This is a genomic window from Streptomyces sp. NPDC104581 (assembly GCF_055583685.1).
This window is the reverse complement of record NZ_JBVJNN010000023.1, coordinates 44616-100533: the sequence shown is the minus strand read 5'-3', so window position 1 is coordinate 100533 and position 55918 is coordinate 44616. Positions and strand designations below refer to the sequence as shown.

At 70.4% G+C, this 55918-nt stretch carries 58 protein-coding genes (1 of these 58 running past the window's edge); 22 read left to right on the top strand and 36 right to left on the bottom strand.

The features are described 5' to 3' along the window. The 8 genes from ACZ61E_RS20295 to ACZ61E_RS20260 all read right to left on the bottom strand — a co-directional run. On the bottom strand, positions 1-139 hold the 5' portion of the coding sequence (locus ACZ61E_RS20295; protein WP_469701194.1) for a DUF6197 family protein. Its footprint begins 428 nt before the window's first position; only the first 139 of its 567 coding nucleotides appear in the window; its start codon is at positions 137-139; its stop codon lies beyond the left edge, outside the window. A 118-nt stretch (positions 140-257) separates the two neighbouring features. After that, positions 258-458, bottom strand: a complete 201-nt coding sequence (locus tag ACZ61E_RS20290; RefSeq protein WP_469701260.1) for a DUF5999 family protein — start codon at positions 456-458, stop codon at positions 258-260. Between the two features lie 282 nt (positions 459-740). After that, positions 741-1049 (bottom strand): WhiB family transcriptional regulator, encoded by a 309-nt coding sequence (locus tag ACZ61E_RS20285; RefSeq protein ID WP_469701192.1) that lies wholly within the window; start codon positions 1047-1049, stop codon positions 741-743. A 179-nt stretch (positions 1050-1228) separates the two neighbouring features. Continuing rightward, entirely contained in the window at positions 1229-1474 is a 246-nt protein-coding gene (locus tag ACZ61E_RS20280) for a hypothetical protein (RefSeq protein ID WP_469701190.1), read from the bottom strand. A 27-nt stretch (positions 1475-1501) separates the two neighbouring features. Continuing rightward, entirely contained in the window at positions 1502-1687 is a 186-nt protein-coding gene (locus ACZ61E_RS20275) for a hypothetical protein (protein ID WP_469701188.1), read from the bottom strand. A 409-nt stretch (positions 1688-2096) separates the two neighbouring features. After that, the gene (locus tag ACZ61E_RS20270; RefSeq protein ID WP_469701186.1) at positions 2097-2435 is read right to left on the bottom strand and encodes a hypothetical protein; all 339 of its coding nucleotides are present in this window, start codon (positions 2433-2435) and stop codon (positions 2097-2099) included. 151 nt (positions 2436-2586) lie between these two features. After that, a complete protein-coding gene (locus ACZ61E_RS20265; protein ID WP_469701184.1) occupies positions 2587-2943 on the bottom strand; it encodes a hypothetical protein in 357 nt (118 codons plus the stop codon). Positions 2944-3057: 114 nt separating this feature from the next. Then, positions 3058-3870: a hypothetical protein gene (locus tag ACZ61E_RS20260; RefSeq protein ID WP_469701182.1), complete on the bottom strand. Its 813-nt coding sequence runs from the start codon at positions 3868-3870 to the stop codon at positions 3058-3060. Positions 3871-4350: 480 nt separating this feature from the next. Between ACZ61E_RS20260 and ACZ61E_RS20255 the strand changes: the two genes are divergently transcribed. The 6 genes from ACZ61E_RS20255 to ACZ61E_RS20230 all read left to right on the top strand — a co-directional run bounded on the left by ACZ61E_RS20255 (position 4351) and on the right by ACZ61E_RS20230 (position 10339). Beyond that, on the top strand, positions 4351-5163 hold the full coding sequence (locus ACZ61E_RS20255; RefSeq protein WP_469701181.1) for a GntR family transcriptional regulator: 813 nt from the start codon (positions 4351-4353) through the stop codon (positions 5161-5163). Positions 5164-5230: 67 nt separating this feature from the next. Next, the gene (locus ACZ61E_RS20250) at positions 5231-5791 is read left to right on the top strand and encodes a UTRA domain-containing protein (protein WP_469701179.1); all 561 of its coding nucleotides are present in this window, start codon (positions 5231-5233) and stop codon (positions 5789-5791) included. A gap of 85 nt (positions 5792-5876) precedes the next feature. Next, a complete protein-coding gene (locus ACZ61E_RS20245; protein WP_469701178.1) occupies positions 5877-6212 on the top strand; it encodes a hypothetical protein in 336 nt (111 codons plus the stop codon). Between the two features lie 913 nt (positions 6213-7125). Further along, complete coding sequence (locus ACZ61E_RS20240) at positions 7126-8418, top strand: helix-turn-helix domain-containing protein (protein WP_469701176.1); 1293 nt, start codon at positions 7126-7128, stop codon at positions 8416-8418. Next, entirely contained in the window at positions 8418-9302 is an 885-nt protein-coding gene (locus tag ACZ61E_RS20235) for a DciA family protein (protein WP_469701174.1), read from the top strand. The genes ACZ61E_RS20240 and ACZ61E_RS20235 overlap by 1 nt, the downstream gene beginning before the upstream one ends. Positions 9303-9514: 212 nt before the next feature. Then, the gene (locus tag ACZ61E_RS20230) at positions 9515-10339 is read left to right on the top strand and encodes a hypothetical protein (protein ID WP_469701173.1); all 825 of its coding nucleotides are present in this window, start codon (positions 9515-9517) and stop codon (positions 10337-10339) included. A 347-nt stretch (positions 10340-10686) separates the two neighbouring features. On the opposite strand, the gene ACZ61E_RS20225 is transcribed toward ACZ61E_RS20230, so the two are convergent. Beyond that, positions 10687-11181 carry a hypothetical protein gene (locus tag ACZ61E_RS20225; protein WP_469701171.1) on the bottom strand — a complete coding sequence of 165 codons (495 nt, stop codon included), beginning with the start codon at positions 11179-11181 and terminating at the stop codon, positions 10687-10689. 98 nt (positions 11182-11279) lie between these two features. Here ACZ61E_RS20225 and ACZ61E_RS20220 point away from each other — a divergent pair, with 98 nt between their 5' ends. From ACZ61E_RS20220 to ACZ61E_RS20200, 5 genes are all read left to right on the top strand, one after another. Continuing rightward, positions 11280-11786 (top strand): helix-turn-helix domain-containing protein, encoded by a 507-nt coding sequence (locus ACZ61E_RS20220; protein WP_469701169.1) that lies wholly within the window; start codon positions 11280-11282, stop codon positions 11784-11786. Positions 11787-12076: 290 nt separating this feature from the next. Beyond that, complete coding sequence (locus tag ACZ61E_RS20215) at positions 12077-12223, top strand: hypothetical protein (protein ID WP_469701168.1); 147 nt, start codon at positions 12077-12079, stop codon at positions 12221-12223. 62 nt (positions 12224-12285) lie between these two features. Further along, a complete protein-coding gene (locus tag ACZ61E_RS20210) occupies positions 12286-12828 on the top strand; it encodes a hypothetical protein (protein WP_469701166.1) in 543 nt (180 codons plus the stop codon). An 89-nt stretch (positions 12829-12917) separates the two neighbouring features. Then, complete coding sequence (locus tag ACZ61E_RS20205; RefSeq protein ID WP_469701164.1) at positions 12918-15503, top strand: helicase associated domain-containing protein; 2586 nt, start codon at positions 12918-12920, stop codon at positions 15501-15503. 74 nt (positions 15504-15577) lie between these two features. Further along, entirely contained in the window at positions 15578-15880 is a 303-nt protein-coding gene (locus ACZ61E_RS20200) for a DUF6221 family protein (protein ID WP_469701162.1), read from the top strand. Positions 15881-16807: 927 nt separating this feature from the next. Here ACZ61E_RS20200 and ACZ61E_RS20195 read toward each other — a convergent pair. Beyond that, positions 16808-17101: a hypothetical protein gene (locus ACZ61E_RS20195; protein WP_469701161.1), complete on the bottom strand. Its 294-nt coding sequence runs from the start codon at positions 17099-17101 to the stop codon at positions 16808-16810. A 146-nt stretch (positions 17102-17247) separates the two neighbouring features. Between ACZ61E_RS20195 and ACZ61E_RS20190 the strand changes: the two genes are divergently transcribed. From ACZ61E_RS20190 to ACZ61E_RS20150, 9 genes are all read left to right on the top strand, one after another. Further along, a complete protein-coding gene (locus tag ACZ61E_RS20190; RefSeq protein ID WP_469701159.1) occupies positions 17248-17874 on the top strand; it encodes a hypothetical protein in 627 nt (208 codons plus the stop codon). A gap of 336 nt (positions 17875-18210) precedes the next feature. Continuing rightward, on the top strand, positions 18211-18474 hold the full coding sequence (locus ACZ61E_RS20185; RefSeq protein ID WP_469701158.1) for a hypothetical protein: 264 nt from the start codon (positions 18211-18213) through the stop codon (positions 18472-18474). A 695-nt stretch (positions 18475-19169) separates the two neighbouring features. Beyond that, entirely contained in the window at positions 19170-20396 is a 1227-nt protein-coding gene (locus ACZ61E_RS20180) for a hypothetical protein (RefSeq protein WP_469701156.1), read from the top strand. 396 nt (positions 20397-20792) lie between these two features. Beyond that, positions 20793-20978: a hypothetical protein gene (locus ACZ61E_RS20175; RefSeq protein ID WP_469701154.1), complete on the top strand. Its 186-nt coding sequence runs from the start codon at positions 20793-20795 to the stop codon at positions 20976-20978. Between the two features lie 231 nt (positions 20979-21209). Continuing rightward, positions 21210-22226: an ATP-dependent DNA ligase gene (locus tag ACZ61E_RS20170; protein ID WP_469701153.1), complete on the top strand. Its 1017-nt coding sequence runs from the start codon at positions 21210-21212 to the stop codon at positions 22224-22226. Positions 22227-22454: 228 nt separating this feature from the next. Further along, positions 22455-23246 (top strand): hypothetical protein, encoded by a 792-nt coding sequence (locus ACZ61E_RS20165; protein WP_469701151.1) that lies wholly within the window; start codon positions 22455-22457, stop codon positions 23244-23246. 254 nt (positions 23247-23500) lie between these two features. Next, entirely contained in the window at positions 23501-24166 is a 666-nt protein-coding gene (locus tag ACZ61E_RS20160; protein ID WP_469701149.1) for a P-loop NTPase family protein, read from the top strand. Continuing rightward, positions 24163-25281, top strand: coding sequence for a hypothetical protein (locus ACZ61E_RS20155; protein ID WP_469701147.1), 1119 nt, complete (start codon positions 24163-24165; stop codon positions 25279-25281). Before ACZ61E_RS20160 ends, ACZ61E_RS20155 begins: the two co-directional genes overlap by 4 nt. Positions 25282-25471: 190 nt before the next feature. Then, positions 25472-27067, top strand: coding sequence for a DUF2637 domain-containing protein (locus ACZ61E_RS20150; RefSeq protein ID WP_469701146.1), 1596 nt, complete (start codon positions 25472-25474; stop codon positions 27065-27067). A gap of 286 nt (positions 27068-27353) precedes the next feature. On the opposite strand, the gene ACZ61E_RS20145 is transcribed toward ACZ61E_RS20150, so the two are convergent. The 13 genes from ACZ61E_RS20145 to ACZ61E_RS20085 form a co-directional block, all read right to left on the bottom strand. Next, a complete protein-coding gene (locus tag ACZ61E_RS20145) occupies positions 27354-30785 on the bottom strand; it encodes a LysM peptidoglycan-binding domain-containing protein (RefSeq protein ID WP_469701144.1) in 3432 nt (1143 codons plus the stop codon). A 3-nt stretch (positions 30786-30788) separates the two neighbouring features. Beyond that, complete coding sequence (locus ACZ61E_RS20140; protein WP_469701143.1) at positions 30789-31250, bottom strand: pilus assembly protein TadG-related protein; 462 nt, start codon at positions 31248-31250, stop codon at positions 30789-30791. Positions 31251-31255: 5 nt separating this feature from the next. Further along, complete coding sequence (locus tag ACZ61E_RS20135) at positions 31256-31711, bottom strand: TadE/TadG family type IV pilus assembly protein (RefSeq protein ID WP_469701141.1); 456 nt, start codon at positions 31709-31711, stop codon at positions 31256-31258. After that, the gene (locus ACZ61E_RS20130) at positions 31708-32064 is read right to left on the bottom strand and encodes a TadE/TadG family type IV pilus assembly protein (protein WP_469701140.1); all 357 of its coding nucleotides are present in this window, start codon (positions 32062-32064) and stop codon (positions 31708-31710) included. Before ACZ61E_RS20130 ends, ACZ61E_RS20135 begins: the two co-directional genes overlap by 4 nt. A 53-nt stretch (positions 32065-32117) precedes the next feature. Beyond that, the gene (locus tag ACZ61E_RS20125) at positions 32118-32324 is read right to left on the bottom strand and encodes a hypothetical protein (protein ID WP_469701138.1); all 207 of its coding nucleotides are present in this window, start codon (positions 32322-32324) and stop codon (positions 32118-32120) included. Positions 32325-32409: 85 nt separating this feature from the next. Further along, on the bottom strand, positions 32410-33318 hold the full coding sequence (locus ACZ61E_RS20120) for a type II secretion system F family protein (RefSeq protein WP_469701137.1): 909 nt from the start codon (positions 33316-33318) through the stop codon (positions 32410-32412). Next, positions 33315-34229 (bottom strand): type II secretion system F family protein, encoded by a 915-nt coding sequence (locus tag ACZ61E_RS20115; RefSeq protein ID WP_469701135.1) that lies wholly within the window; start codon positions 34227-34229, stop codon positions 33315-33317. The genes ACZ61E_RS20120 and ACZ61E_RS20115 overlap by 4 nt, the downstream gene beginning before the upstream one ends. Next, positions 34229-35788, bottom strand: coding sequence for a CpaF family protein (locus ACZ61E_RS20110; protein WP_469701133.1), 1560 nt, complete (start codon positions 35786-35788; stop codon positions 34229-34231). The genes ACZ61E_RS20115 and ACZ61E_RS20110 overlap by 1 nt, the downstream gene beginning before the upstream one ends. Then, positions 35781-36677, bottom strand: a complete 897-nt coding sequence (locus ACZ61E_RS20105; protein WP_469701132.1) for a hypothetical protein — start codon at positions 36675-36677, stop codon at positions 35781-35783. The genes ACZ61E_RS20110 and ACZ61E_RS20105 overlap by 8 nt, the downstream gene beginning before the upstream one ends. 3 nt (positions 36678-36680) lie before the next feature. After that, complete coding sequence (locus ACZ61E_RS20100; RefSeq protein ID WP_469701130.1) at positions 36681-37364, bottom strand: SAF domain-containing protein; 684 nt, start codon at positions 37362-37364, stop codon at positions 36681-36683. Between the two features lie 62 nt (positions 37365-37426). Next, the gene (locus tag ACZ61E_RS20095) at positions 37427-38317 is read right to left on the bottom strand and encodes an ATP/GTP-binding protein (RefSeq protein WP_469701129.1); all 891 of its coding nucleotides are present in this window, start codon (positions 38315-38317) and stop codon (positions 37427-37429) included. Continuing rightward, on the bottom strand, positions 38272-38889 hold the full coding sequence (locus ACZ61E_RS20090) for a hypothetical protein (protein WP_469701128.1): 618 nt from the start codon (positions 38887-38889) through the stop codon (positions 38272-38274). The genes ACZ61E_RS20095 and ACZ61E_RS20090 overlap by 46 nt, the downstream gene beginning before the upstream one ends. 147 nt (positions 38890-39036) lie before the next feature. Further along, entirely contained in the window at positions 39037-39450 is a 414-nt protein-coding gene (locus ACZ61E_RS20085) for a hypothetical protein (RefSeq protein WP_469701127.1), read from the bottom strand. Between the two features lie 629 nt (positions 39451-40079). Here ACZ61E_RS20085 and ACZ61E_RS20080 point away from each other — a divergent pair. After that, positions 40080-40691 carry a hypothetical protein gene (locus ACZ61E_RS20080; RefSeq protein ID WP_469701125.1) on the top strand — a complete coding sequence of 204 codons (612 nt, stop codon included), beginning with the start codon at positions 40080-40082 and terminating at the stop codon, positions 40689-40691. 169 nt (positions 40692-40860) lie between these two features. On the opposite strand, the gene ACZ61E_RS20075 is transcribed toward ACZ61E_RS20080, so the two are convergent. The 6 genes from ACZ61E_RS20075 to ACZ61E_RS20050 are packed head-to-tail and all read right to left on the bottom strand — an operon-like array spanning position 40861 to position 46273. Beyond that, on the bottom strand, positions 40861-41232 hold the full coding sequence (locus ACZ61E_RS20075) for a hypothetical protein (RefSeq protein WP_469701123.1): 372 nt from the start codon (positions 41230-41232) through the stop codon (positions 40861-40863). A gap of 29 nt (positions 41233-41261) precedes the next feature. After that, positions 41262-41480: a hypothetical protein gene (locus ACZ61E_RS20070; RefSeq protein ID WP_469701121.1), complete on the bottom strand. Its 219-nt coding sequence runs from the start codon at positions 41478-41480 to the stop codon at positions 41262-41264. 50 nt (positions 41481-41530) lie between these two features. Then, complete coding sequence (locus ACZ61E_RS20065; RefSeq protein ID WP_469701119.1) at positions 41531-42112, bottom strand: XF1762 family protein; 582 nt, start codon at positions 42110-42112, stop codon at positions 41531-41533. Continuing rightward, a complete protein-coding gene (locus ACZ61E_RS20060) occupies positions 42109-43032 on the bottom strand; it encodes a replication-relaxation family protein (protein ID WP_469701118.1) in 924 nt (307 codons plus the stop codon). The genes ACZ61E_RS20065 and ACZ61E_RS20060 overlap by 4 nt, the downstream gene beginning before the upstream one ends. Further along, positions 43029-45602, bottom strand: coding sequence for an ATP/GTP-binding protein (locus tag ACZ61E_RS20055; RefSeq protein ID WP_469701116.1), 2574 nt, complete (start codon positions 45600-45602; stop codon positions 43029-43031). The genes ACZ61E_RS20060 and ACZ61E_RS20055 overlap by 4 nt, the downstream gene beginning before the upstream one ends. 8 nt (positions 45603-45610) lie before the next feature. Continuing rightward, positions 45611-46273, bottom strand: a complete 663-nt coding sequence (locus tag ACZ61E_RS20050) for a hypothetical protein (RefSeq protein ID WP_469701115.1) — start codon at positions 46271-46273, stop codon at positions 45611-45613. 113 nt (positions 46274-46386) lie between these two features. Between ACZ61E_RS20050 and ACZ61E_RS20045 the strand changes: the two genes are divergently transcribed. Continuing rightward, positions 46387-47037 (top strand): hypothetical protein, encoded by a 651-nt coding sequence (locus ACZ61E_RS20045; protein WP_469701113.1) that lies wholly within the window; start codon positions 46387-46389, stop codon positions 47035-47037. A gap of 47 nt (positions 47038-47084) precedes the next feature. Here ACZ61E_RS20045 and ACZ61E_RS20040 read toward each other — a convergent pair whose 3' ends face one another. From ACZ61E_RS20040 to ACZ61E_RS20010, 7 genes are read right to left on the bottom strand one after another with little or no spacing between them, the layout of a single operon-like run. After that, positions 47085-48230 carry a C40 family peptidase gene (locus ACZ61E_RS20040; protein ID WP_469701112.1) on the bottom strand — a complete coding sequence of 382 codons (1146 nt, stop codon included), beginning with the start codon at positions 48228-48230 and terminating at the stop codon, positions 47085-47087. Next, positions 48227-50896 carry a hypothetical protein gene (locus ACZ61E_RS20035; RefSeq protein WP_469701110.1) on the bottom strand — a complete coding sequence of 890 codons (2670 nt, stop codon included), beginning with the start codon at positions 50894-50896 and terminating at the stop codon, positions 48227-48229. Before ACZ61E_RS20035 ends, ACZ61E_RS20040 begins: the two co-directional genes overlap by 4 nt. Next, entirely contained in the window at positions 50893-51231 is a 339-nt protein-coding gene (locus ACZ61E_RS20030; RefSeq protein ID WP_469701108.1) for a hypothetical protein, read from the bottom strand. Before ACZ61E_RS20030 ends, ACZ61E_RS20035 begins: the two co-directional genes overlap by 4 nt. Further along, the gene (locus ACZ61E_RS20025; RefSeq protein ID WP_469701107.1) at positions 51228-53924 is read right to left on the bottom strand and encodes an ATP-binding protein; all 2697 of its coding nucleotides are present in this window, start codon (positions 53922-53924) and stop codon (positions 51228-51230) included. Before ACZ61E_RS20025 ends, ACZ61E_RS20030 begins: the two co-directional genes overlap by 4 nt. Continuing rightward, a complete protein-coding gene (locus ACZ61E_RS20020; protein ID WP_469701105.1) occupies positions 53921-54469 on the bottom strand; it encodes a hypothetical protein in 549 nt (182 codons plus the stop codon). The genes ACZ61E_RS20025 and ACZ61E_RS20020 overlap by 4 nt, the downstream gene beginning before the upstream one ends. Next, positions 54466-54786, bottom strand: coding sequence for a hypothetical protein (locus ACZ61E_RS20015; protein WP_383835994.1), 321 nt, complete (start codon positions 54784-54786; stop codon positions 54466-54468). Before ACZ61E_RS20015 ends, ACZ61E_RS20020 begins: the two co-directional genes overlap by 4 nt. Further along, on the bottom strand, positions 54783-55694 hold the full coding sequence (locus tag ACZ61E_RS20010; RefSeq protein WP_469701104.1) for a conjugal transfer protein: 912 nt from the start codon (positions 55692-55694) through the stop codon (positions 54783-54785). The genes ACZ61E_RS20015 and ACZ61E_RS20010 overlap by 4 nt, the downstream gene beginning before the upstream one ends. Between the last annotated feature and the right edge of the window lie 224 nt (positions 55695-55918).

The window sequence follows — 55918 nt, the reverse complement described above, 5'->3', positions numbered from 1 at the left end:
CCAGGTGGCGGGCCACGGCCTCACCGGTGGACTCCTCGCCGGACGGCCCGGTCCACACCGGCCTGTAGGACCGGACGGCGAGGTCGGCCGCCCTGCTCAGCGTGGCGTCGCTGAACTCGGGGGCGGGGGTCTCGGTCATGCGGGCCTCGTCTCTGTAGGTGTTCGGATCCGGGCTGTCCGGCTCCCCTCGACCCCGCCCGGACGACGCGCAGTCAGTCCGGGCGGGGAAGGCAACTGGCAGACCGTGTACCGCCGGTTCAGGTAGTCACCAGGACGGTGACCGGCGGCCGGTGCGGGGCGATGACCTGCCCGTCGGGGAGCAGCTCACCGGTGTCTTCGAAGACCAGGACCGCGTTGCAGAGCAGGCTCCAGCCCTGCCCCGGGTAGGCGACCACGACGCGTGCGGCTTCCCGGTCCGGGCTGTCGGCCGTCGGGCATGCAGGTGAGTGGGAGCACAGCGACTTCGGTAGTCGCTGGGCCCCGCTGGGGGTGACCGTCACGGTGTCGAGCTGGGGGATGTGAGCCATGAGCTCTCCAGGGGGTGCGAGCAGTCCCGGGCCTTCCGGGGCCGGTGTCTGAGAAAGGACGGCGACCCGTGTGCGGGTCGGAAAGCGCGCGGGACGGGTGCAGAAGTTGAGTCGGCTCCCGCGAGGCGGAAACAGCGCACTGGCCGGCTCCCCTCGGCCCCGCCCGGACAACGCGTGGTCGGTCCGGGCGGGGGAGGCAACTGGCAGTACGGGTCAGGCCGCTGTGCGTGCGCGTCGGCGGTCGGCGCGGCGCTTGATCGAGAGCCGCTCGGTCTCGTCGGTGCCGCCCCACACGCCGTACTTCTCGCGGCGTTCGAGGGCGCCCTGGAGGCAGGACTCCATGAGCGGACAGACACGGCAGACAGCCTTGGCCTCTTCCGCCTGGAGCAGAGCCGGGCCGCTGTCGCCGATCGGGAAGAACAGCTCCGGGTCCTCGTTCGTGCAGGCGGCAAGGGGACGCTCGGGCTCGGCGGCGGTGGAGACGGGCCCGTAGCCGGACGTGCGTACGATGGTGCGGTTCATCAGGGCCTCCCAGAAGGTCCAGCAGAGGAAACAGCCCCAGGGGTGCGATCCCTGGGGCTGTTCGCGTGTCGGCGGCCGTAGGTACGGCCGGAGCAGTGGGTGAGCTCCCGGCGCTCTCCGCCGACCCCGCCCAGGTCAGGGGGCGGGGCCGACGCACAATGCCGGAGGTCGGATCGAGGTCAGGAGAGGTCAACGCCGTCGGGGATCTCCCCGGCGCGCAGCGTCGCCGCGAAGGACCGGAAGTCCGACGCGTTCCCGCGGGCGATCTGCGCCGCTCGGGCCGCGCAGGCCCGCGTGTGCTTGCTCCTGGCGGGGTCGGCGGCGACGCGTTCACCGTCCTCCGCCGCGGCGTCGGAGCGCGGCGCGGCGACGTTCGCGAAGTAGTCCGCCTCCTGTCGCATCCGGGCGAGCGTGATCCGGGCCATGCGGCGCTCCTTTTCTAGTAGTTGGGGTCAGCTCTCCTGGTGGCGCTGACGGTTGAGGTAGGCGTCCTGTAGCCGGGTGAACGTGTCGAACAGGCCCCGCCCTGTGGAGCAGCGCTCGGTGTCCGTGCACGTGGTGCAGGATCCCTGGTGGCCCCGGTGAGCGGTGGTCGCGTTCTGGTACCGGACGTACAGGTCGTCCTTCCGTGCGCTCACCGGCGGTTGAACCGGTCGAGAATCACGCGGACGTCGCGGCGCCGTACCGGCGTCGGTGTCGGGCTGGGCTGGGGAGCGGGCTTCGGCTCACTCATCGGAGAACCTCCGGGGCGGAGCGGGGTGGTGGACGTCGCGGACGTGGTGCCCGGCCCGGTACGCCATGGCGGCCGCCGCAGCGGCGGCCGCCAGGAGTACGCGGGTTGCGGGATGGTGCAGTCCGCAAGCGAGGGCCGCCCGCGCCGCGCGGTTCTGCGCGGTGCGGGCGGCCTGTATGAGATGAGGAATCAGGACACCTACCGGGGCCGGTTCTCGCTGCGCCGGTTGGTTTCCTTGACCTTCTCGCTGATCTTCTTCTTCTCTTCGTCGTCCACCGGGCCGTGCCCGGCGGCGACCAACAGGTAGACGCGCATCAGGCGGTCCCCCTTCCGTTGCACGTCCCGCAGCTCTTCCAGGACGAGCGGATCACGCCGCCGGACGTGGTGGTCGTCGTGGTGCCGCCATTGCCGTTGCAGGAGCTGCAAGCCGTCATGGCGGGGGCGAGGCGGTCCTCCATCTCGCTGAGGAGACGGGGAGCGCGGCGGCCGGCCCGCGCGGCACGCTCGTCGCCGTCGGCGACCAGGTAACGCACCAGCTCGTGGAAACTGTCGGTCTCGTCCCGCTCGAAGCCGCGCTGGTTGTCGCGCTCTTCCTCGTCTTCGATCCATCCGGCCTTCGGCTGTGCGGCAGGCCGTGAAAGAGTGGTGATCACAGGACCTCCTTGGGGTGCCTGTATCGCGCCGTCCGGGTGGTCAAGACCCGGGCGGCGCACCTGTGTTGGTGGTGCAGGGCTTCCTGTCAGCCCTCCGCCACCGCCGGACCCAGGGGCCGGCGACGACGGAGTACGCAGGAAGAGCGGCTGTTCAGGCCGCGACGGCCATCGGCTCGACATCGAAGACGACGGTGACGTTGTGGGGCATCGCGGCCGGTTGTATGACCTGTCCGGCGGGCAGGCCCATGCCGGACGGGACCTCACGGCGGTGATGCTCCACCTGCTCGCGCTGCTGGACCGCCTGGTCGGCGAGTTCCCGGAGCATGGCCCATGCCTGGTCCGGCGCGGGAAGAACGTCCAACCCGGCTGCGGCGAGCCAGACTTCCTGGGTGACGTCGTCGGTCTCGGCGATCGGATCACCGGCCCCGGTGGCGTCCAGGCGTGCCGTGACGCGAGCGGCGAGACGCGCGGAGTGGCGGGTGTAGAGGTCGGCCAGCGTGCTGCGCATGCGGTGGTCCTTCCAAGAGGGCGGCGATTGGGAGAGTGGACTGCGCGTACGAGCAGCCACGGCCGCCGCCCCGGTATCGGGGCGGCGGCCGTGGTCGTTCGTCTCGGGTGCGGGTCAGACAGTTGATGTGGCCGGGCTCTTCCGGGCGTACTGCTTGCCCAGTTCGGCCTGACGCCGGTCGTGCGCTTCCACGTTCTGCGGCATCAGCGGGAGGCCGGGGCCGCGAAACTCGGAGAGTGAACCCGAAGTCCGCGTGGTGCAGAGGTTGTTAGCCTTCGCGACCGCCTCGCCGCCGTACATGGCCCACTGCGCGCTTCGAACCGCGGGCCACCGTGCAGCCTGCTTTCGCGCGGCACGCCGCTCGTGACGCATCACCTCCTCGCGGGCCTCTCGGCGGTCGGGCTCTTCATGAAGTGCGAGAACGTACCGGCGCGCCAGGACGCCGCCGTCCGTACAGTGGCGGCCGCCAACGCACCGCGTGCAGCCCTTGCGGTGAGCGAGGTAGGACTGGCGCGTCGACTCCAGCGTGACCTCCGCCTCCATCCGGGATACGGGGACGGCGGGAGCAGGGATCGGCTTGTAGAACTGCTGAGCCGCGCGCCGGTTTTCCTGCGGCATCGCGTCCCTCAGCAGCCGGTTCTGCCGCGCCTGCCAGCGCCGCACATCAATGTCGATGACGACGGCCTGGAGACTGCCGGGGCAGTCGTACTTCTCGCCCCTCATGACCTCGTGGGAGACCCAGTGCTCGCGGATCTTGAGGTCCGTCTCGCCGGTGATCCGGCGCCAGGCACGGCAGTACGGGCAGACGATCGACTTCACTTCGTCCGGACGAACGTTGAAGTCTTCTGGCGCCATGCTGCTGAGCAGTAACGGCGCACGGCGGTTGGTGTTCTTGGTCCGGACACGGCCGGGACGGATACGGGGCATCTGGGCCTCCTGACGTGGGGGCGGGGGCGAGGCTGCCTTCTCTGCCGCGCCAGGCCGGCCTTTCGGCTGGTGGTCCTGGCGGACAGACAGCGCAGCAGCGCTATCGGGGTGGATCTGTGGTGCTCGATATGAGGTACAGGTAGGCCGGGGGAGCTCGGCTCACCCCACTGCCATCCGCTCCGAAGAGCAGTGACCCCTGCTGTTTTGCCGTGGTGCGAGTGATCACTCCCTGCGCTCGGCTACTCGCCCTGCGCTGGGAACACCCTGATTAGAGCCTTCCTTTCGGGGGAGTGTCAACCTGTCTAGCTAAGTAACTCATCTTCAAGGCTCTGACCTGCTAATTTCTGTTCATCTATAAATGGCGTGTCGCGCCCGGAGAACGACGCGGCGCGCCCGGCTGTTGAGAAACAACTAGACATGCAATGCTTGTGCGCCACGGCAGCGAGAGCCGCTTGCCGGGCGACGGCTGAAGGGCAGGGGATGGTGACCAAGAGAGAGCCCGGGAAAGTTGAGCGGATCGCCGCCGACATCCGGGACAAGATCGAACGGCGCGTGCTCGTGCCGGGGTCCCGCCTGCCTGGTGTTCCACAGCTCCAGAAGGAGCACGGCATCGCCTACCAGACAGCCCGAGAGGTCTACGGGCTTCTGGAAGACGAAGGGCTCGTGTTCTCGCGACGCGGCAAGGGCACCTTCGTGTCCCTGGTCATCGGCAAGATCGTGTCCGATCGCACCAGCAGGTACCTCCCGGCTGTTCGTGAAGCCGGCGGAGCTGTAGGTGCGTTCGAAGCGGAGATGAAGGCCATGGGGTTCGAGTACAAGACCCCGCTCGTCGACATCGGACGGGACGTACCACCGAAGAAGGTCGCCCAAGTCTTCGAGATGCACCACCGAGCGAAGACCTTGAGGCGGCAGCGCATCATGCCGGTTGGCCTGCCGGACAACGAAGATGCCCTCGAAATCATCCAGGTCGCCACCAGTTGGTTCCCGCCGGACGTCGTAGACGCCTGTCCCGCGCTGGCGGAAGGCAACACGGGCAAGGGCGGCAGTAAGTCGCGGATGGCTGAGGCCGGATTCAAGCAGGTGCGACTACGTGAGGAGATCGAGGTCCGATCGCCCACCCCTGAAGAAGCCGAAGCCCTCGGCATCCCGACTGAACAGGCCGTTCTGGAGATCACCCACAAAGGGCTCACGGTCGACAGACGTGTGGTGGAGATCTGTCTTCACGTCCTGCCCCGGGCCAAGTGGCGGCTCGCCTACGAGTGGGTCATCGATACACCGAGCACCAGTAACTAGCACTCATGCTGACGTCATGAACGTCGGTGCAGCACCTATAACCCCATCAGCGAGGAGCATTCAGTACATGGCCAGCAACCGAATCGACGACACCGGTGTGATCCTGCGCGACGCGCGGACCCGGTACACCACCGACCAGCGCGAAGAGAACGACGCCCGCGGCGCCTTCGACGCTGAGCTGCGCCGGTCTGGCCGCAGCCCCCGTACCGAGGTGGTCGTCAGCCGCGCCGCAGCGCCGGCGGATGTCGCGGAGCTCCTGGGTGTCGACGGCGACGTCGTCGTCAGGGCTCGGGAGATGTTCGACGGTGACCGTGTCATCCAGCTCGTCACCACGTACATCCCGACGGACGTCGCGGAGGCAGCAGGCGTCGAACAAGCAGACACCGGCGTCGGCGGCATCATCAGCCGCATGAAGGAAGCCGGGTACGACCAGGGCGACACCGCCACCGAGGACATCGAGCTCCGAGCGGCGACATCCGAGGAGTCCAGCCGTCTCGGTCTGCCCGAAGGTTCGGAGGTCCTGACCATCACCCACATCGGTGCGACCGCTGACGGCCGCGTTGTCGAGGTTACCCAGCACGTACTGGGCAAGGGCTGGAAGCTCCGCTACGCCGCTCCACTCGCCTGACACGCTCCCGCGAGCGGGGCCCCGGCTTCGCTGGGGCGCCGCTGCAGCCGACTCTCATGAACTCCCCTGGAAACGGATCCTTGAATTGAGTACCGAGCGCCTCACCGCCGCCGAGCTGGTGGAAGAACTCCGCAGCTCTCTGGACGCGGCCAACGGGTGGATTCCTGCGCTCTCAGGCGCCAAGGGACCGGCCGGCCTGGCCAAGAATGCCGGGCTCGCTGAAGTGGTGAGCGCGCTGCGGAAGTTCGCCAATGTAGCCGTCCCATCCCCCCTCGCACGCCAGTTGGAACGTGCCGCCGAATCGGCAGAATCAGCCCTCATCGCAGATGACAGCGCGTACGGGCACCTCGGGATGGCATACGCGTACATGGTCCAGGCCCAACGCATCGCCGAAGAGGCCGGGGTGACGACACGTGAGTAGCAAGGCCACAGAGTGTCGCCGGAGCGGTACAGTGGCCCGCGACGTTGATCAAAAAGAAGAGTGGCCCCGTCGATCGACCTTGAGCAAGTCGAGAGGGGCCACGTGGCCGAGGGACCTTGTGATGGGGGTCCGGTCGGCCTGCCGCACACCTTTTAACCTGAAGGAAGGTGCCGACGTGATCAGGGTACCCGTACCCAGCGCTCGACACACCGCACCCCGCCGTGGGGTCAGCAGCCGCGTGTTCGGTTGCTGGTCCTTCGACGGGGCGTTCGTGCTGTCCACGCGCATCCCGGTCCGCCTCTCTGTCGAGAGGGGCGGGATGACGTAAGCCTTCGGGGGCGGCGCCCGTTCGGGTCTTCATGCCGCCCCGGGACGCTCTGCCACAAGGTGTTTCCAGCACCTCGGCCACAGCGTCCCCTCGAATCTCCGGTCAGCCTGCCAGGGCCCCGGAGGGGTTGTTCGCCCCGATGCCAGTCGGCTGCGAACGGTCTATCTGTTGGTTCTCCCCAGAACCAAAGCCCGATGAGGGGCTTTGTTGTGTCAAGCGGCGTGGCCCCTGACGAGAGGCCATCTTGCCGTACCTGCTTGCCATTTTCCAGCCCACTCCCGGCCGTTTTCACCCTATTCGCGGCCTAAAAGTCTGCCGTTCGAGAAGAATTTCGGGCCTGAAAAGGTCGCCTTGGTGTCGTTCGCCGGGATCGCCCGTGGCACCCGATGCCGCGCCGGCCCTGGCCGTCAGCACCGCCCATAGCGCGCCCTCCGGCGCTGCTCGTACGGGGCGGGTCTCTCTATTCACAGGCCAGCGATCGCAGCGTCGGTGGATCGCCGATCGCTCCCGCTGGGCCCTGCTGGTTGCCCCGCCTGTCACGACGGCGGGCCGGTGAGGGCCGCGGCGGCGCCGGCCGCCGCGAGGATGCCTGGTCCGCGCTCGTCGGTCGACGGCCCGGTTGATGTGCTGCCGGAGTTGTTCGTCCCCGAGGCATGCCAGTGGCTGTCCACCACGGCGGGCCGCGTGGCGACGGACGGCTACTCCTGGATGCAGGCGGTCCACTGGGTCGCCGGATCGGGGTTGTACGAGCCGCGGGCGCACAAGTCGCACGGGCCACGAAGCTTCGGGCCGACGACGGTACTCGTCGCGCAGCTGCTCGCCGAGCTGTCGCCGTGCCGTCCAGGGGTCAAGTACCTGATGGCCCGGACCGGCTTGACCAAGCGCGCCGTGGAGTACCACCTGGGGATGCTGCGGGAGGCCGGGCTGCTCGCGTACGTCGTGCGCGGGACCCGGGTGCGCGGGCAGTCCGCGATGGCGTCGGAGTTCGCCCGGATCATCCCGGCGGAGTTCGACGCCGCGCTCGGGATCCGGACGAAGCAGCGTGACCCGGGCGCGCCTGCGTACACGCGGGTGATGACGGGGATCGCGGCCACGGGCCGGGAGTTGATGGCGCGCCTGGCGAAGAAGGCGGCGAGGAAGGTCCGCAAACCGCGGTCGAAGCCGAGGACCTCGAAGGCCCCAACCGGGGCGTCCCGGACAGGTGCTGACGGGGCGTCTGTGACGGCTGTTTCCGGAGGGTCGCGTTGCACCCCAATGCAGGGTGGTTCCCGCAGTTGCTCAACTACCGGTACTCCCACTCCTCCCTCTGAGAGCAAGCTCGCAAGCGGGAAGCACTCCCCCACCCCCAAGGAGCGGAAACCGAAGGCCCTCCGGAAGCTCAACCGGGTCGGCCGCCGCTACCAGCTGGCCCGCGAGCTCATCACCCTCGTGCCGTGGATGAGCCGCGCCTCCGTCCGGCGTATCGCCTGGGTAATCCGCCATGTCGCCGATGCCGGATGGTCGGCCGACGAAGTGCGGGCGGTCATCGACCAGATCTCCGTCTCCGACACCGTTCACCGGCCCTCCGGCTACCTCGCCCGCCGCCTCACCGGCGCTCACGAGCTGTGGAACACCCCCGCCCGCCGCCGCCAGCTCGTCGAGGACTGGCGCGACACCACCGCACGGCACACCGAGTGGGCCGGTGAACCCGAGCCCGCGACCAGCCCCCGCCTGGTCGCGCAGTTCATGGCCGGACTCGACCAGGGCAAGGCCGCCTACGCGACCCGCCAGGCCGCACTCGGACTCGACAACCTCAACACCCCCCAGGCCGGCGCCGCCGACGCCGAAGCGGACTTCGCCGCGTTCTTCGCCTCCGCAGACCCGACAGGAGCGTTCTGATGACCATCCCCGCCCAGCCCGGCTCCACCACCGCTGCGGAGACATCGGGGGTCGACCTCGCCCGCGCCGCTCTCCGCTCGGCGATGCAGGCCGCGAAGACCCGGCCTCCCGAGCGCAAGGCCCGGCGTATCAACACCAAGCGGGCAGACCGTACCGGGGGCCGTGACCCGCTCACCCTCGCCGGCGCCATCGAGCGAATGGTCACCGAACGCGGCTGGAAAACCCCCGTCGCCGGCGGCAATGTCCTCGGCCAGTGGGCGGACATCGCCCCCCAACTTGCCGGGAAGGTCTCCGCCGAACGGTTCGACGACGACACCGGCACCCTCCACCTGCGCCCCGCGTCCGACGCGTACGGCACCCAACTCCGCCTCCACCAGGCCCGCATCATCAGCACCATCAACCAGCACCTCCGCGAGAACCTCGGCGAGGACCCGGGCGAGGATCTGGTGCGGACCATCCGAGTCCTCCGGGTCGGAGCCCCCGCCCGCCCGGCACCCGAACCGGCCGCCGACCCCACCCCGGCACCCCTCTCGCACACGGCCGCACAACCGGTCGCCAACGCCGAGCCCCGCCCACGGAACCCCGCCTACCTCGCCACCCTCGCCCTAGCCCGCGAGCACAAGCCCCACCCCATCGTGCACCCCGACCTCACCCACATCGTCAACGCGCAAACACAAGCCCTGCTCTGCAACCGCGAGCCTGAAACGGCATTCTCCGAGGCCGTGTACCAGCAGGAACAAGCCGACGCCCGCCGCGCCCTGGAGGCCACTCAGCGACGCACCAGCCTCGAAGCCAGCCTGGCCGCCGCGCGCCGCCGCAAGCGTGCCGAGGAAGCCGGTGCGACGACAGCGCAACAGACACCGCCGCTGCGGAACACGGCGTGAACAGGCCCGAGGAGAAGGACGAAGTCCCCCGGCAACACCACGAGACCGCGTCGACGCCGCAGCCCCGCGACGAGCCCGGGCCGAACGCGTCCGGCAGACAGACAGACATACGTGGGCGCAGTGGCCCCGCGGACCGAAACGCGGGTGCCTGCCCTGTTACGCGACCCGAAGCGGGTCCCCAACCGGACCCAGGAAGACAACAAAGGAGCAGCATGCGCAGCGAGCGGCACGACGCAGACGCGTACGGGAAGGAGCTGGCCGCCATCAGCCGACACCAGAGCGAGGCAACGAGCGCGCGGTTCACGGTTTTCCAGGCCCTGGCCGCCGCCGGGATCGGACACGAACAGGCCGACGACATCGTGGCGAAACTGGAGGCCGGGGCTGTGGCCGGCGCCCACACCTGGATCTCCGAGAGCAGCCCCCCGCACAAGTCCGAGCCGCACTTCGAGGACGGCTGGTTCGCCGGCGTCCGCGACGTCGCCAGCTACCTGCTGCGCATCGCCGACACCACCGCCCACGCGGGGCGCGGGCGTGCCGCCTCCAGCGCCATGTTGCTCACCCACCTCCAGCAGCCGGCCTACCCCACCCCGGAGGCGACGACGACGGACGAACCCGCCCCGGCCCCGGCCTCGGTGCCGTCGCTGGAGGCGAAGGACGTCCTGGCGACGGCGGAACGCTTCCCGTGGGCCGTGGCCGCCCCGGGCACACGCCACTGGCCGGACGGGTCGGACTTCCTGGACGTCGCGCTGGGCGCGGTGGCCAACGAGGAACGCGCGGGGTACATCGAGCGCCTGGAGGCGTTCGTGGAGGAGCACCGCGACCGCCTGGAGAAGATGCTGCGCGCGTACGGGCCGGGCAGCAGGCCCGCCTCGCACGGCCGGTACGCGCTGGTCGGACAGCCCGAGACCCTGGTCATCCTGGAGCGGATGGAGACCGCGCCGTTCCTCCTGCGCAGCCGGTGGGAGGAAGAGCTGGAGACAGTCCTCCTGGACGACCTCGAGTTCGCGTGGGGGCCGCGCACCCGCCTCAGCCGGTGAACACCCGGGAACAGCCAGCGGGGCCGGGCAGGGTGATCCCGTCCGGCCCCGCTGTCGTCGGGTCAGCCGAAGTCGAGCGTGTCCTGGGCGAAGTCGGCCGGGGCCGGGTGGGCGGGGGCGCCGACGGTCCGTCCGGGCGGGCGGCCTGCCAGCGTTCGGCCACCGGGCCGTCGAGGCTCTCCAGTGGATCTGAGCCCGACCGAACGGTGCCCCGGCTGAGGAAAGCAGCCGGGGCACCGCCTGTACCGTGCCGAACGGCCGCGGTGCGGTCGAGGACACCCTCAGCCTCCGCGGCGGCCGTGAGGGTGGCGCCAGCTCCACCCCTGCCGGTGGGGATGGAGCCGTGTTCAGGATCGGATGCTTCTTTCCGATCCTGGAATCAGTCCCATGTCTTTCACTCTCCTTTGCAGCGTGGACGTGCTGATGCCGAGTCGTTGTGCGATGGCGGATTGGGGGAGGGCGGTGTCGCACCAGAGGCGGGTCAGGAGGTCGGTGTCTAAGGGGACGGTCCTTAAGCGCTGCGGGTGGTGGGGTAGGCCGAGTTTCCGGGCTCGGGCTTGGGCTGAGGCGTAAGTGGTGCCCAGTTCTGCTGCGATCTGTTCGACGGTGAGTTCGGTGCCGGGCCAGAGTTCGACGAGGCGGGCTTCTCGTTCCTTCGTCCACTGGTAGTCGGCGATTTGGTGGATGGAGCCGGGGCGTCTGCCGGTTGGGCGTTTGGGTAGGCCGGCCGCTTGGGCGTGTCTGTGGAGCGTGCCTTTTGAGATGCCGAGCTTGGCGGCGATCTGCGCGTTGGTGAGGTCGGTTCGGGGCCAGAGGCGGGTGAGTTCGTTGGTGTCGGTCATGTCTGCTTAACGCTCTTGTGGTCTGCCGGGTCACGACCCTTGACACTTTGACTCACGTGAGTCATAGTCGTGTCATCGCCAGGGAGAAGGAGACCCCGATGAACACCACCACCGCAGCCCAGACCGCGAACGTCACCGTCGCCACCATCCGCACCTGGGCCCGCAACGGTGTCATCGCCGCCACCAAGACCGCCGGCCGCTGGGTCATCGACACCGCCTCCCTCGCCCGCCGCATCGCCATCGGCGCCATGAAGCGACCCGCCAAGCCCACCGTCTTCACCACCGAGAACATGGTCGCCATCGGCGGACACCGCTGGCAGAAGAACGGCATGGACCGCGTCTACATCAACGACTGGGCCGGGTTCGCCGGCCTGGAAGTCGCCACCTACGGCACCGGCAACATCTCCTGGGCGGCCTGGGACGGTGACAAGATCGCCAATCGTCAGGCTGGCCTCTTCCTCGGCGTGATCGACAAGGTCTGGTTCGACGCCGCCGACGGCAAGCTCCACTGCCGCTACGGCTACAGCGCCCCCCGCGTCGCCACCCGCGAGGACATCTGGGAGATGACCGTCGACGGCATCCGCGCCGCGATCACCGCCCTCTAGAAAGGACAGTCGTGAAGCCTCTTTGCCGCTCCACCGCCCCCGCCCGACTGGCCACCCGGTTCGGCATTCCCACCTGCTGTCGGCTGCTTGGCCACACAGGCGGCCACGTGGACGCCGCTAGCCTCCGATGGAACGAGCCCGGACCGACCGCAGTCGAGCCTGCCAGCAGGTGGCCGGACTGGGCGGCCACCGAGTACATCGGTGAGGACGGTCGAGCCCACCAATGGGATGACGTTGTTGAGGAGCCGATCTCGTATGACTCCGCGCAGGAGTCGTACTCAGACGAACCAATGACCTACCGAGAGCTGGCCTACGACCTGGCGGCAGCTCAGGGGATCGACATCGAAGACTTCTTTGACCGGCAGAAACTCCGTCAGGGAGAGGCGGACCAGATGTCGCCGCCATGGGTCCAGGACGACGACGGGTACGGCTACTGAGCCTGTGGTCAGCCGGACTCCCTCCGCTCTCTGATCTCCCCTCCGTACCGAAAGAGACCGCCATGTCCTACGTCACCAACACCAGCTACGGCAGCTGGAACAACCACATCGACCAGTACGCCAGCGGCCTGGAGCACACCGTCACCGAGGCGTTTGGGTCCGAGGGAACCGACGGCTTCGATTTCGACGGAATCGTCAGCGCCTACCGCAACGCGATCAACGACGCCCTCCCGCCCTCCGTCGCCCTGACCGGAGACGAGTTCATCGGCCCCGCCTACACAGACGACCAGGACTTCGACGGCTACCCCCTCAACGAGCACGGCGAGCTGGACATCAAAGGCATCGTCGACGACATCGACCTGTGGGAGATCGTCGCCCGGTACGAACTGTGGACCATCGACCGGGTTGCTCAGGAACTCGGGTACAAGACGGTGTCGGCGAACGGGTCGGCCCGTAAGAAGATGTCCGCCTGGGGCGTCAAGGCCGCGGTCCACAAGGCGAACCCGGACTCAGGCCGAGTGCAGGCGTACTACCTGTCCGGCGAGGTCCGAGACGCGCACGCCTCCCGTCCCGGCCAGGGAGCCCGTGGCGACAAGAGCGCGTGACCGCCTCCCGCCCGACCGTGTACCTCCAGAGCACACGGACCCGACGGGCCGCCCCCACCTCCACCGCCACAAGAGCCAGGAGTCGCATCGTGAGTAGCGCAACCCGGCTACGGGAACCCGCCCTGCGCCCGTACCAGAGCGAGGCGATCAACGCGGTCGTCACCGGGCTCGCCGACGCCGGCAAAGGCCAGCTCTACGCGGCGTGCGGCAGCGGGAAGACCCTCATGTCGGTCATTGCCGCCCGCGAACTCGTCCCCAGGGACGGACTGATTGTCGTGCTCGCCCCGTCCCTGTCCCTGGTCGCGCAGACCGTCACCGCCTGGCGAACCCTGTCCCGTGTGGACGCGGTCCTGGCCGTGTGCAGCGACGACACCGTGGCCGACGCCCCCGCACACCTGGAGGACGTCGACGCCCGTGTCACCACCGACGCCGGGGAGATCGGCGACTGGCTCACCACCCAGCGCGGCCGGCGGCTGATCGTGGGCACCTACCTCTCCGCCCACCGGCTCGCAGAAGCCCTGACCGGCCGGCAGGCCGTCGCCGATCTCGTCGTCTTCGACGAGGCGCACCACCTCGCGGGACGTACCGACTACAGCACGCGCCGGGTCCTGGACGAGACGTTCCTGCCCGCCCGGCGGCGCCTGTTCATGACGGCCACCCCCCGGATCGACGAGGTCCGCACCGAGACATCACTGGGCTCGGTGTCGATGTCCGACACCGCCGTCTTCGGCCCGGTGCTCTACGAGTACCCGTGGGCCAGGGCCATCCGCGAGGGCTACCTGGACGACTACCGGGTCGTCATCATCGGCGTCAGCCGCGCCCAACTCGTGGACATCCTCAGCGACGAGCGCCTCCTGGTGGACGAGCCCGGGGCGCCGGACCTGCGCATCCTGGCCGCGCAGACCGTCATCGCCCAGGCGGCCCGCCAGTACGGGCTGCGCCGGATTCTCGCGTTCTCCAACCGCCTCGACGCCGTGGCGGAGTTCACCCGCACGCTGAGCACCACCCTTCAGCGGCTCCCGGCCGGCAGCCGCCCCGCCGGGGAACTCCATACCGCGCGGGTGACCGGGGCGATGGACCACCGACAGCGGGAGAATGCCCTGGAAGCGCTACGGACACCCCCCGGCGGGGCTGAGGGGTGGACGGTGCTGACGAACGTGCGCTGCCTGTCCGAGGGCGTGGACGTCCCGGCCGTCGACGCCGTCGCCTTCACCCACCCCAAGCGGTCCCAGGTCGACATCGTCCAGGCCGTCGGGCGGGCCATCCGCCGCTCCCGCAGCGAGCAGGACGTCGCCACAGTGATCGTGCCCATCGTCGTCCCGGACTCCGTGGAGGACATCAGCGACCTGGACCCCGGCGAGTACCGGGTCTTGTGGCAGGTCCTGCGCGCCCTGCGCGCCCATGACGAGACGCTCGGGATCGAGCTGGACACCCAGGCATCGCACGACCCCACCAGCAACCCGCAGTTGCCCTCCCGGATCACGGTGGAACTACCACCGGGCACCAGCGACGACGTCCTGGCCGGGATCAAGGCCCTGACAGTCAAGCAGGTCACCTCCACCTGGTGGGCCGGGTTCGGGCAGGCCCGCGCCTACTACGAGACCCACGGCAACCTGTCGATCCCCGCCGACCACGTGACGGACAGCGGCCTGCGGCTGGGCACCTGGCTCATCAACGCCCGCCAGCACCGCCGCAAGGGGTGGCTGCGCCGCGATCGCATCGACGCCCTGGACAGCATCGGCATGGCCTGGGACACCAAAGACGTCCCCTGGCAGCGATTCCTCAAGGAGCTGCGCGCCTACCGGAAGGAACACGGTCACGTCAACGTGCCCCAGTCCTACGTGACCCCGAACGGCTACTCCCTCGGCTCGAAAATCAACACGACACGCACCCGGCCGGACCGGGCCCCCGCTTCCGTGCGGGCCGCCCTGGACGACCTCGGGATGATCTGGGACAGCCGGGACCTGGCCTGGCAGGAGTTCTTCACCGCCTGCCAGAAGTACGTCCAGGAGCACGGCTCCCTCAACGACGTGAAGAGCGGGTGGAAGACCGCTACGGGCTACACCCTCGGAGTCCGTCTCAAGCGCTACCGGGCGCAGTGGCGCGAAGGAACGATCGACCCGGCCGAACTGGCCTCCCTGAGGGAACTGGGGTGGGACCCGGAGCAGGGCGGTAAAGCTGGCACCTGGGCACGGTTTTTGGCCGCTGCCGACCGGTACGTCGCCGAGCACGGCACCCTGCGCACCGTCCGGAAGGACTACGTCGACAGCGAGGGGTACCCGCTCGGCAAGAGCATCATGTACTACCGGAACCTCAACAACGGCACACGGACGAGGAACGGCAAAGTGACCGAACTCCCGCCCGAACGCAAGCAGGCCCTGGACGAGCGGGGCATGTCCTGGGACTCGGTCTGGGCTGCGAAGCCGTCCCGGGACATCACCGCGGACGAAGCAGCGGCACTTACCGCACTCCCGCCACACCAGGCGGGCCTGGAGATCATGCGGCTCGTCGACGACCTGAAAGTCGCCCAGGCAAGCATCGCGGACGTCTTAGGGATGCACCGGTCCCAGCTCAACACCAAGATCCAGGGGTACCGGAAGACAGGCCGCTGGCCGGTCCAGCGCAAGGGCAGCGGTCGTCGTGGCACGGTGCGGGAGAACGGGCAGTCCGCCTGACCCAAGACGTACGAAAGCCCCCGAGTCATCTCGGCTCGTAGGCGACAAAAAACAGCCCACCCGGGGAGCAGAGCGTGACCGACAGTCTGCTGGAGTTCGTGCGGGCCCGGCTCAACGACAACCTGGCGAACGCCCGGTTGATCGGGAACACCCTCATCACCCAGCGAGAACGGCTGGGCGTATCCCTCGAAGCGGCGGAGAAGCAAGCCCGTGCCAACGCCGGCGCGGCAGAAGCTCTGCTGACGCTCCTCGAAGAGACCGTCGTCCCCTACCTCGGCACCACCGGACGCAGCGGGCGCAACGCGGAGCGGCAGCTTCTCCTGCTCGCCCAGGCTCACACCGGGCACCGCGACTACCGCGAAGGGTGGCCGACGTAGACCGGCGTACGAGCAGAACCTGGGCCGGGCGAGCAGGAGCTCGCCGAACTGCGAACCGCTCGGGCGAAACTGCGGCGCGGCGACGTCCGGTCGGTGGGTGCAACTCCCGACGTAGCGCGCCCCCGTCGACGCGAAGCGGGCTGCGGTCCGCGCCAACTCCCAAAGCCTGGTCCACAGGTGTCGCGCTCGGGCAGGTCCTGAAGTCCCGCCGCACCGCCCAAGAGGGCTGCATCTGCTGTGGCAGGGGCCGCTATCCCAGCGGGGCGTTATCGACGAAGACGGGACGGTGTTCAGCGAGTTCGCGGGGCAGGTCTTCCACAGGCATGATCGCAACAGCGGGTGTAATGCCGCGGGCCCACCGAGCTGCCGCCCGTCGGGTTCGCTCATGCCGCAGGACGATCAGCGACGGATCTCTCAGGGTCTCGGCGCGCACCACCGCCCAGTCGCACTGTCCGAGCGCCGAGCGGAGACTCTGGCTCAGACCTCTCAACATCCCCATTGACTCCCCATCCTGGTGATCGTCATCGCACGCATCAGGCCGCCGGCGTCAGTTGTCTCGACCAAGTCTCATCTATCGCGACTCGGCGCACCAGATCTGTCGCCGAGCTCATCTGCATGCGGGCGCTGCCTGTCGCGGACGGTCCCTCGTGGCCGAGGTATTCGGCGACCCTGCTGACCTGCCTCCGCTCGTAAGTTCGGTTCGCGTAGGCGTCGAATGAAGCATGCCGCGCCTCATCTACACGGTGAACAAAGCGCTCACGAACGCGCAGATCGCCGACCTGTACGACCTCTCCGAGAAAAGCAAGGCCGTGATCGGCCTGTGGCAGAACACGCTTCCCTCACCCGTGACTCCTTCACCTGGTGCATCAGTGGCGGACTCCTTTCGGGTCCTCTGGCACGCCTCCGGGGCGTCGAGAGCGGCGATGCTTACGGGCGCGCCGCCACCGGCCCGAAGTCGCCGCTAGCCCACTCTTGTTCGGGAACGGTGCGCTCGGGAGGCGGCTGCGGGATGTCGGGCGCGGTCGCGAAGAAGAGTGCGGCCAAGGTGACGAAGAGTGCTGCCACGGCGATCTCCACTTTGAGCAGATTTCGGACGCTGAGCTTCAGCCTGGCCGCACCTACAGCCACTTTGTCCGGATGAGCCCAGGCTTGGTAGGCCATCCAGCAATACAACACTGCCACGCCGGCACAGAGCCACGGCAACTTCATGTAGATAGACAACAGGACCTCCAGTTGGAACTTTCCGAAGTCGAATGATTACGACACGTTACCTAAGGGGCCGCTCTCCACTTTCGCTACCCTGGGGTTGGCATTATCGCTACCCTAGGGCAGCATTACAGGTGTCGACCTACCCGAAGGAGAGCGCCATGCAGATCGAAACCGCCGACGACTACGAGACCCTCGCCGCAACCGTCGCCATCCGCGCACCCCACGCCCGCTTCATGGACGAGATCACCGCCAACGCCGGCGCCGACTACCACAGCGTCTGGCTGGACGAGACCGACAGCACCGTGTGGCACGCCTGGGCCGAGCCCGGCGAGGACCTGTGGACGCTCGACCACGAACCGGTGGGCGAAGCCATCGCGTGGATCACGGAAACCCTCACTCTCGTTCTCGACGCCCTCGCCTCCCCCGAGGAGGCAGACCACTACCTGGACCAGGACGGGCGGGAAGAGAGCGACCTTGACGCGCTCAATGAGCTGGAAGCGGTACGGCTGGCAGGGATGCGGTATGGCGGCGCGGACCCCGTGGTCATCGACCGCAGGATCCGCGCGGAGATGGACGCCCACCGGGAGCAGATCCGCCTGCTCGCACGGCTGCGGGCCGGCAACTTGCAGCGGGCGTTCGGTACCGAGCGAGGCGCCGCCGCTGCGGCATCCAGGGCTCTGGGAGTTACGCCGGAGGCTGCACGGCGTGCTCTTTCCGCCGCCGACGAGTTCGACACCCGAGTCCGCGACACGGCAGAGCAAGCACGCCAGGAGCAGAAGGCGTAGGGGCTCTGACACCGACTGCCCACCGATCAACTCCGGTCGGGGCAGCCTTGGTTCGCAGGCGTTGCCGTGTCCTGGCGGTACGTACGGCCCGCTGCCATCCTGAGCGGGCGGACTTCGACTTCGAGTGCCCCTACTGCGGCACGGACTGCTGGGTCTTCTGTCCGGACGTCGGCTTCTGGGGAACCAAGTACCAGGCGCCACACGAAGTCGACTGCTAGGCGTGCGGAGGGACCTTCCACCCGGTCTTCGACTGATGACACGTCACCATTCCGTCACACCGCCCCCATGTGGCGTTCACAGGCCCGATGATGCCCTCAACCGACCTTAGGGGCCCTGATGCGCCGAAACACCCGCAGAACACCACCTGTCACCACCGTGGCCCTGTTCCTGGCGACGCTCACACTCGCCAGCTGCTCCAACGACCCCGAGTACACCGCGGCCGACTGCCGGGACCTGCTGGAGCGCAACTTGCTCGCCGACAACGTCCAGGACGTGTCGCAGGAACCCGAGTGCGCGCACCTGAACCGCGAGAAGTACGGCGAAGCGGTGAAGACCGTCCTCATCGAGCACAAGGACCGCATCATCAACCCCGGCGGGTGACCTGCACAATCACGGGTCTGGCCGCTTCGGAACCCTCCCCCGAACCTGGTCTGTCAACACGCCCGGCCCCGCGGTGCGTTGCTTCGTCCGGACCAGCACCGTGCGGCAGCGCATCAACGCCCCGACGGCCCAGCCCGGCATAATCCTCACGGGCACTGGCCGCCCCCGTGCACTCGGCACACTGGTACATGCCGCCGTCGAGTTCCGTCATCGTCTCCGCGGGCCCGGTGGTGTACGTGAGGTTGTAAGGGTGGGGTAGGCGACGCCCGGGTGGTCTGCGGCGGCGGCCGGGCGGTCGCAGCTGAGCTCGGCGATGACGGCGGTGCCGCGTGTGTCGGGTGTGCAGGAAGTCGCGCATGATGCGGTTGGCGCCGAAGACCGTGTGTCGCCGGCCAACCCGACGTCGCAGAGCCGACCAAGTGCTGGGTTTGGCCTTGTCCGGCGTGTCGCAGGGATGGAAGGAGCGTGAGTCCGGGGCAAGGAGCTTCGGGAGCGCTGAGAATCTCATAGGGGGCGCTGTGAACATGATCCATCCGGTCGCCAATGGACTGCGTACCGACTATCCGGTTCCGGGGTTGCCGTTCATCAACGATGAGCGGCTGCCTCTCGACAATCCTGACGCGATCGAGCGGACCGGCCGCGGCCAGGGAGAAGGGCTGTGGGGGCGCACGGATACGTTACGCGGTGGAGGGTGGGTGGCCTTCACGACTGAGACGAAGAACCGTGCGTATGCGTGGGCGGTCCATCAGCACCCTGAGTACGGACGCACCGTTCTGCTGATCCGCGACCAGGACATGAGTTCACTGCATCACGACTGGATGTTCGGTCGCAACGGGTTCCTCTACCGGCACGGCGGCTACTGGTGGGACGGCACCGCATGGCACCGGCCCAGCCAGGTCGTCGACCGCGCCTACGAGGGATACGACGCCCGCCCCGTCCAGGACGCCATCACCGTCACGGCCGCGGACCTCCTGGCCCACCCGGGAGAAGCGGGCAACGCCCGCATCGCGAAGATCGCCGACTTCACCGCCCCCGAGGAACCGCTGCCCCACTGGCACGACCATCTCGCCCTGTGGGCCTCATCCCGCCGACCCGGCTCCCTGCCACTCGCCCGGTGCGTCATCGACCTGCGGGCACCGGAACTCGAACCGGCCCGCTTCGTCGACCGAGCCGGCCTGGCGCAGATCGCAGGCATGGCTCCCGAGGACCTGCCGCACCCGAAGCACGGGCGCAGCACGCTGCCCGTTCCCCAGACCGAAACACCCGACGGCCCGCGCTGGTCCCGGCCCGTCGCCGGCGACTGGGCCGAACAGCATCGCAGGGTCCACGGGCCGCGGGCACTCCTGTCCGGCACCACGACACCGTTCGGCACCGACCAGCCCTTGGGCCTCGTCGCCGATCACCACCGCCTCACGAAGATCATCTCTGAGGGTCTTGAGGCCGCGGACGATCGTAAGGACAAGCGCCTCTTCGGGCGCGGCAGGACGAAGCGCGAGGAGTCCGCCGCACACCTCGCCTGGTGGCCCGCAGTCGCCCTCAGCGACAACACCGACGGCTTCATCCCCACCTCGGCCGTACGCACCACCCTCATCGAGGCAGTCGTCGGCGGCCTCGCCGACGACGTCGAACGCGCCGGGAAGACGAACAAGGCAGACGTCTCCCTCGGTGACATCAGGACCGATGTCGTCAAGCTCCTCGACTGGTACATCCTGCGCGAACCAGGTCAAACGCCAGGGCTCTTCGGAGAGATCTGCCTGCTCGCCCGCGTGCGTCTCGGGCTCAAGCCCAGAGACGTCGGCAGTCTCCTGCGACGATCACTCCATCTGGACAGCGAGTTGGACGGCAAGACCGTCGACGCCCTACTCGATCTGGCACTGCCGCCCTCAGCGGCCCCGATCAGACCAGCACCCGCGACGAGCTGAAGCGCGCCGCCGACCGGAATGCCGGCCAGACGGCACTCACGACGATCACGGTGACAACGCCGACGTGCGGGTGGAGTCAGACGAACTCGCCGTTGAGGTGCTCCGCGTTGCGCCGGCCGCTGCCCTTGCGGCCGGCGTGCGCATCTGGACCTGGTCGGCGGCGTAGCGGTTCTCTCCCGAACGGCCGGGCTCGCGTTCAACCGGGGCGAGTCCTCTGCGGTCGATCCAGGTCCGGCCACCGCTTGTACTCCCGGCCGAGATAGGCGTCGAGCGCATCAGGGCGCCTGGTCCACTTAGCGGTCCGGGGCCGGGAGATGGGTTGCTGTCGAAGCACCCCTGAGCCCAGAGAAGGGGCGACGGCGGACAGCCCGCCTCGATGAGCAGACGGAGTACAACATGCTGGTGCGCTTCATGGAAGGCCCCCTCGGCGGCCTCGAACTACAGACAGACGACTTCCCGTGGCCCGGCGGCTGGTTCAGGATCGGCGACCAGGAGTGGGCGTTCTACATGCCCACGCACGAGGAGCCGGGTGTGGTGCTGGCAGATCACCAGCCCATCAGGCCGGAGCCGACTCAGAGCTGAAACGGACCTGGTGTCCGTGCCGCCGGGGCGACGCCCCGGCGGCACGGACACCGGAGTCAGCGTCGACGAACCTCTCCCCCACCTTCGATCAGCACCCCGCAGGCGAATCCTTCGCACTCGCGCGCCGAACACCAGTGACACACACTGGGGACAGGCACTCCCCCGAGTCGCCGACCAGCGAGCTGCCGCGTAGACAGGGTTTGACGGCGCGAGCTGAGCGGGAGGTCCTGCATGTTGCGTCCGGTGGTGGAGCCGATGCTCGCGCGGGCGGTCGACACTCTCCCAGGCCCGGCCGCCCTCCGCCGTCTCGCCTTCGAGATCAAGTGGGATGGATTCCGTGCTCTGCTGTTCACCGGGACACGCACTGGTGGGCCGGTGCTGCTCCAGTCACGTCGGGGCAACCTGTTCCAAGGCGCCTTCCCCGACCTCGTCACCGCGGCGAACGACCAACTCCCCCAAGCTCTCGTCCTCGACGGCGAACTTGTCGTATGGAATGGGACGGAGCTGTCGTTCGCGGCCGTGCAGCGCCGCGCGGTCTCCGGCACCCGCAACGCCCGCCAACTCGCCGCCGCACTCCCGGCCTACTACGTTGCTTTCGACATCTTGCAGGCCGATGGCGAAGAGACCGTCAACCGGCCCTATCTGGAGCGCCGGGCTCTGCTGGAGACCCTGTTCGCCGAGCGCGCACTGACGGCACCGTGGACGCTGTGCCCGATGACCAGGGACCCGGAGACCGCGCAGGAGTGGCTCCGGGACTGGACGCAGATCCCCGGGCTCGAAGGCGTCGTACTCAAGCCCGTAGGCGGCAGGTACAAGCCCGGCCGAAGAGACTGGACCAAGCTGAGACAACGGGATTCGACCGAAGCCCTGATCGGAGCAATCACCGGCACCCTCGCCCGGCCGCAACAACTCCTCCTCGGCCGCTACGACGACAACGGACGACTCAGGACGATCGGCCGTACGACCACGCTCCGGCCAGACACAGCCCGCCAGCTCGCCGGCCACCTCACACCAGCCGGCCCCGAACACCCCTGGACCGGCGTCACCTTCACCTCCACCTGGGGCAGCCGAGAACCCCTCCACCCCCTCCTCGTCAACCCCGGCCTGGTCGCCGAGATCAGCGCCGACACCGCCGTTGACCGCGGCGGCGTGTTCCGCCACCCACTGAGATTCGTACGGCTGCGCCTGGACCAGAAGCCGGAGGACGTCGCCCCGTACGGAGCGGGATCTGTGGCCTCGTCAGGATGAGAACCTCGCATGCCCGCTCGCCAGACCGGGGCTGACAGCGGCGTATGCCGAACGGAGATGGCAAGCGGTCGATACAATCGGGAACGCCCCCGGCAGGGAGGCGAACCACCAGGGCTCGTTCGTGGGGGCCCGGCCTGCGGCGCCCGCACCTCTACGAGGTCAGCCGCTCAGGGGCCCGGAGGCATTTCACATTCTGTGAATCGCCCCTACGTGGCAGAAGCGGAAGACGTGGCGAAGAAGAAGAGCAGAGGGACCAACCCCACTGCACCGCTGGTCAAAGCCCCAATCCGCATCGGTGCCATTGATGCGCCGGCAGCCATCGCCGAGCTGCGCGACCTCCATGAGAGAGCCGAAGACCCGCGGGTCGACCGGATGCCGGAAGACTCCGAGCTGTACGGCGCGCTCCTCTATCTGGAGCAGAACCGAGACGCGCTCAAGCCCCTCGGCGAGGCAGCACGCCGTGAAGCGGCGGTCACCCGCACCCGCCTGTGGGAGTACCTGCGCGAGCAGACCGACATCCACCAGCTCCGCGCCATCGACGACGCCCGTGACGCGAAAGCCGAGTGGTCCACCCTGGCTGCGCCCCTCGCGGTACGAGCGGCGAGCGCCGCTTACAACAAGGCCGTTCGTCTGCGTGGTTCTGCTCTCCGTGGCCCCGAGGCCGGCAGCACGCCAGTACGCCGTACTCCCGAAGCCATCCTCGAAGAAGAGCGGCGGATCGAAGCGGCGGCGAGGGCTGAGCGCCGCCGCGAACAGAAAGAGGAAGCCCGTCACGTCCTCATGAAGTCAGTTGCCCGGCGCCTCCTGCATCACCGGGACGAACTCGCCCAGGACAACGAGGAGGCCGAGGACTGGCTGGAGGAGATCGCCACCGTGCTGACCGACTGTGTCACCCCGGTCCAGAAGGCCAGTCTCGCCACCTACGTGTCAGCCACCGTTCGATCTGTTCGAGGCGCTTCGGGCACCGCCGATGCCCAGGCCGCACTCGCCGCCGCTGTTGAGCTGATGGAAACGCGCTGACCGGCGCACTTCGCGACTTCAGCACATCCAGGTCCGCGGGAAGAGACCCTGAAGACTGCTCAGCTTCCGGCGTCGCCCGCGTCAACGTTGCTCATGGCCAGCCCGTCGTCGAGTACCCGTGGACCGGATGAACATCAACCAATCCGCGAAGCGTAAGAACACTGACCACTGGGCGTCGTAGGCAACGGTCGACGCGGATCGATGGTTCGTCATGACTGATGCAACGATCTTGCCGGGCCCGTTAATGTCGGTTCATGCTCATCGCTAACGTCTCCCCCCGCACAGGCGGAAAAACTACCAATTCCGGATGGTTCGGGCACGCTTTGGAGGAGGCAGAAGGCGAGTACGAACCGTACGGGTTCGACGCCGACCACTCCCAGCAGTTCTACAACTGGAGCCTCACCGGAGAGTTTCCCTTCCCCGTTGAACCCGCAGCCACTGCGAAGTTCCACATCGAGCACTTCGTGCCGGACGGCAAGATCGGCATCGTTGACTGCGGTCACACCGAGAACCACCCCGACATCACCAACAGCGTGCTGCGAGTGGCTGACCTCGTGATCCTCCACATGTCGCCCACCAAAGCCGACTTCGACCGCGTCGATGATCCTCCAGACAAGACGAAGATCGCCGACATCATCGCCATGAGCGCAGCTCTCCGCCCCGACCGTCAGCCCCCGCCAGCATGGGTGCTACTCAACCGCACCGTGACCGGAGCCGGGTCCACGAAGCAGTACCGGGAAATGATGGAAGACGAAGGCTGGAACGTCTTCACCACCACCATCCCGAGGACCGAGGTGTTCGGCCAGTCAGTCAGCTACCCCGTCTCCGGTGCCAAGCGCGGCCCCTTCGGTGCGCTCGTCACTGAGATGGAGACGCGAGGACTGCTGCTCGCGAAGACCGGACTCAAGGAGCAGCGGTGACCGCGACGTCACACACGAAGCGTCTGCAAGAAGAGAAGGAGCGACGCCGCCTGGCACGCGAGGAAAAGGCCGCCGCTGCCGCTGCGGGTGGTGACGGATCCGGAAGCGAGACTGGCAGTGGGGGCCTCCCGGCTTCACGCAAGCCCACCGGTTTGGCTCCGCGACCGCAACCATTCACCCCCGATCTTCTTCCAGCAACCAATCCGGTCGATGCAGTCGGTGAGCTGTCGACGGAAGAGTTGGACGAGCTGGACCGGTGTGAGCGCGCCTTCGCGAACGCGGACCAAGCGGAGTGGATGCGAGGTTCCGCGCTGGAGTCAGTCAAAGCACGCAAGCTGTTCCGCCAGAACGGCAGGACGTGGCCGGAGTACTGCGAAGAGATCGGTCTGAGCGAATCCGACGCTAACCGGATGATCCAGGAGTACCCACTGGCGAGGGCGATCGCCCAAATTTGGGTGAGTCCGAAGATGATCCCGGACTCGCACGTGCGGGCGCTTCTGCCCCTGTTGCCCTACTACAGCACCGAACGGGTTGCTCAGGGATACGTCGCCCTCTGGACGTGGGCCAAGGACGAGGGGCAGCGCGTGACCGCAGCCAACCTCAGGGCCCTGGTTCAACGGTCGGTGCAAGAGCTGCCGTCCGATGCGCCTCTTCCGGTCGCCGAGTTCGTCGCCCGCCCAAAGGCAATCGCACCGGCTGTCCCGGGGCAGACGAGCCCTTCGACCTCCTCGCGCAAGCCGGACGACACAGGCAGCAACGATCCGGCCGGTCACCCAAATTTGGGCGACTCCCCCAGTGGTCGAGACGATTCGCCGGCTGCCCCGGAACCGAACGGTGACGGCCCAGCTGGAGGCGGCGATTCACTGGCCGCCCCAGAAGGGCAGGGTCCCCCAAGATCGGGAGACGGCCCGCATGAAGGCCACGCAGATGACGAGGTCCTAGACGCCGAGCTGGTGAGCGAGGAGAAGGCCAACGACGTTGCCGCTGCGCTCTCTGGGCTGACGGAAGGCATCGAGCTGAAGATGGTCGGCGGTTCCCCAGAGACCTTGCGGAGGATCGCGTCCTCCGCAGACATGATCCGCAAGGCGGCAGAGGACGCACTTGCCGACCGGTGACAGTCACCCAAATTTGGGTGACCAGCATGCAGGAGGCGACCCGGTCAGGGGCGCCTCCTCATCGCTTTCGGCGGTCACTTTTCGTTGACGATCCCTCTCGTGACCATCCGAACGATCCTCCCTCGCGACCGAGCGTGAGAGTGTGAAAGCCGCTCAAGGAGTGATGCCAGATGCTGGAGGGGCGCACCACGTGACCGCGGGAACCACAGTGCAACTGACGCGCACACACCGGATACTCATCGGCGTCGTCACCTTCGGTGCGGTTGTCATCGCCGCGATCGGTTTCGCGGGGTCGTACTCCGCCGTGCGCGACCTCGCCGAGAAGAAGGGCTTCGGGCAGTTCTCGATCGTCTTCCCGATCGGTATCGACGCGGGCATCTGCGTCCTGCTCGCGCTCGACCTGCTGCTGACCTGGATGCGGATCCCGTTCCCGCTCCTGCGCCAGACCGCCTGGCTGCTCACCGCCGCGACGATCGCCTTCAACGGCGCCGCCGCCTGGCCGGACCCGCTCGGCGTGGGCATGCACGCGGTGATCCCGATCCTGTTCGTCGTCTCCGTCGAGGCGGCGCGCCACGCGGTCGGCCGTATCGCGGACATCACGGCCGACAAGCACATGGAGGGTGTCCGCCTCACCCGCTGGCTGCTGTCGCCCGTCCCGACGTTCAAGCTGTGGCGCCGGATGAAGCTGTGGGAGATCCGCAGCTACGAGGACATCATCCAGCTCGAACAGGACCGGCTCATCTACCAGGCCCGCCTCCAGGCGCGCTACGGCCGCAACTGGCGCCGCAAGGCGCCCATCGAGGCGATGATGCCGCTGCGGCTCGCGAAGTACGGCGTCCCGCTGGCGGACACCGGCCCGGCCGGTCTCGCCGCGGCGGGCATCGAACCGGCCTCGGTGTCCGTCGTGCGGGCCGACGCGCCGAGCGAGGAGAGCTCGCGCTCGTTGCCGGCGACGGAGTCCGGTCCGTACGCGATCGACGCTGCTGAACCGGAGCGCCGGGATGAGCCAATTGCGCCGGACAGCGTCCCGGTGCCGCCCGAGCCCGAGCCCGAGTCCGCCCCGGAGCAGGTGACGTTCGAAGACGCGTACCGGGCCTACGCTGCCGAGTACGGGGCATTCCCCGACGTGCGGCAGTTCGACGAGTACCTCATCCGGACCTACGGCGTACACATCGATGAGCGCGAGCTCGCGGCCACCGTCCGCGAGCTCGTTCAAGCGGAAGCCGCAGTGGCCGACGGCGGAGTGGCCGATGACCGTGACGTGGCCGATGGGGACAGTGGCCGATCCGCGCCGGAGATGACAGGTCCGGCCACAGCCCCGACGGAGTACGCGCACCTGTCCGCGCAGTCGCAGCCCGTACCGGAGCCTTCGGCCACCGAGCGCGTGCCCGCAGCCACGGGCCCGGTCGGCGGACGAATGGCCGCCAGGGGGATGCCGCCTCACCAGATGGCCGACGGCATGAACGGCGCAGCGATGGACGGTCCTACCGTCGCCGCGGGGCACACGGTGTGGGAGGCGTCGGCCACCGGCCACGGAACCGCGGCCACTGCGCTCATGCCGGAGCAGCGTGACGATGAGCCGGACCCGGATCCCCGCCGGCAGGAGATCGTGCAGGTTGTCGAGTGGATAGAGGAAGAAGAGGCTGCCGGGAGGGAGCTGAAGGGCGCGGAGGTGGCCAGGCGACTGGGCATTCCGACACGCACCGGCCAGCGTCGTCTCAACAGCGCGGTCGAGCTCCGCGCGGAGCTCCGGGAGAGGCACCGGGTGCCGTTGCGCTCGGTGTAGCGGCGGCTGACGAGCTGTCGGAAACGGTGGCCGATCTCGCATGTGGCCGATGACCTCAGCAGGTCATCGGCCACCGTCATGTCCGTGGCCGATGGGTGGCCGATGCCTGGTGGCCGATGGCCGGACCAGGGCTGATGCGGTGGCCGGTCAACCGCAGCGGCCACCGACGACGACACCTGGACTGACGGTCCGTCGTACCGGGGCGGGACGGACGGTGGCCGATGCGCGCTTCGTTGCGCGAAGGTGCCACCGTGGCGGGTGAGTTGTCTGCGGTGGCCGCCTGCGCTCAGCCGGTGTGGCCGCTCGGGACTCTCGTCTGGGGCTCCGGGGATGGCCGACGGCCCGTGGGGCGGACGCCTCTGGTGTGGAGCAGCTCGTTGAGGAGCTGCTCGGTCTCGATCTCCATCGGGCAGTCGAGTGTGCGGTTGATCTTCTGGAGTCTGATCATGGCGGTGTGGATCGCGGGCCGGTTGCCGGCCGCGTGCTCGATACGGAAGTAGTCGCGGTAGAGGAGTTCTGACGTCTCGTCGACTTCGAGTCCGGTGGTGACGGCTCGACGGGCGAGCACAAGGTCATGATGCGGGCCGGGCGTGGTGCGGTAGGTGGCGACGGTGTGGGCCACGTCCACGATGCGGGTGATCATTTCCTGCTGATAGGGCTCGCTCCACGGCAGTGGGTGTGTGCCGAACGGTCGTCCGCGCACCAGCGCGAGGGCTTCCTCCAGGCCGTGCACCCCGTCCGGCCCGTGGCGAAGGGCGTGTTCGGCGAGTTCGGTGAAGCGGGTCCAGTCGCACCGTACGTGCGGGGAGATGGCGCAGGGGTCGTCCTTGAACTGGCGGCGCGGGATGTACGGGGTGCCGTCCGTGTCGGTACCGAGGCTGCTGCGCAGGCCCCGCATGCGCGCGGTGAGGGTGGACAGCGACCAGGGACTGACGGGGTCCATGTCCGCGCAGATCGTGTCGGAGCTGCGGCCGGGCTTCAGTAGCAGGAGCGCGGCGAGCTGCGCCAGCCGGGGGCCGTGGCCGGTCATCGCGACACCGGTCACCTCCACCGGCCCCAGCACGCTGACTTCGGGAACGCCTGGCTCGTCCTGCTCGGTGGAGTCCGGTGCCGGGGGAGCGGTCCTGTGCGGGGCGGTGTGCCCGGTGACGGTGACCCGGGGGACCGGGGGGACCTCGGCGGGATCGCCGGACCCGGTCACCAGGGCGGTGAAGACGCTGGTCGCCCTCCCGGCATGGGGCTGCTGCTCGGTGCCCGGTTCGCTCTCCCGCGCCCACTCTTCTCCGGTCTCCTCGCCTGTGTCCCCCGTTTCGGGCTGCGGCTCACGGTCGTGGTCGTGGTCGTGGGCGTGGGCGGAAGGCGGGCCGGTGTCGGGGGAGTGGGGGAACTGCTCTTCGCCGGGGACGTTGCGCCAGGGGCCTTCCGGGGGGTTCGCGGGTTCGCCGGAGACGGCGAGCGCGGTGACGATCTGCTCGTACGCGGCGGGCTCCAGCCGCTGGACGGTGACCGGCGCGCCGATCCCTTCGAGGTCCTGGGGCCCGCGGTTGACGTTGATGACCTCGGCGTGGGGGAAGTACGCGGCAACGCCGGCGGCCGGGGCGATCAGCGCGACCGGCAGGTCGCCGGCCCGGTCGATGCTTTCGGCGAGCTGCCAGGCCGCGTCCGGGGCGAGAGCGGCACACATGATCACGTGCGGGTGGAGGGAGGCGTCGGGGAGCTGCCGTGTCTCCAGCAGGCGCTGGCTGAAGTCCTTGGCGGCGTGCTCGGCCTGGCTCATGTGCGCGATGCGCGACGTCGGCAGCAGCTGGGGGAGTCCTTCACCGAACGCGGCGACGGCGACTTCGCAGTCCGCGGACCACGGGCTCATCCCGAGTTCCAGCGCCAGCGACAGCAACGCCTCCTGGACGTGGGCGGGTTCGCCGTCGAGGAGGAGGACCTGGTGATGGGGGAGGTTGAGGAGGACCAGGTCGCCGCTCTCGGTGGCGCCGAGCGTCGCCAGGGCCGGGTAGGGGGCGGGGATCTGCTGGGCGTCGTCGACGGGCAGCAGGACGGCGTCGTGGGGGAGTGTCCACCATCCCCCGCCGTCGCCGGTGGTGAACGGCGGGAGTTGCTCGGCCGTGGGGTCGGCGGGCAGAACGGCGAGTGTCCGGGTTCCGATCCGGGCGGCCCGCAGTTCGGGCAGGGGCTGTGCGGTGTCCTGCGCGTGATGGGCCAGGGTGCGCAGCGCGAGGTCGAGACGTGCGGCGTCGGACTGCTCCGCGGCCTGCGCGAGTTGGGCCTCGGCGGTCGACGTCTCGTGGGCGATGGCGATGGTCTCGCCGGGTTTACGGCGTCGGCGCTGGAGGAGCCTGCGCAGGGCGAGCGCGCCGGTGATGGCCGCGGCCAGGAGCGCGAACGCGCTGGCGACGGCCCGGATGCTGTGGCTGGTGGCCGCCGGCTCCGTCGAGTCCGTCGGCACGGTGGTCGGGGCGGGCCTGGGGGTGTCCGGCGTCGTGGATGCCGGCGGGGATGATGGTGCGGTCGTGGGCGGGGTGTTGGACGGGGAGGGTGCTGCCTGGCTGTCCTCGGCGGTCGGCGGGCCGGAGGGAGTCCTGTCCGGTGGGGGCGGCGGTGCGGCCCTGCCGTCGCCGGGACCCGGGCTGCCGGGGCTCTCCGGTTCTTCCGGCTGGTCCTTGCCCTGCCTGGCTCCGGGGCCGCCGGATGGTGGGGAGGCGGCGGGGAGGGTGACGACCTGTCCGGGGTGGATCATGTCCGGGTTGGTGATCTCCGGCAGCCCGTCCGGCTGGTCCTTGCCCCTGCTGGCGTCGAACAGCTCGGGCCAGGCGCTCGCGTCGCCGAGCTCCTCCTGCGCGATCTTCGACAGGTAGTCGCCGGCCCGGACGGAATACGTGGTGGGGGTGTTGGGGTCTGCGGTGCCCGACTCCGCGGGGGCTGCCGCGAGTTGCGGGGCGGGCCCGGCCTCCTCCCGCTCATGCGGGGTGGACTGGGCCGCGTCGGGCGGCAGTTGAACGACGGCGCCCGGGGGCAGGAGGGTGCCTTCGGGCAGACCGGGGTTGAGGTCCTTGATGTCCTGGTGGCGCAGTCCGCTGCCGAGGAACGTCTCGGCGAGGTCCCAGTACGTCGTGCCTCCCTCGCCGACCGTGTGCCGGGGACCGGCTGTTGCGGCCGCTGCCGGGAGATGCGCTTCCCTGTCCGGATCGGCGGCTTCGCTGCGGGCCTGCTGTGACTGACCGGCCGTACCCCCGGACTCCGGGGCTCCGGGGGCTTGGGCGTGAGGGGCGCTCGCCGCGGGTGCTGGTGCGGCAACCGCCGTTGCGGCCGGGGCCGCGAGGAGGATGCTGCCGAGGAGGAACCCGGCGAGCCGCTGTCCGGTGCCCATGCCCGGCAGGCGCGGCGCCGTACGGCGGGCGAGGACGGCCCCCGTCTCCGCGAGGACGGGAATCGTCAGCCACGACCAGGCGGTCCACGCGCCGAGGGTGAGCGCGGTCATCAGCAGCGTTCCGTCGTCCGGCCCGGTCAAGGCCGTGCGGATGCCGCCGGGTGACGGCACACCGGAGGGCAGCTGCCCGACGTCCAGGAGCAGCGCGGGCACGCCGGCGACCAGGGCGGCCAGGACAGCGAGTGCGAACAGGGCGCGGCCCGCGGCCGACGGCCAGCCGCCACCGGTGCCGGTACGGCGACGGCTAGGGGTGCGGGTGCGGGATCGTGGTGTGGGCATGGGTCAGCCTCCGGCCTGGTGGAGCAAGGTGGCGCTGCCGCGTCCGGTCACCGGCAGGTCGCCGACGCCGATCAGGGACGAGAACAGTGGCCGGTGAACCGTGCGGACCGTCACCGTCAGGGTCACTCCGTCGCCGCCGACGGTGACGTCGCCCTCGACGTCCTGCGCGGTCAGGTACGCCGACGCGGCGCTGCGCGCGGCGTCGGGGTCGACGACGATCGCTTCACCGGTGATGGCCTGCCCGGGGTCGATCTGCTGGGCGCCCGCGCGGGCGGCCTCCTGGGCGAGGTAGTCGGCGCGGGAGGAGGTGTTGAGCTGGGCGCCGAGGTCGACGACCAGGCCGACGAGGAGGAACCCCAGCAGCGCGATCCCGGCGTAGAACAGCTCCATCGCGCCGCGCTCGCCCGCGGCCGGCCGCGGGCGGCGGCGGCCGTGGACCAGGCGGCGGAAGCTGATGGTGGGCATGCGGGTCATGTGTCACCCGCTTCGCTGCGGGCGCGCCACTGGTCGACCGTGCTGGTCATCGTGGAGGTGAGGGTTTTGCTGCCGCCGAGGCCGGGCAGCGCGAGGTCACTGAGTGGGGCGGTGCAGCTGACCGTCGCCTGGACGGTCGCGGCCTGTCCCACCGGAGCGTGAAGGCCCCCGGTGTTCAGGGTGACGTCGACCTGTGTGCAGGACAGCCCGGAGTCCCGGAGGCTGGCCGTCGCGGCGTCGCGCGCCGCACCCTCGCCCGTGGTGGGGTCGGTGGTGAGGGAAGCGGTACGGGCCGCCGCGCGGGCGGCGGCATCAGCCGCGGACTGGGCGAGGACGATCCGACCGCCGGCGATGGTCAGCGCGAGCAGGGACAGCACCATCGGGGTGGCGATCGCCGTGGTCAGGGCCGCGCTTCCGCGCTCCCCGCAGTACGTGCGTGGCCGGCGGGTCATGGGGTGAACTCCTCGACGGGCGCCTGGACGCGCTGGCTCACCGAGACGTTCATCCCGGGCAGCAGGAGGATCGCCTCGCCGTCGACCCGCACGCTGACCCGCCCGCCGGCACGTTCGACGGTGACGGACGGGGAGGTGACCGAGCCGCCCATCCGCCGCAGCACATCGTGCGCCGCCGTACTGCCCGCCCCGGGCGGGGCGTTGTGGACGCGTTCGGCGTCGACGCCGCTCTGCGCGGCGTGCTGGGCCGCCGAGCGGGCGTGGAGCCAGATACCGGCCTGCACGAGCGTCAGGAGCATCAGCAGCGCCAGCGGCATGACCATCGACCACTCCACCGCGCCCCTCTCACGCATGCCGGGGGCCGTGGCGCGGGCCCACCGTCGGTGAAGGCGTTGACAGAGGGCCATCAGAAACCCGCGATCTGCGCGGCCTTCTCCGCGATCTTCGGGTTCGCGACGGCGGCGACTGCGGCGACCATGCCGCCTCCGACAGCAGTGATCAGCGCCCATTCCATGGCCGAGTACCCGGCGTCCGACATACGGGAGCGGGTGGTGCCCCAGCGGCGGCGGATCTTGAACAGGGCCAGACGGACAGGTGCGGGGACGAGCCTCATGATTCCTCCAGCGGCAGTGAGTTGGGGCGACGGCACAACGGGGCCGGGACCGGGTGCGGGGTGTGTGCGGGCGGGGGCGGGCATGTCAGAACGACATGATCTGGGTGAGGGGCGGGGCCGCCAGGAACACGATCATCAGGAACGCGATGGCCAGGCCCGGCAGCGTCATTTTCTCGGTGTCCTCGTTCGCCGCCGCTTTCTGCTCGGCGACCAGAGCGTGGCTCAGCGCGTTCGCCTGCTGCTCCAGCGCCGCGTACACGGCGGCACGTTCCTCCCCGGCGAGCGCCATCGACGCGGCCGGCTTCGCGAGTTCGGGCACACCCAGGTCCTCACCCAGGCGCCGCAGGGCGTCCCAGGCGCTGATCCCGGACAGCCTCGCGTGTTCGAGGGCGTCGTGGATCCGGACCGCGGCCCGCCCGTCGCCGGAGGCCGCCGCGCGGGCCAGGGCCTCGGCCGCGCCGGCGTCCGACGCCCGCGCCAGCGCGACCCGCTCCAGCAGCGACACCGTGTAGTAGCGGTACTCCTCCCGTACGCGGCGGGCCTTGGCCCGGACATCATCGAGCGACTTCAGCGCGAAGAACACCGCACCGGCCACGGCGGCGGCGAGCGGCACGGCGAACGGCAGCGAGAACCCGCCGAGCGTCAGCAGCAGCACGAACCACTGCGGCAGCAGCAGCCCGAGCAGCCCGTACAGCGCCATCCGGCCCACGAGCGCCGCCGGGGACATCTCCAGCAGCACCAGGTCGCGGGCCGGGAGCCGGGCGGCGACACCACCGGTCTGAAGCAGCCGCGTGCCGATCCGCTCCGCCCACACCGCCCCGGCCGAACCGCCGCCCACCGGCCCGGCCGGCGGCCGCGGGCCCGCCTCCGGGTGATGGGTACGGAGCATCAACTGCCCGAGCGGGACCCGGCGCGGCAGCAGCGCCCGCACCGCGAGCCCGAGTCCGAGCGCGACCAGCGCCCCGGACAGCAGTCCGCCCACCGACATCGTCATGACCGTGCCCCCGTCCGCTTCTCGCGCTCGGCCGGTGTCAGCAGCAGCCGGGGCTCGGCGCGCGGCCGCGCCATCCTCCGCAGCCACATCAGCGCCCCGGCGAACCCCGCCCCGAGCAGCAGCAGTCCCGCCTGGCCAAGGCCGGTGCCGTACGGGGCGGTATACGCCGGGTTGGCCAGCGCCACGGCCACCACCAGCAGGACGAACAGGGACACCCGGCGGGCGTTGGCGCGGGACTTGGCCCGCTCGGCGTCCACGTCCCGCAGCCCCGCCGCCTTGCGGGCGACGGAGGCGGCCTTCGCCTCCAGCACCCGCGCAAGTCCCGGACCGCGTGTGGCGGCGTGGTCGAGGAGCAGCATCGTGAGGTCGTCGCCGATCAGGTCGCCCATGTCGTCGGCGAACGCCCGGTAGGCCCGGCGGGCCGGCATACCGGCTTCCAGCCGGCGGGCGAGCGCGTCGACCTCTCCGCGCACCGCGAGCGGCACGGTGGTGAGTTCCCGGATCGTCTGCTCCAGCGGCTTGCCGCTGCCGTGGACACTGACCAGCTGCTGCAACCACTCGCCGACCGCGTCCAGCCGTTCGATCTGCGCCCGGGCCGACCCGCCGGGGTGCAGCACGAACGGCAGCCCCGCCAGCGCGGCACCGGCGACCACCCCGTGCATCGGCCACCCGGTCCACGCCCACACCACGGCGCCCAGGACCACGGAAGCGGCCAGCAGGTAGCGGTAGTTGGCCCGCCACCCCGCCGGCAGCTCTTCCACCGCCCGCCTCGCGGCCCGAGCCGGCCCGGTCCCGCCGCTGGTGGCCCTGCCCGGTGCCCAGCCGCGCAGTGCGGCCACCGCACCGCAGATCCCCGCGACGAACAGCAGCCCGGCCAGCATGCCCAGAACCCCGAGAGACGACAGGCCCATCACGCCACCGGCCCTTCCGGCCACTGCCCGTTGGGGTAGGCACCGAGCCACCGGCGGTCGAACCCCGCCGCCTCCAGCTTCCGCATCCGCCGCTCGCTGACCGGAGTCCGTGTCGGCATCGCCCGTACGTCCGCGCGCAGCGGCGGCTCGGCGTCCTGCGGATCCCTGGGTGCGAAGATCCGCGCGAGAGCGACACCGCCGCCTTCGCCGCGGCCCGCGGTCTCCCACACGTGGGTCAGGTAGCGGTGCAGTTGGCCGCCGTGGGGCCGGTGGTCGCTCTTGTCGATGTAGACGATCAGGTCGACGGCTGCGGCGATCAGCCGGTACCCGGCCTGGTCGGACAATCCGGCGCGGGACAGCGGCACCATCAGGCGCTCGATCACCGACTCCGGGTCCCGGGCGTGGATCGTGCACATCGACCCCGAGCCCCCGGCGATCATCGCCTCCAGCATCGCCACGGCCTCCTCGCCGCGGACCTCGCCGACCATGACCCGGTCCGCCTTGTACCGCATCGAGGTCTGCACGAGCTCGGCGAGCGTGATCTGACCGCTCATCCGCCCCGACACGTCACGCTCACCGTTGCCCTCGCGGGCCTCGAACGCCAGGGTGTGCGCGGGGGTGTCCGGGGTGTCGAGGTACAGCTCCCGGTCGCTCTCCAGGGTGATCAGCCGCTCGTGGGCCGGGACTTCACGCCCCAGCGCGCGCATCAGCGTCGTCTTGCCGGTGCCCATGTCCCCGGCGATGACCATCGTCAGACCTGCCTTCACCGCGCACGACAGGAACGTCGCCAGCAGCGGGTCGACCGTGCCCCGCTCCACCAGGTCGCGCAGCGTGGACAGCATCGTCCCGTGCCGGCGGATCGCGATCGTGACATGCGTCGTCAGGACCGTCGCGGCGACCCGCGACCCGTCCGGCAGGCGGAAGTCGACCTTGCCCGTCGTGTACGACAGCTGCCGCTCACCGTGCCCGGAGGCGCCGGCCATCTGGTTGACCCACTCCACCGCCTGCTCCCGGCTGGAGAACGGCGAACGCAGCCGCTCGGTACGCCCGTGGGAGTCAACGAGCATCAACTCCCCGTCGATCAGGACGTCCTCCACCCCGGGCCGGTCCAGCACCCGCTGCAACGCACCCGCCAGGAACAGCAGGTTGAACACCTCGGTCCGTACCCGCTCCAGCTCGTCGGGGCCCAACGGAGTGTGCTTCAGCGCCCAGTCCTGCGCCCACCGGGCGACCTGCTTGCGTACGGCCGCGCGCGCGGCCGCCTCCGCGTCGGCGTCGCTCATGAGCGCACCGGAGCGCCGGGCCTGGCGTTTGATGGTGTCGACGTCGTCGGCGACCTGCTGCCGCAGCCGGGTGATCTCCGGCCACGGAACCGGCACCAGACCGGGCATCGACGTGGGGGCGCTGATGTCGGAAGGCGACACGCTCCCGCCGGAAGCCTCCACCCTCGGGGCACCCGCGACGCCGGCAGGGGCGGCGGTCTGCTCGGACAGCAGTCCGCCGAGACGGGTGTGCGCCCCTTGTCCGTTCACCGGCTTCGACATCCGCGGCTCACCCATGAGAACCACCGCGCGCGGCGAGCTGCTGGACCATGCGGTCCATCGCCGGGGTGGCCGCGTGTGCGGCACTCATCTGCTGCTGGAGCCGGTGCCGGTCGGCGTACTCGCGCAGCGGGCCCATCGCCTCACGGGCGCCGCGCATGAGCGCCGAGCGGGCGAACCCGCGCGGCATACCGGTGCCGTGCGTGAGGCAGGCTGCCGTCCGCTCGTCCCACGGCAGCGTGCCGAGCACCGGCGCCCCAAGCTCCCGTTCAACCTCCTGCCGCCGGTAGGTACTTGGCCCCAGGAGCAGCAGTCCCAGCCCGCGCGATCCGCGCCCGTGACCGGCGAGGTCGTCGGCCAGGGCCTCGACCACCGGACGCGACAGGACCAGCGACTCCTCGGTGGCGCGGACAACCACCAGCACCAGGTCGGCCGCACGCAGCACCGGCACGGGACTCAGCACAGGGTGCGGGCGGCCCGCGTGAAGGACCAGGCGCCCGGCGTCGACGAGTACGTCCCAGCCCAGCCGCTGGTCGATGAGCTGAAGGACGTTGCCCAGCACCGGCCACGTCTGCGTCAGCGACGCGGCCTGCCTCGGGTCGGTGACACCGGGCAGGGCGAACCGGTAGTCGCTCGTATCCAGCGGCCACAGATGCGCCGACACGGCCGGGGTGAACTCCTGGCCCTCCGCCCGCTCCCAGTCCGCCTGCGGCAGCCGGTGCACACCGGTCGTCCCGTCCAGCTCCCGCCCGCCGCGCCGCACATCGCGCAGCAGCCCGTGCCGCAGGCTTCCGCCCGACAGGTCCAGCTCGGCCAGCAGGACAGGGCGCCTGCCGGCCAGCGCGAGCGCGGCCGCCGCGGTCGTCACGCCGGAAGACTTCGCCGACACCAGAGCGATCAGGGCCATGGCTCAGCTCCTCGGCTGCCGTACGAGGGCGACCTGCTTGACCGCCGCCTTCACCGCCAGAACGGGCCCGTCGCCCTCGCCGACCGCGAGATTCACCGTCACCGCACCGGTACCGTCCGCCGGACCGACGGACACCACCACGGCATCAATCCCCGGCTCCGCCGGTTCCGCCGAGGAGCGCTTGCCGCTCGGTGCGCCCTCGGCGGGCAGGATCACGGCCAGCACCCGGTCCCCGGCACTCAGGGCCTCCCGCGGCACCTGGCCGCGCTTGAGCTCCACACCGACGAGCTGCCGGTCATCCCCGAGCGCGTTGCCGGTCACCTGCGAGCGGGTGAGCAGACTGCCCTCGCGCAGATCGACCACGGCACGGCGGCCGACCATGCTCGCGCGCTGCCCCGCGGGCACGGGCGACAGAGCAGGGTCCTGCGCGAAGGACACGCTCACCAGATCCGCACCGGTGATCCTCTGGCCGGCGGGAACGTCCCGCGCCACGGCCAGGACGCTGGTGCGGTCCCCGGCACGGGTCACCACCACGGACCCGACGAGCGCCCCGACCAGGGCGAGCAGGACGCACAGGACGAACGGCGACCACCTGCGGGGCGGCTTGCGCACCCCGCTGCTGACGTCGAGATCGGGTTGCCGGGTGGAGCGCTCGGGCAGCGGCGCGAGGGGAGCGGAGGTCGACAACGCAGGATCACCTCTCTCGGAGGGAAGGAACCGGACGGGCTGGGGGACAACAGGAGCGGGGGTCAGGAGTTGACGGCCTGCGACTCGACGACGTCCACCGCGACCTGGGACTCGCGCACCTGATCCAGCTCTCCGCTCGCCCCTCCCGGGCCGGTGACTTCCCAGTCCACGTCCCACGTCGCGGTCGCCGTCACGCTGAAACCGCCCTCGCCCGGCGACGGGCGGGTGTAGACGTGCCCGCACTGAGAACGGGCCAGCCCGTAGGCCTTCTTGTACGGCTTGCCGGGCCCCTCACACGTCACGGTGGTGCCGTCGCCCATGTCCCACACGATCCGGGACACCTTGGCGCTGACGTTCACCGTCACCCCGCCGGCGCTCGCGCTCGCCGAGGTGGGCCCGTACGTGGTCGGGGACTGCCCGGCCGCCAGCCACACGGGCATGCCCACCAGGCCCCGGCCGCCGGGCCGCGGGCTGATGATGATGTCGGGGCCGGTCAGCTTCATCCGGTCCACGGCCTGCTGCGCGAGGACCGCCGGGTCGACCAGTTCGGCCTCCGGCTCGTCCTGCGCCCAGAACGTGCCGACCCGGAACGTCTCCGGGCAGAAAATCCGGTACACCGCGCCGTCACCCGGCTTGTGGCCCTTCCACCCCAAGTGGATCGCCGGGGGCGGAGGTTCGATCTTCTCGACGGTGCACTTCGGCGCCGGGGTCCGCTTGCCGCTCCCACCGGGAGCCGTACCGGACCCGCTCCGCGCGCCGCCTGCGCCGGGCGGTGTCTGCGCGCACGCGGTGACGAACTGCGACGCGCCGGGGCAGTCCCCGCCCACCACCGGGTCGTCGTCGGCCCGAGCGGCGGGCGCGGCCACGATCGTGAGCGACGCAGCGACTGCGACGGCCGTCCTGCGCCTCAGCAGGCCCGGTCGCCGTGCGGCGTGACCTTCGTGATCAGCCATCGGTCCTCCCATTTTTCCGCCGCAACGGTGGTCAGATACCGGGGTTCCTGACCGTCCGGGAACGGCACGGTCTTGCCGTCTCTGACGGACTTCCACCCCGAGATGTCCAGGCAGTCGGTGAGCGTGGCCGTGGGGATGTCCTTCTCCAGCGCGAGCACGGGCTCGCTCACCTTGTGGCCGGGCTTGCCGCGCTGGCTGGTGTCCGCGTCCTTCATGCGCTCCACGTCGAGCTCAACCCGGCTCAGCGCGTCCAGTTCGGTGTACTTCTTCAGGCCGGTGCCCTTGGTGTCCGCCTTCGCGTACGCCTTGACGACCGCCGCCCAGTACCCGTCGTAGGCCTGGAGCACCCGGGTCTTCTCGCCGGCCGCCGGGTCCGCGCTCGCCGACGGCGGCGTCGCGGCCGAGGCCGCCGGGGACGCCTTCGCCCTGGCCTCGTCTGCCGGCTCCTCGCCACTGCCCCCGCAGCCGCCCAGCACCATCGCGAGCGTCACGCCCACTGCGGCCCCGGCCGCCCGCGAGGCGCCCCGGGCACGGCCCGTACGGTCTACCGACGACGCTGTCACCTGTGTCACTGCTCCTCCAGTACGGATCGTCTGCCGCACCCCGGCGAGGGCCCGGCCGCCGGGAGCGAGGTCCCCGAAGTGCCGTGCGGCACAGGGGAGTTCGCCCCGACAGCGGCCAGGCTACGTTCGCGGGCAGACATCCCGCGGGCGCCGGGTTCATGGCCCCTGACCGTCCGGGGGACGCAGCGTCACGGCGTCACCGTCGACGTCCAGCTGCCGGCCGGGGTAGGCGGCCCGCAGGGCGCCCAGGTCGACTTCGTCGAAGACGCCGCGCAGCGAGACCATCCCGTCGTCGTACGCCACGGCGCTGCCGGTGCCCGCGGGCCACACCGTCATGGACTGACCGGTGCGGGTGACCGGGCGCCCCGAGAGCGCGCCGCGCAGTTCGGCGAGGTCGGTGTCCGTGAAGGGACCGGTGAGCCGGATCAGGGTGCCGAACCGGCGCGCGCCGGTGGTGCAGGGCGGCCACGGTCCGGCGGGCACGCTGGGATCGACGGGCGGGCCGTCGTGCCTGGACGCCGCAGCGGGGCCGCCGGGCGCGCGCTGTGGAAGACCATGGGTTTTCGGCATGGAGGTATCACAACCTTTGGGCAGGGGTGGGTGATTGGCCGTTTTCTGCGTACCTCAAAACGACACTAGGGATTTGCGAATGCAATATCAATACTTTTCAATCCGGCCGGGTCGATAGGTGCTGTTATGGGAGCTTCTATCCCGGAAAATTCTTCGAATCTCCCGGCGAAACCGAGTGGATCGAATAACCAGGGAACGGAAAAATCATCTGATTCTGTCGCTGGGTCCGACCGTCGACCACTCCTCCAAGTGACGTGCCGCCGCCCTGAAAACGGATCTCAGCGCGAGGATCGCGCCCCGGCCATTCGCCTTCGGTGAAAGCGGTCGAGCCCGAGCCCCGCACACTGCGGGCAGCCCTCCGGCACCAGGTACATTCACCTCTGCGGGAGACATGGACCCGCGACAGCAGGGTGCCGCCTTACGGAGGGGGCTTGACTGTCAGCGCTCATCGTTATCGTGAGAGGCACGGCAAGTCGCGTGCGCCGTTCGCCGCTGTCCGGGCCCACGCCCTCGGAAGTTGTCGGTCAAGGTCTCCTGGGGCCCGTGGAATTGATGTCCCGTTCAGCACACCGGCCCTGACGTATGCGGCCGGCGGGAGCGTGGGGACCGCCTGGTCCGAGGAGTACGTCATGACGAAGAAGCAGTCGACCGCCGCGAAGAAGGCACATGCCGCCGCGCGCGAGGGCGAGAAGTACACCGCCGCCCTTCGCCGGGCAGCCGAGCGGCCAGACGCCCCGACCACCTACAGCTATGTACCTGTCGACGACGCCGGCGACGAACAGGTATGGGCCCGCGTCGCCGAGGACTGCCCTCACTGTCCCTGCCACGCCGCACGCGTATGCGCTAGCGCCCTCTGGCACCAGGCATCCCATCCTGCGCACGCGGACGGGACCCCGTACTCTGACCCCTGCCCCTGCGAGCAGACGGCCAAAGTCCCCGAGCCCCGGCTGCTCACCATCACTTTCAAGGGGATCACCAGGACCCTTGATGCGGAGTACCACCGTCATGGCTTGATGCGTGGGCACCTTCGAGTGCTGGGATATCTCTTCCGAGGCGAGCCTGACGACGGCTCAGCCCCCGGCCGCTGCGGCATGGTCCTGGACCGTTCCAAGGTCATGCGGACCGCCCGCGACGATCATGGAGAAACCTGGCTGGTCCGTACTCGTGCCTCCGTCGGCGGGCGACCTGCCACCCTCACCGGATGGTGGTCGGATGAGTGGCCGGGGCCGGAAGCCTGGTAGCGCGGGGAGCGGCTCCGGTCAGGATGAACAGGATCCTGGGAAAAGCGGGACACCAGCGCTGCCGCGAATCGATCGTGACGGTCTGGTGGTTGCCGATGCTGCCGGGCGGCAGCGAGGATTTCAGTCGGCGCGGCTGTGACCTGGGCACTGAAATCTTCCGTGCGGTGGCTCACGGAGTGCCCACCGCAGTAAGGGTTTCAGTGCCCTCGCTGTTGGCGCCGGTCAGGTCCTCGACCACAGACAGGTCCAACTCGGCGGCCCGCTCGTGAAGATAGAGAAACTGCTCGTCCGTGAGGCCCAGGCGGGGGTCGCTGGCGATGCGCAGCAGGGCAGCAGCAGCGAATCCAGGCGACACCGACTGTAGGGCGTGGCTCATGGCCTCCGTGGTTGCTGCCGCTTCGTCATCCTCGGCCTGGTAGTGCAGGGCGATGCCGTACGACACCCAGGCGCGTTCCGTCAGCTGACGAAGGGCGAGGGTCGCCAGCGGGTCATCGACGGGTTCGAACCGCAGGACGGGGTTCGTCTGCTTCGGATCTGCCACGGTGGTGCCTCACTGAAGTCATCGGTGCGTCACTGAAGAACGTACTGAAATCTGCGCTGCGGTACTGCAATCTGCGGCGCGCTCCGACAGGTGCGCCGTCGGCCGACCGGAATGGGCTCGTAGTAGCGGAACCGGGCGTAGGCGATCAGCTTCGCCGCCAGGCGCTCGGAACTGCTCATGGCGCGGTCGATCTCGACGAATGCCCGCAGTTTCGTGCGCTGCCCGTCCGGATTCACCGTGTAGTGCATGACCGCGGCGGCGCGTACACCAACCTTGAGCAGGAGCTGCCTCCTGGCGCTCAGCGCCGCTCGGATTTACGAACGACCGCTTCCTGAGCACCTCTCTGCTTACGACGACGAGTCCTTGACACGCCGCCGCCCCCGGGATTCTCCGGCGCTTCCCAGCGGAGCCGGGCGACGTTCTCGGCCCCCGTTGAGGGGCGGGGGCGCGCGGGACAGTCCCACCCTCTGCGGGCCCGTAACTGCGCTACCACCTGCCATCCGGCTCCGCGCAGGCTGGCACCGCTCTCCCCTTCCTGTGTGTACGTGATCAGGCGCGTGTAACCGAGAGCCTTCGCCGCCCGCCACGCCGCCCCGTACAGCAGCGAGTTGGCATTGCGCACCCCGTCGCTGCATGTGCGCGTGACCTCAAGGGTCCTGCCGTCGTCCAGCAGGCGGGCGACGGGCCGCCCGACGATCGCGACCGCCCGCAGCGTCCCGTCCTGGTCTTCGGCGCCGACGGCGAAGATCTGCCCGGCGGGCGGCGGGTGGTGCCGGTGCCACTGCCGCACGAACTCCTTTGCCCGCTTCGACCGGACGGGCACCAGATGCAGCCGTCCGCAGGCTTCTCGGCCGGACCCGGCGTGCCGTGCGGCGTTCACAGGTCCATCCAGGAGCGTGAGGGCCCGTCGGCGGCCAGCGGTGTCCACACCTGCCCGGACGGTCCTTGATCCTCCAGGTCCTCCAGGACCGCGGCGCCGAGCGCGACGTCGCGGGCCAAGGCGGCGACCGCCGGGTGCTCGCGCACCATCGCCCGCAGATCCTGGATCCGGTGCGTCAGGGTGCGGGGAGCGGCTCCGGTCAGGATGAACAGGATCCGGGGGAAAGCGGGATACCAGCGCTGCCACGAATCGATCGTGACGGCCTGGTGGTTGCCGGTGCGCCGTCGGCCGACCGGGATGGGCTCGTAGTAGCGGAACCGGGCGTAGGCGATCAGCTTCGCCGCCAGGCGCTCGGAACTGCTGGTGGCGCGGTCGATCTCGACGAATGCCCGCAGTTTCGTGCGCTGTCCGTCCGGATTGACCGTGTAGTGCATGACCGCGTCCGCGATGAGCCGCTCGCCCTCACCGATCTGGTGGAAGACCTCCGGTGTCCAGTCCAGGTGGCTGTGCTCGTCGTCCCGCCGGCGGGCGTCGGCGACGAACGTCAGGTGTGCCCGCACCGAGGCCAGGGTGTGGGACGTCTTCGGCGAAGCGGCGTTCGTCGAGGTGATCGGGTAGGGCGGCCGGCCGCGCTGCGCGGGCAGGTCCCGGGTGATGCGCGCACCGTCGGATGTCAGGTACCAGGCCCGGGTCCGGCCGTCGGGCATCTGCGTGTAGGCGGCCAACTCCTGCCGGTAGAGGCACTGGAGGACTCCGGAGACGGCCTGCCGCGTCGCGTGGGGGCGCAGCAGCAGGCGCAGCTGCTCGGTGGTGGCCATCCGGTGCTGGGCGAGTGTGGCGAGAAGCTGGTGGCGCAAGGGGTCCGGCGCGCCGGGCGCGAACCGTGTCGGATGCGGCGGTATCAGGCGGCTGTCGGTCACTGGTAGTCCCTCTCGTCCTGGCCGGAGGCGGCGGCGGGCTGAGCGTTCACGAAGGTTCTGACACGGTCGAGTTGGGTGGCGGCGATGCTGGTGAGTTGGGTGAGCGGAAGCGCGTCGGCGACCCGGCGCGCGGAGCGTTCGAGGGCCTGTACGTCGGCCGGGGAGGTGGCCTGCTTGGCGAAGACCCGGTCGAGGTAGGGGCCGGTGATACGGACCGGTCCCACCCGGCGCCCGTGGATCGTCAGGGAGATGTAGTGCTCGTACCGGTCGAGTGCCATGACCTGGTCGGCGCTCGGGTTGTGGCCCCATTCGGCGGTGATGGTCTCCACTGCGGCGTGGGACCCGGCGGTCGTGGCGAGCGTGGACGCGTTCTGCGTCAACGACATCCGCACCGCGCCAGGCAGCCGCGGCAGCAGCTGCGTCATCCCGTGGACGCGAATCCTGTACTTGCGGAAGTCCTCGAACATCGCGGCGATCGTCTCGGGGGCCGCGCCGGTCAGGGTGATCAGCTCGTCGAAATAGACCCGGAACTCCGCACGCTGGCCCTCCGGGGTGTCACGGCGCGAGCGGCCCGCGCGCAGCAGGTCGCGGGCCAGGAGCGCCGTCAGGAGACGGTCGGTGGGACCGTTGCCCGCCGTGCACACCCACACGACCATCTGGCGGTCCATCGCGGCCCGGATGTTGTACACACCGTCGGGACGTCCGAGGAAGGCGCGGCTGACGGGGTTCACGGCCAGCCGGGCGATCGGGTTGAGCACCACACCGAACGCGTCGGCGGGCAGCGTCAGGAAGATCCCCTGCCACCAGGACAAGGTGTCCTCGTCCAGGAGGTCCCCGGCCGTGAGCAGGGCGCCGGCGCGGAAGACCGGGTCCTGGAGCAGCGGACGCACCTGGAACAGCGTGGCCTGCGCCTGTGGTTGGCCGACCAGACACGCCCGCTGGTTGACGGCCACCAGCACGCGCAGGGCCGCGCCGAAGATCGCGATCGCACGCGGCGCCGACGTGTCGTCCCACCCCAGAGCGGTGGCGAACCCGTCGAGCGTGGCCTCCACCACCTCGTGCGCGGACTGACCGTGATGCATTCCGATCGGATTCCACGAACTGACCGCCGAGTTGGGACCGCCGCCGTTCAGGTCGACCAGCGCGATCCGGTCCATCAGGTCCGCGTGGGCGAGGAAGCGGGCAGCGCGCGGCCACGAGTCGCGGTGCGGGTCCATGAACAGCAGCCCGCCGCCCGCATGGGCGACACCGATGGCCTGCGCGAGAGCACGCTCCGTCTTTCCTCCGCCGGCCTTGCCCATCCCCAGCTCGAACAGCGTCTCCTTCGCATGGGTGGCCACCAGACGCTCCCTGCCGTCCGGACCCCGGTAGATGCCCTGGAGCAGCAGCGCCGGGTTCTTGAACTGGTACGTCGGCAAGTCACCGGCCATCAGCGGCAGACGGCAGTGGCGCGTCGGCGGCTTCAGGAAACCCGTCAGCTCCTCCAGCCGCACCCAGTTCTGCGCCGGTGCCTGGCAGTGGCCCAGCTGCCAACGGCGCTCGAATCCGCGACGTGAGGGCCACCGGTCCGCGCCCAGCCGCCACGGCCCGAGCCGCAGCCCCCGCATCGCCAGACGTGCCCGCCCGCCGAACACATCGAGTCCCGCCTGGACCTGGGAGAGCCGCGCCTCCGCCCGGCCTTCCATGTCGGACGCGCACATGACCAGGATCTGCACCCTCACCAACTGGTCGTCGCTGGAGAGCTTGCCCAGTGCCTGCTCCCGGTCGACACGCTGCGGCACCGGCGGCATCACCATCCGCTTCCCGCTCGTCTCACGACCTGTCGCGACCGACCTCAGGTGGCTGGTGAAGGAGTCGTCGACCGCGGCGGCGTCGCGCCGCACCCAGCCGGCGGCCCGCTGCGACTCGCGCCGCTCACGCCTGCGGGCGTTGGCCATGATGTGCGCACGGCGGGCGCGCAGAGCCCATTTGGGGGCGCGCTGGATGTCGACGAGGACCTCGGCGAGGTCTCCCACATCCGCCCGGAGGTCGGACACGGCGTCGACCAGCGGTTGCAGCGGGTCCGGTTCCAGCGGGACATCCCGCAGAGACTCGACGGGCTGGCCGCGCATGAGGAACTCCGCACGCACCTCGTGGCGGCGGGGCTTATCTGAGATCGCGGCGGCCTTCCGGACACGGACCCCGGGACCGAACGGCGTCATCGACAACAGCCGCTGACCGCCCGCCGGCCCCTCGATGCGATAGGTCAGAGCGGAGGTGCCGTCCGCGCGCAGCCGGATCCGTACGGCCTTGGTCCGGCGCGGCGCCCACCAGGGCATGGACGTGGAGGCGCGGGCGAGCTGCACGCCCTGGCGGAAGATCTCCTCCGGGCTCGGGTCGAAGGTCCGCACAGGGACCAGTTCCAGCGCCATGCGCTGACGGGACGCCAGGGCTGACAGGTGGCTCAGCAGGAACGCCGCCAGTGGCCACACCGGCCCGCCGATGACCAGCGGCAGATACCAGTGATCGGTCAGCCACCGGGCCACGTCGAAGAGTCCGGTGAAGACGTCGACGACGTCGGGTGCGGCCATTGGCCGGCTCAGCGCAGGGGAGTCCACGTCAGGTTTCCTTTCGCCTGGGTACGGGTGAAATGCAGATCGGTGATCCGGTTGTCGGCGTAGGTGCCGCCCCGGTCGGCGCCCGCCCACACCAGGTGCACCACCGCCCTGCCGGAGGTGTTCTCGTCGCGGCGTGCGACGACGGCCTGGATCCGGAAGCGGCTGAACGCCGGTGCCGTCGCTCCGTGTTGGGGGAACTGGTCGGGGAACCGGGAGCGGCCTGTGCCGGTCGCGTCGGCGCGCAGCAGCGCGGTCCCGAGGTCGGTCAGCTGCCGCTCGTCGACGGCGGGGAGGTCGGCGGGCCACTCCTCTTCCAGAAGCCGCTGGATGTACGGGTCTTCGTCGGGTCCCTGACCGGCCGGCGGCACCACAGCAGGGGTGGACGTCGCTGAGGGCGCGGGGTGACCGGTCCCGGCCGGGGAAGCGCCGGTGGGCAGCGGCGGTCCCGTGGTGCGTGGCGCCGTCGGCGGTGCGGCCGCCGGTCGGCCGGGCAGCACGGGGCCGTCCGCTCCGGCCAGCAGCAGGTACCCGGCCCACGCGCAGAGCACGGCCAGCGCACCGAGCAGCCACGGAGCCCGCAGCGGCCGTGGTGGTTTCGGTACGCGCGACGTCTTGCAGGAGACGCGTCGGGGTGCTCGCGTCATCGCGGCCGCCCGCTCTCGGCGCCGCCCCGTGACAGCGGGGGGAACTCTCGTGCGATCCAGGCGAAACACTCGAACACGACAAAAGTAGACAGGGGTTGCGGCACAATCCCTGTATGAGTGCGACGAACCTCCAACTCCCCGCGCGGCGCCGCCGAAACGCACGGCTGATCGCCACCCTCACCCACGTGATCGGTGACTGCGCCGCTGCCGCCGGCTCGGTGTACGGGCCGATCGCCACCGCCCCGCCCGAGCAACGTGACGTGCCCGTCAGCGTGTGGCCCTTCGCCGCCCTCGCCCTGTCCGCGAGCACCCGGCTGGAAGCCGCAGGCGCCGAGGACGACGTCCGCTGGCCCGCCGCCGTCGCCGCAGAGGAAAAGGACCGCGACCGGACCTTCGCCGCACGGTGCGCGGCCGCCGAGGCCGAGCAGATCACGGCCGATCCCGCATACGGCGACACCATCTTCTCCGCAGCCCAGCACGCCGCAATGGAGGGCCTGGGCGCCGGCGCCGACTTCCTCATCGACCTGCTCGACGATCCGCACCATGCCATCGACCGGGCCTGTGAACGGGCGGCGTCGGGGGAACTCACCGTCGACGAGATCCTCGACGAGGCCACCGACACGGCCGTGCTGTCCGGGCTGCTCGCGCTGCGCCAGGCGCAGAGAGAACAGGACCCGAGTACGGCCGCGGAGGCGTGCCTGGTGGCCAGCCGTCACTTCGTCCTCGCGATCCAGGTCGCGTCCACCGACATCGAGGCGCCATGACTTAGAGCCACGAACACCCCGTCGACCGGGCGTCGTTGATGCAGGGGTCACAGCAGCCTCGCCCCACCCGCGTAGCCGGACATCGCCGTCACCGGGTCGATACGGACCCGGGTCCCCGGCCGGGCAGCGTTGATCATCTTCCCGCCGCCGAGGTAGATCCCGACGTGGTAGATCGAGTGGTCATTGCCGGGCAGGTAGCCGAAGAACACCAGGTCTCCCGGGCGCAGCGCGGACGTGCCCGCCGCAGCCGGTATCCGCTTGCCCATGCCGGCCTGCCGGTCGGCCGTACGCGGCAGCCGGATCCCGGCCCGCGCGTACGCGTACATCGTCAGCCCCGAGCAGTCGAACCCGGTGATGCCCGTGCCGGACTTCCCGCTCGGGGTGCAGCAGATTCCGCGGCTGGGCCCGCTGGCGTTGCCGCCGCCCCACGAGTACGGCTGGCCGCGCTGCGCGAGCGCGGCGTCGATGACCTTCCGGGCCTTGCCGGTGGCGTTGACTCCGGTACCGCTGTTCGCGTCGGCGCTGTACTGGTCGATCCACCCGGTCACGTTGGCGACGTAGGCGGTCGACCGGTTGTACTGAAAGACCGCCTTCTCCAGCTGGTCGCGCTCGGCGAGGTTCCGCCCGCGGCCGCACAGGTAGACCGCGGCACCGAGGGCGGCGTCATCGGCGTTGTGCGGGTCGGCGCTCTTGTCGCCGTTCGCGTCGCGCCCGTTGCTGTCCCAGGTGGAGGGCAGGAACTGGAAGGGGCCGACGGCCCGTTCTCCGGTCGCGGTGTCGTCCCACCGGCCGTTGTCGGTGTCGGGGAACACGGTGGTGTTCCCGCCCGCGCCGGAGCCGTTGAGGAGCACCCCGTAGATCCGCGGCCGTATGTCGCCGTCCTCACTGACGGCGCGGCCGGCCGCGTGCTGCGACTCGACCCTCGCGATCCCGGCGAGGACCGGCCAGCGCATCCCCCGGCACTTCGGCGACTCTTTCCCGATGAGCCGGGCGGCCTTCTTGTACGCGGCCAGCATCCGCGGGGGAATGTCCGCGCTGCTGCCCCCGGTGAACTCCCCGCCGCTGGTGTCTTCCTGTGCTGCGGTGAGCACGGCCATCGCCCCGACGGTTCCCGACAGCGGCGCCGCGCAGCACGCTGCGGCCAGGAACAGCAGCACACCGGCGCATCCCCACTTCGCCACCCGGCGGTTCATGAGCCGTCCCAGTCGGGTCCGCCGTTACGCGGGCCGCCGGGCAGGTGGGAGTCCGCGGCTCGGCGACGCGCGTCGGCTGAATCCCCCGCTCCCAGCTGGTTGATCACCCGCTGGCGCAGTTCCGCAGCCGTGCGGGCCCTGGGCGCGGGCGCGGGTGCGTGAGGTGGCGGCGGCGGTGCCGTGGGCTTCGGCGGGCCGACCGGATTCGACGGGCCGACGGACGGGGGAGGGGCCGTGGGCGGCGGCGGCCCGGCGGGCCGGGGAGGCATGACCGGCCCACCACCGCCGGCGGGACGCGGCCCAGCACCCGGGCCCGGCCCCGGACCCCGTGGTCCAGGAGGCGGCCCTGGACGAGGACCACCTCCTCCTGGCCCGGCCGGTGGGCGTCCCGTGGGTGAGATACGGCGCGAGGACTGCCCGCGGCCGGTCCACTTACGGGTGTCCTCGCGGACCGTGTTGCCCCAGACCCGGAGCTGCTGCCGGGTGTCCTGGCTGTAGCGGGAAGCTGCCTTCTTGCCGCGCCGTACGTTTTCCGGCAGTCCGACCGTGGAGCCGTACGCGATCCGCCCGCCGCGGTGGGCGATGCGGTAACCCCGCAGCCTCACCAGCCGGTTGTGGGCGCGGGTGGACAGCAGCGGACGGTCCACGCTTTGGTCGTGAAGGACCTCCCCGGAGTCGGGGTTCACGACGCGGCCGTCCTCGTCGCGATACCGGTCGGCCGGCCCCTTGGGACGCCCGCCGCCCTGCCCCGCTGCGGCCATGCCCTGCCCCGTGGCGTCCGGGTCGTCGGCTGGCTTGCGCAGCCGGTCCAGCACCTGCTCGTCGGGCCGCCGTCCCACGAGCAGCGAGTACGAGCCCCGCACCCCCGCCATGGCACCGACCGCGGCGACTCCCAGCGGCGCCAGCCCGCGCGAGGCCTCCGCGCCGGCGTCGGCCATCAGACGGCCGGTGTCCAGGGGCATGCCCGCACCGTCGGCCATCGAGGCGAGGTACCCCATGAGGCGGTCCCGGGTTCCGAGCATGCCGTGGCCGCCGCCGGATCCGCGCATGCCGCCACCACCGGCGCCGGGCAGGTTCATCGCGAGAGCGGCGCCGATCTCGGAGGAGTCACCGGGAAGGTGCGTGCCGCCGATCTTCGAGTAGCGCATCCGTACGGCCATCCGCTGCCCGAAGGACGTCATCGCGGTCAGCAGTCGCCGCTGGAACGCCAGGCCCACGAGCGCCATCACGTCGAGGAGCAGGATCCGCTCGACCATCAGGTCCGGGCCGTCGGTGAGGACCGCGTCGATGGCGATACCGAAGAACGGCAGGAACATGCAGATCACGAACATGCTCAGGATGGAGATGGCGAAGAACGCCGCCCACTTCCACACCGCCTGACGGTTGGGACCGGGCAGCATGCCCCACACGAACACGATGACCCCGGCCGCTGCGGCGGCGGCGTCGGCCGCCTGGGTCACCAGCAGCACGACCGCCGCCGACAGCAGCATCCCGCAGATCATCAGAGCGGCGATCAGCAGCAGGGCAGCCCCGCCGACCCGCCACCAGGTCGCGTCCTTCGCGTACTCGGCGCTCGCCTTCCCGACCGGGCCCGCGCCTTCCAGGTCCTTGAGGAACGCGGCGAACTGCTGATCCTCGCTGCTCAGTACGGGGGTGGCGCTGTCCAGCAGGTCACTGCCCGAGGTGAGGTCCGGCACCTCGGTATCCGTGTCGGATCCCTCGCGGCAGAAATCGTCGGCGGGCCCGATCAGCCCCGGGCATCCGTCTTCCTCCCTGTCCTGCGGGCTGGGCTTGTATCCGCCCGACACCCACTTCAGGTGCAGCGCGTACGCCTTGCGGTCGGCCGGTTTCCCGGGGTCGAGCGTGCGCCCGTACTGGAGCAGCATGTACGGCTTGACGATCACCGCGTTGGTGACGGAGTCCTGGATGGGCTTGGCGACATCGGCGGCCTCGACGGGCTGTTCGGCCTCCCGCTCCACACAGGCGGCCTCCGCGTTGCCGGCCATGCCCGCGCACGGCCCGCCGCTGGAGACCGTGCCGCCCCAGTGGTAGGAGCTGACCGTCGTCTGGGCGACCTCCGCCGCGGCCTGCTGACTCTGGACGAGCGGCCCCTGGTCGGAGAGCAGGTAGTCGGGACGTACGAACGCGGAGGCGGCGAACGCCGCGATCAGCAGCGTGAGGACGATCTCCCCGAGGCCCTGGCCGATCTTCCCGCGCACGAACAGCACCAGCCCGAAGACGAACGCCCACGACAGCATTAGGCCCTTGAGGCCGAGCTGGTTGACGACGGTCTCGGTGTAGGCGTCGGACACCTGCTGCGCGGGTCCGGCGAGGATGTCGATCAGAGGGAAACGGAAGGCGACCTCGACCGCCCAGCAGCCCAGCCCGACCAGGATCCGCACGATCACGAACAGCCCGCCCAGCGCCATGGACAGGGCCTGGGACTGGAAGTCGACGACCGATCCGCTGTCCGCGGACAGCTCGTACCCGTTGACCGGCGCCCCTTCGGACGAGGCGACGTTCAGCGGGGCCAGGAGATCGCCCGTCTCTCCGGCCTTCTCCGCCGCGACCGCCACACTGGTGTTGACGGTCAGGAACACCACGGTGAGCACCCCCACGAACAAGGCGGCGCGCAGCGTGCCACGGTCCAGCCGGCGCAAGGTCATCGCCGCCCCCTCACGGTGTGCACGGCGATGAACACCAGCGCGCCGACAGCCGGCAGCGCCTGCCACAGGCTCAGGCCACCGGCCGGGCGGCTCAGCACGGAGGCGATGCCCGCCTCCCGCTCTTCCGTACGGGCGGGAAAGGGCCCGTACGGGGCGGAAGTCCGCTCGCACGGCGGCCCGGTGGTGCCGACCGGGTCGAACACGTCGCCGATCCGCGGCCACCACGCGTCGGGCAGCCCGTGCACGGCGAGAAGAACGACGGACGTCACGGCGCACACGAGGACTCCGGCCACGGCCGCGGCGACGAGACGATCGCGCGTGAACTGGACGGTCATGGTGCCACCGCCTTGCTGCGCTGCCCGCCGGGGGCTTTGCGCAGCCGGTCAGCTGCCTCGTCCGCTGCCGGAGCACTGGGGGAGGGGCGGCCGGTGCGGCCCGGGGTGGTGGTGATGCGCCGGGCGATCCGCGGGACACCGGGGATGATGACCTTGACGCGGCCGGTGTTCTGCCGGGGGCAGGTCAGGAGCATCTCGCCGGCGCGGTCGCGCTGACCGATCGGGGAGAGACCGGTGGTGACCATGCGTATGAGTTCGGCGTCGGTGGAATCCAGGCCGATGAACTCCAGCCCCCGGGCGGCGCGTTCGCGGTCCGTCGTCCGGGCCAGGAGCCGGTAGGCCATCAGCCCGCGGTCCGGCCCGAGTTCCTCGGCGTCGTGCGCCCCGGCGAACAGCCCGGAACCGTGCTTGCGTCCGTCGTGGAGGATCTCGTGGACCAGGGCGGTGCCCTCGGCGGAGTCGGTGAGCCAGTACAGCTCGTCGGTGACCACGGCGCAGAACCGGCTGGGGTCGGTGAACGCCTGCTGCCGGGCGATCGCGGCGATGAGATAGAGCATCGCGCGGCCGATCAGCGCCTCCAGCGGCTGCTGGCGCAGGACTTCCGGCTGGGTGAACGCCGCTTTCGGCGGCAGTTTCAGCCCGGTCGTCGTGATCACGATCATGTCGGCTGTGGCGTCGTCCAGCCTCACCGGCGGCAGATCCGGGTCGAACACCATGCGGGCCAGGCGGTTGCCCTGCACCACCCGCAGCAGCCCGGCCAGTGTCGCGGCCGCATCCTGCCGCTTCCCGCGCTCGCTGCCTCCCATCGCGCCCAGGACCTCGACCACCTGGTGCATCGACGGATCCGGTCCGGCGGCGGCCTGCTCGACCGCGTGATGCAGCACCTCGCCCATCGTGCTCATCGGCCCGATGCCCAGTTGCAGCGTCAGGTAGCTCAGCGCGTAGTGCCGCCCCTCCGGCCCGTCGAACAGGCGCAGCGGGTCGATCGACAACGACGCCTCGGCGGCGTCGATGACCTGGCAGCGCCCGGGGGCCGCCGACTCGGCGAACGCCGCCCACTCCCGCACGGGGGTGCGGTCGATGCAGATCGCCCGCCCGCCACGGTCGACGACGGCCTGGGTGACGAGCTTCTCCAGCACGCTCTTGCCCGAGCCCAGGTCACCGACGACGCCCAGCGACGCGGACGCGTCCTGCTTCGGCGCGTCGGCGACGTTGACCAGCACCGGGCGGCTCGTACCGGCGTCGATGTCGATCCCCAGGAGCATCCCGGTCGGGTCCCCGACCTCGCTGAGCGTGAACGCCCCGGACATCGACCAGTCCTCGGACACCTGGTGCTGGGTGAACTCCCGCACCGCCGGCGCCCGTACGGTCCCCGGCAGCCCCAGCGCGAACAACGCCTCCTGCTTGCCGGTGGGCCGCACCGCCCGGTAGTCCGCTCCGCCCAGCAGCGACGTCAGCGCGCGGGCCCGCGCGTCACACACCGCGGCGGTCGGCCCCCACACCGACAGGACCGTCACCGACTGCACCTCGACCTCGACGGAGGTCCGCGACAGCCTCGCATCGAGCTCCCCCAGGTCCTGCACCGCCTCCGGGACCGAGACCGGCATGCCGGTGGGCCGCGCACCGTACTGGTCGGCCTGGTCGACCAGCTCGTTCTTCTTCCGCTGCACCTGCGCCTTCGCCGTCTCCGACGGCACGATCGTCAGATCCACGACGTAGTCGACGGGAAACGACAGGAGCTCCAGCTGCGCGAACAGGTCCGCCGCGTCCTGGCTCACCGCCGGCGGACACTCCGCGAGCGCGAGATGCGCCTGATAGCCGCACCCGCTCTCGCTCTCCACCTGGAGCCAGCGCCGTGCCAGCGGGGAAGCCGCACCCTGGCGCCACCACCCGCCGTGCCCGCCCTTCGAGGCCGGCTTCGCCGCGTCCGTATCCTCGGCGGTGAGGTCGGCGCCGCCTTCCTGGAGCCGGACCTGGCCGAGGTCGGCGTAGCTCGGCGACCGCAGGACCTTCCCCTCCAGCCGGCCGCCGTACAACTCGCTCGACTCGGCCTCGGTGAGGAGCGGTTCGGCCAGCCCGCGGTGCAGCGCGTGCTGGACCATCCACACGATCTCCGCCGGACGGGCCGGCCGCAGCGCGGTTCCTCCGGCCAGTTCGGCCTCGATGCCCGCGGCCTGCTCGCGGTAGTGCGTGACCTCCTCGCGGGACACCACCGAGGGGCGCAGTCCCAGCCAGTCGGACACCTCCGCCCACAGGGCGCCGCCGGCGGCGGTGAGCTGAAGTCCGGTGCGTTCGCTCTGGAGCGGCACGGCCAGCCACAGGGTGCGGCGGTGCATCTCCTGGGTCTCCAGCAGGTCCAGAGCCGCCTCGACGTTCTCCGCCCACGGGTGCTCACCGACGCGGGGCCTGCTGTCGGCCGGGTCGATGCCCTCCAGCATCCGCCAGGCGATCTCACCCGGGTCGACCTGGGCGCACAGCCCGATCAGTCGCGGCGCCCCCGACAGGGAACGCACCAGGTGGGTGATCTGCCCCAGCAGCTCGTCGCGGACCGGCCCGGGCACGTAGGTGCCCTGGATGGTTTCCTCGGCCCGGCCGTTCTTGTCCGGGCCCGGGTGCAGCCGGTAGAGCGCCCACACACTGCCGTGCGTCGACCACACCAGATGTCCGGCGATATGACGGATCGGTACCCTCATGACCGGCTCCCCTCCTCCGTACGGGCCAGCAGCAGTTGCACCGCCGACACGGGCCCCCTGTTCACGGGGTCCTGCGGCGGGCGTTCGACACCGGCCGGCCGTGGTCGTCTCGTCGCCCCCGTGCTGCGCGGCCGGGTCCGGCCGGGACCGGGCTCCGGGGCGGTGAACTCCTCGATCACGAAGCCGCCGTGAAGTGGGCGGGGCTGCCGGTCCCTCGCCGGGCGGCCGCCGATCCGGCCACCGGCCGGCTGCCACGCGCGGGACAGCACCCCGGCAGCGGCGAGCAGCGGCGCACGTCCACCGATCCGCGGGCGGCGCACCGCCCAGATCGCCCCGACCCACGCCACCAGCGGGACCGGCCCCATCCACGTCCACCACGACACGGTCTTGATCAGCACCAGCCCGCCGACGACCGCGACCGTGATCTGCGCCGGTGTGTAGGGGCCGAGCGGAATCTTCCAGTCGGCGAGCTTCCCCAGCACCCACGGGTGACGGCGCGCGGAGGTGTAGAACCGCCCGACCCGCGGTGCCGCGCCCGCGCTCACTGCCCCGCCCCCGGATCAACGCCCCCGTCAGGGCCGGGCCTCAAAGGGGCTGGGGCGCCCTGGCTGGGGTTGTTGATCTCGTCGGTGAACATGGCGGCGAGGGTGTTGCGCGACTCGTAGATACCGAGCGCGACCGCCATCAGCAGCAGGGCGGCGATCCCCGCCTTCAAGCTGAACTTCGTGACCATGACGTAGACGACGAGGATGATCAGCGCCGCTTTGAAACCGCGGGTTCCCCAGTCGGTGAGCATCGCGATCCACGAATCGCCCAGGACGTCGAGCTTCCCCGCCAGGACCAGGTGACTGACGCTGTTCACGACGCACCTGCCCCGGAGTCCAGGGAGCGGATCTCCCACCGCGCCGAGCGCACCGACAGCGTCAGCTCGTACGCCATCGGCCACCTCGCGGCCCGATCGGCGGCTTCCACACGCACCAGCACCCGTACGGCCGTGCCGTCCGCCGGCACCGACTCGGCGCCTCCGTCCTCCTCGACCGCGCGCACCTCACCGACCTCGACGTCGGTGAACGACCCACCGGCGACCGGCGACAGCCGAACCCCGGGAGCCAGATACCGGCCGACCTCATCCCGGCCCGCGAGATACGCCGCGAGGAACTCCCCGACCGTCGACGCCAGCGCACTGCCGGCGGGCACGGCCACCGAGAACGCAGACGCCTCCGCCTCTGCCCGCCGGGGCGCGGCCACCTCCGCCGGAGCCTCCACCACCGCGAACGAACCACCATCCCGCCCGGCGGCCACCGGCACGGCGAAGTACCGCACCGACGCCGCGTACTGGGCGGCCACCGTCACCGACCACCGGCCACTCCCGCGCTCCGCGCTGCGCACCGCCGTCACATGCGCCACGGCCGGCATGACCGTGACCGGTTTCGGCAGTTCCACCGACGGCGCCATCGACTGCGCCACCCGCGCGGACGCGCTGTCCGCCGCGTCGGATCGGCCACGCAACCAGGCGGCCACGAACTGCGCGGCATACCCGGACGGGTCGGCGGCCACTTCGGTCCGCGCCGTCGGCGCCGGCTTCGCCACGGCCGCCTCCACCACGCTCGGCGGCGACGCAACGGCCACGGCCAGAGCGACGGGACCGGCCGCGAGAGCTACCCAGACGCCCCAGCGCCCCAGCCGGACTCGGCGGCGCATCCGCTCCAACTGAGCACCGGCAGCCATCACAGGGGGATCGCCGTCGGGCACCTGTCGATCGACAGACATCACAGACTCCCAGGTCAGGAGGAAAGTTCCTGCCTGGAGACAACCTGACGACCCCGACCACCACAGTGACCACGAAGACCCGACCAGGATCACGAAACGGCGACAAACCCGTGGTCGGGGGGGGGGGGGTGCCTGACCCCACAAACAACCACCACCACCACAGCCACCCCGACCAAGCGGCCCGCGACGGGGACACACCGTCCCGGCCGCGGGTCAAGCTCCCC

Excerpts from the sequence above, each read along its gene's own strand:
- ACZ61E_RS20285 (WP_469701192.1), bottom strand. The coding sequence starts at position 1,049 with ATGAACCGCACCATCGTACGCACGTCCGGCTACGGGCCCGTCTCCACC.
- ACZ61E_RS20280 (WP_469701190.1), bottom strand. The coding sequence starts at position 1,474 with ATGGCCCGGATCACGCTCGCCCGGATGCGACAGGAGGCGGACTACTTC.
- ACZ61E_RS20265 (WP_469701184.1), bottom strand. The coding sequence starts at position 2,943 with ATGCGCAGCACGCTGGCCGACCTCTACACCCGCCACTCCGCGCGTCTC.
- ACZ61E_RS20260 (WP_469701182.1), bottom strand. The coding sequence starts at position 3,870 with ATGCCCCGTATCCGTCCCGGCCGTGTCCGGACCAAGAACACCAACCGC.
- ACZ61E_RS20255 (WP_469701181.1), top strand. The coding sequence starts at position 4,351 with ATGGTGACCAAGAGAGAGCCCGGGAAAGTTGAGCGGATCGCCGCCGAC.
- ACZ61E_RS20250 (WP_469701179.1), top strand. The coding sequence starts at position 5,231 with ATGGCCAGCAACCGAATCGACGACACCGGTGTGATCCTGCGCGACGCG.
- ACZ61E_RS20240 (WP_469701176.1), top strand. The coding sequence starts at position 7,126 with ATGCCTGGTCCGCGCTCGTCGGTCGACGGCCCGGTTGATGTGCTGCCG.
- ACZ61E_RS20235 (WP_469701174.1), top strand. The coding sequence starts at position 8,418 with ATGACCATCCCCGCCCAGCCCGGCTCCACCACCGCTGCGGAGACATCG.
- ACZ61E_RS20230 (WP_469701173.1), top strand. The coding sequence starts at position 9,515 with ATGCGCAGCGAGCGGCACGACGCAGACGCGTACGGGAAGGAGCTGGCC.
- ACZ61E_RS20225 (WP_469701171.1), bottom strand. The coding sequence starts at position 11,181 with ATGACCGACACCAACGAACTCACCCGCCTCTGGCCCCGAACCGACCTC.
- ACZ61E_RS20220 (WP_469701169.1), top strand. The coding sequence starts at position 11,280 with ATGAACACCACCACCGCAGCCCAGACCGCGAACGTCACCGTCGCCACC.
- ACZ61E_RS20215 (WP_469701168.1), top strand. The coding sequence starts at position 12,077 with ATGACCTACCGAGAGCTGGCCTACGACCTGGCGGCAGCTCAGGGGATC.
- ACZ61E_RS20210 (WP_469701166.1), top strand. The coding sequence starts at position 12,286 with ATGTCCTACGTCACCAACACCAGCTACGGCAGCTGGAACAACCACATC.
- ACZ61E_RS20190 (WP_469701159.1), top strand. The coding sequence starts at position 17,248 with ATGCAGATCGAAACCGCCGACGACTACGAGACCCTCGCCGCAACCGTC.
- ACZ61E_RS20185 (WP_469701158.1), top strand. The coding sequence starts at position 18,211 with ATGCGCCGAAACACCCGCAGAACACCACCTGTCACCACCGTGGCCCTG.
- ACZ61E_RS20175 (WP_469701154.1), top strand. The coding sequence starts at position 20,793 with ATGCTGGTGCGCTTCATGGAAGGCCCCCTCGGCGGCCTCGAACTACAG.
- ACZ61E_RS20170 (WP_469701153.1), top strand. The coding sequence starts at position 21,210 with ATGTTGCGTCCGGTGGTGGAGCCGATGCTCGCGCGGGCGGTCGACACT.
- ACZ61E_RS20160 (WP_469701149.1), top strand. The coding sequence starts at position 23,501 with ATGCTCATCGCTAACGTCTCCCCCCGCACAGGCGGAAAAACTACCAAT.
- ACZ61E_RS20145 (WP_469701144.1), bottom strand. The coding sequence starts at position 30,785 with ATGCCCACACCACGATCCCGCACCCGCACCCCTAGCCGTCGCCGTACC.
- ACZ61E_RS20140 (WP_469701143.1), bottom strand. The coding sequence starts at position 31,250 with ATGCCCACCATCAGCTTCCGCCGCCTGGTCCACGGCCGCCGCCGCCCG.
- ACZ61E_RS20135 (WP_469701141.1), bottom strand. The coding sequence starts at position 31,711 with ATGACCCGCCGGCCACGCACGTACTGCGGGGAGCGCGGAAGCGCGGCC.
- ACZ61E_RS20130 (WP_469701140.1), bottom strand. The coding sequence starts at position 32,064 with ATGCGTGAGAGGGGCGCGGTGGAGTGGTCGATGGTCATGCCGCTGGCG.
- ACZ61E_RS20125 (WP_469701138.1), bottom strand. The coding sequence starts at position 32,324 with ATGAGGCTCGTCCCCGCACCTGTCCGTCTGGCCCTGTTCAAGATCCGC.
- ACZ61E_RS20120 (WP_469701137.1), bottom strand. The coding sequence starts at position 33,318 with ATGACGATGTCGGTGGGCGGACTGCTGTCCGGGGCGCTGGTCGCGCTC.
- ACZ61E_RS20115 (WP_469701135.1), bottom strand. The coding sequence starts at position 34,229 with ATGGGCCTGTCGTCTCTCGGGGTTCTGGGCATGCTGGCCGGGCTGCTG.
- ACZ61E_RS20110 (WP_469701133.1), bottom strand. The coding sequence starts at position 35,788 with ATGGGTGAGCCGCGGATGTCGAAGCCGGTGAACGGACAAGGGGCGCAC.
- ACZ61E_RS20105 (WP_469701132.1), bottom strand. The coding sequence starts at position 36,677 with ATGGCCCTGATCGCTCTGGTGTCGGCGAAGTCTTCCGGCGTGACGACC.
- ACZ61E_RS20095 (WP_469701129.1), bottom strand. The coding sequence starts at position 38,317 with ATGGCTGATCACGAAGGTCACGCCGCACGGCGACCGGGCCTGCTGAGG.
- ACZ61E_RS20085 (WP_469701127.1), bottom strand. The coding sequence starts at position 39,450 with ATGCCGAAAACCCATGGTCTTCCACAGCGCGCGCCCGGCGGCCCCGCT.
- ACZ61E_RS20080 (WP_469701125.1), top strand. The coding sequence starts at position 40,080 with ATGACGAAGAAGCAGTCGACCGCCGCGAAGAAGGCACATGCCGCCGCG.
- ACZ61E_RS20070 (WP_469701121.1), bottom strand. The coding sequence starts at position 41,480 with ATGCACTACACGGTGAATCCGGACGGGCAGCGCACGAAACTGCGGGCA.
- ACZ61E_RS20055 (WP_469701116.1), bottom strand. The coding sequence starts at position 45,602 with ATGGCCGCACCCGACGTCGTCGACGTCTTCACCGGACTCTTCGACGTG.
- ACZ61E_RS20050 (WP_469701115.1), bottom strand. The coding sequence starts at position 46,273 with ATGACGCGAGCACCCCGACGCGTCTCCTGCAAGACGTCGCGCGTACCG.
- ACZ61E_RS20045 (WP_469701113.1), top strand. The coding sequence starts at position 46,387 with ATGAGTGCGACGAACCTCCAACTCCCCGCGCGGCGCCGCCGAAACGCA.
- ACZ61E_RS20040 (WP_469701112.1), bottom strand. The coding sequence starts at position 48,230 with ATGAACCGCCGGGTGGCGAAGTGGGGATGCGCCGGTGTGCTGCTGTTC.
- ACZ61E_RS20035 (WP_469701110.1), bottom strand. The coding sequence starts at position 50,896 with ATGACCTTGCGCCGGCTGGACCGTGGCACGCTGCGCGCCGCCTTGTTC.
- ACZ61E_RS20030 (WP_469701108.1), bottom strand. The coding sequence starts at position 51,231 with ATGACCGTCCAGTTCACGCGCGATCGTCTCGTCGCCGCGGCCGTGGCC.
- ACZ61E_RS20025 (WP_469701107.1), bottom strand. The coding sequence starts at position 53,924 with ATGAGGGTACCGATCCGTCATATCGCCGGACATCTGGTGTGGTCGACG.
- ACZ61E_RS20010 (WP_469701104.1), bottom strand. The coding sequence starts at position 55,694 with ATGTCTGTCGATCGACAGGTGCCCGACGGCGATCCCCCTGTGATGGCT.